General features: G+C 44.9%; 47 protein-coding genes and 1 tRNA gene (1 of these 48 only partly in view). 37 read left to right on the top strand and 11 right to left on the bottom strand.

The genetic code is table 11. The annotated features are described in order from the left end of the window. The first annotated feature begins 31 nt into the window (after positions 1-31). Positions 32-790 (top strand): Nif3-like dinuclear metal center hexameric protein, encoded by a 759-nt coding sequence (locus tag MSG34_RS08385; RefSeq protein WP_050633826.1) that lies wholly within the window; start codon positions 32-34, stop codon positions 788-790. Between the two features lie 691 nt (positions 791-1,481). On the opposite strand, the gene MSG34_RS08380 is transcribed toward MSG34_RS08385, so the two are convergent. Further along, on the bottom strand, positions 1,482-2,771 hold the full coding sequence (locus MSG34_RS08380) for a citrate synthase (RefSeq protein WP_048617859.1): 1,290 nt from the start codon (positions 2,769-2,771) through the stop codon (positions 1,482-1,484). Between the two features lie 417 nt (positions 2,772-3,188). Between MSG34_RS08380 and sdhC the strand changes: the two genes are divergently transcribed. The 8 genes from sdhC (at position 3,189) to sucD (ending at position 12,804) form a co-directional block, all read left to right on the top strand. Then, complete coding sequence (gene sdhC, locus MSG34_RS08375) at positions 3,189-3,581, top strand: succinate dehydrogenase cytochrome b556 subunit (RefSeq protein WP_248337008.1); 393 nt, start codon at positions 3,189-3,191, stop codon at positions 3,579-3,581. Further along, a complete protein-coding gene (gene sdhD, locus MSG34_RS08370; RefSeq protein ID WP_010436768.1) occupies positions 3,575-3,922 on the top strand; it encodes a succinate dehydrogenase, hydrophobic membrane anchor protein in 348 nt (115 codons plus the stop codon). The genes sdhC and sdhD overlap by 7 nt, the downstream gene beginning before the upstream one ends. After that, a complete protein-coding gene (sdhA, locus tag MSG34_RS08365) occupies positions 3,923-5,689 on the top strand; it encodes a succinate dehydrogenase flavoprotein subunit (RefSeq protein WP_048606450.1) in 1,767 nt (588 codons plus the stop codon). A gap of 12 nt (positions 5,690-5,701) precedes the next feature. Then, positions 5,702-6,415: a succinate dehydrogenase iron-sulfur subunit gene (locus tag MSG34_RS08360; RefSeq protein ID WP_010436773.1), complete on the top strand. Its 714-nt coding sequence runs from the start codon at positions 5,702-5,704 to the stop codon at positions 6,413-6,415. Between the two features lie 97 nt (positions 6,416-6,512). After that, complete coding sequence (sucA, locus tag MSG34_RS08355; RefSeq protein ID WP_017061946.1) at positions 6,513-9,329, top strand: 2-oxoglutarate dehydrogenase E1 component; 2,817 nt, start codon at positions 6,513-6,515, stop codon at positions 9,327-9,329. 21 nt (positions 9,330-9,350) lie between these two features. Beyond that, positions 9,351-10,559 carry a 2-oxoglutarate dehydrogenase complex dihydrolipoyllysine-residue succinyltransferase gene (gene odhB, locus MSG34_RS08350; RefSeq protein ID WP_017056410.1) on the top strand — a complete coding sequence of 403 codons (1,209 nt, stop codon included), beginning with the start codon at positions 9,351-9,353 and terminating at the stop codon, positions 10,557-10,559. Between the two features lie 206 nt (positions 10,560-10,765). After that, complete coding sequence (gene sucC, locus MSG34_RS08345) at positions 10,766-11,932, top strand: ADP-forming succinate--CoA ligase subunit beta (RefSeq protein ID WP_010436793.1); 1,167 nt, start codon at positions 10,766-10,768, stop codon at positions 11,930-11,932. Further along, complete coding sequence (sucD, locus tag MSG34_RS08340) at positions 11,932-12,804, top strand: succinate--CoA ligase subunit alpha (RefSeq protein ID WP_004734209.1); 873 nt, start codon at positions 11,932-11,934, stop codon at positions 12,802-12,804. The genes sucC and sucD overlap by 1 nt, the downstream gene beginning before the upstream one ends. A gap of 130 nt (positions 12,805-12,934) precedes the next feature. Here sucD and znuB read toward each other — a convergent pair whose 3' ends face one another. Both znuB and znuC read right to left on the bottom strand, forming a co-directional pair. Then, on the bottom strand, positions 12,935-13,720 hold the full coding sequence (gene znuB, locus MSG34_RS08335) for a zinc ABC transporter permease subunit ZnuB (RefSeq protein ID WP_048606441.1): 786 nt from the start codon (positions 13,718-13,720) through the stop codon (positions 12,935-12,937). Continuing rightward, the gene (gene znuC, locus MSG34_RS08330; protein ID WP_012604527.1) at positions 13,720-14,499 is read right to left on the bottom strand and encodes a zinc ABC transporter ATP-binding protein ZnuC; all 780 of its coding nucleotides are present in this window, start codon (positions 14,497-14,499) and stop codon (positions 13,720-13,722) included. Before znuC ends, znuB begins: the two co-directional genes overlap by 1 nt. A gap of 83 nt (positions 14,500-14,582) precedes the next feature. On the opposite strand from znuC, the gene znuA reads away from it, so the two are divergent. The 5 genes from znuA (at position 14,583) to MSG34_RS08305 (ending at position 22,442) form a co-directional block, all read left to right on the top strand. Then, positions 14,583-15,467, top strand: coding sequence for a zinc ABC transporter substrate-binding protein ZnuA (znuA, locus tag MSG34_RS08325; RefSeq protein ID WP_048617863.1), 885 nt, complete (start codon positions 14,583-14,585; stop codon positions 15,465-15,467). A 268-nt stretch (positions 15,468-15,735) separates the two neighbouring features. After that, positions 15,736-19,098: an AraC family transcriptional regulator gene (locus tag MSG34_RS08320; protein ID WP_248337249.1), complete on the top strand. Its 3,363-nt coding sequence runs from the start codon at positions 15,736-15,738 to the stop codon at positions 19,096-19,098. A gap of 621 nt (positions 19,099-19,719) precedes the next feature. Further along, positions 19,720-19,941 (top strand): FeoA family protein, encoded by a 222-nt coding sequence (locus MSG34_RS08315; RefSeq protein WP_004734203.1) that lies wholly within the window; start codon positions 19,720-19,722, stop codon positions 19,939-19,941. Next, positions 19,942-22,215: a Fe(2+) transporter permease subunit FeoB gene (gene feoB, locus MSG34_RS08310; RefSeq protein ID WP_050711741.1), complete on the top strand. Its 2,274-nt coding sequence runs from the start codon at positions 19,942-19,944 to the stop codon at positions 22,213-22,215. After that, positions 22,212-22,442, top strand: coding sequence for a FeoC-like transcriptional regulator (locus MSG34_RS08305; protein WP_050052394.1), 231 nt, complete (start codon positions 22,212-22,214; stop codon positions 22,440-22,442). The genes feoB and MSG34_RS08305 overlap by 4 nt, the downstream gene beginning before the upstream one ends. Before the next feature lie 133 nt (positions 22,443-22,575). Here MSG34_RS08305 and MSG34_RS08300 read toward each other — a convergent pair whose 3' ends face one another. Next, on the bottom strand, positions 22,576-23,004 hold the full coding sequence (locus tag MSG34_RS08300) for an HIT domain-containing protein (protein ID WP_048611464.1): 429 nt from the start codon (positions 23,002-23,004) through the stop codon (positions 22,576-22,578). Positions 23,005-23,661: 657 nt separating this feature from the next. Beyond that, positions 23,662-25,395, bottom strand: a complete 1,734-nt coding sequence (gene argS / locus MSG34_RS08295) for an arginine--tRNA ligase (protein ID WP_017063415.1) — start codon at positions 25,393-25,395, stop codon at positions 23,662-23,664. Positions 25,396-25,742: 347 nt separating this feature from the next. Here argS and MSG34_RS08290 point away from each other — a divergent pair, with 347 nt between their 5' ends. Beyond that, entirely contained in the window at positions 25,743-26,339 is a 597-nt protein-coding gene (locus MSG34_RS08290; RefSeq protein WP_248337006.1) for a VOC family protein, read from the top strand. Between the two features lie 533 nt (positions 26,340-26,872). Here MSG34_RS08290 and purU read toward each other — a convergent pair. Continuing rightward, positions 26,873-27,706 (bottom strand): formyltetrahydrofolate deformylase, encoded by an 834-nt coding sequence (gene purU, locus MSG34_RS08285; RefSeq protein WP_248337004.1) that lies wholly within the window; start codon positions 27,704-27,706, stop codon positions 26,873-26,875. A gap of 282 nt (positions 27,707-27,988) precedes the next feature. On the opposite strand from purU, the gene MSG34_RS08280 reads away from it, so the two are divergent. The 8 genes from MSG34_RS08280 (at position 27,989) to rnd (ending at position 35,977) form a co-directional block, all read left to right on the top strand. Further along, positions 27,989-28,189: a hypothetical protein gene (locus MSG34_RS08280; RefSeq protein ID WP_017062381.1), complete on the top strand. Its 201-nt coding sequence runs from the start codon at positions 27,989-27,991 to the stop codon at positions 28,187-28,189. Positions 28,190-28,349: 160 nt separating this feature from the next. Then, a complete protein-coding gene (locus MSG34_RS08275; protein ID WP_048611472.1) occupies positions 28,350-30,278 on the top strand; it encodes an ATP-dependent DNA helicase in 1,929 nt (642 codons plus the stop codon). Between the two features lie 59 nt (positions 30,279-30,337). Further along, on the top strand, positions 30,338-31,039 hold the full coding sequence (gene tsaB / locus MSG34_RS08270; protein ID WP_050052397.1) for a tRNA (adenosine(37)-N6)-threonylcarbamoyltransferase complex dimerization subunit type 1 TsaB: 702 nt from the start codon (positions 30,338-30,340) through the stop codon (positions 31,037-31,039). A gap of 72 nt (positions 31,040-31,111) precedes the next feature. Continuing rightward, positions 31,112-31,417, top strand: a complete 306-nt coding sequence (locus tag MSG34_RS08265) for a hypothetical protein (protein WP_017062378.1) — start codon at positions 31,112-31,114, stop codon at positions 31,415-31,417. A 35-nt stretch (positions 31,418-31,452) separates the two neighbouring features. Beyond that, the gene (locus MSG34_RS08260; RefSeq protein WP_248337003.1) at positions 31,453-32,013 is read left to right on the top strand and encodes a Slp family lipoprotein; all 561 of its coding nucleotides are present in this window, start codon (positions 31,453-31,455) and stop codon (positions 32,011-32,013) included. Positions 32,014-32,062: 49 nt separating this feature from the next. Beyond that, positions 32,063-32,914, top strand: coding sequence for an alpha/beta hydrolase (locus MSG34_RS08255; protein WP_248337247.1), 852 nt, complete (start codon positions 32,063-32,065; stop codon positions 32,912-32,914). Between the two features lie 106 nt (positions 32,915-33,020). Next, the gene (gene fadD, locus MSG34_RS08250) at positions 33,021-34,715 is read left to right on the top strand and encodes a long-chain-fatty-acid--CoA ligase FadD (protein ID WP_017062375.1); all 1,695 of its coding nucleotides are present in this window, start codon (positions 33,021-33,023) and stop codon (positions 34,713-34,715) included. 143 nt (positions 34,716-34,858) lie between these two features. Then, a complete protein-coding gene (gene rnd / locus MSG34_RS08245; RefSeq protein WP_048610438.1) occupies positions 34,859-35,977 on the top strand; it encodes a ribonuclease D in 1,119 nt (372 codons plus the stop codon). 129 nt (positions 35,978-36,106) lie between these two features. Here the strand turns inward: rnd and minE are convergent, their stop codons facing one another. Genes minE through minC form a run of 3 tightly spaced genes read right to left on the bottom strand, consistent with a single transcriptional unit; the run spans position 36,107 to position 37,873 of the window. Next, positions 36,107-36,370: a cell division topological specificity factor MinE gene (minE, locus tag MSG34_RS08240; protein WP_010436847.1), complete on the bottom strand. Its 264-nt coding sequence runs from the start codon at positions 36,368-36,370 to the stop codon at positions 36,107-36,109. Between the two features lie 6 nt (positions 36,371-36,376). Continuing rightward, the gene (minD, locus tag MSG34_RS08235) at positions 36,377-37,189 is read right to left on the bottom strand and encodes a septum site-determining protein MinD (RefSeq protein ID WP_009848498.1); all 813 of its coding nucleotides are present in this window, start codon (positions 37,187-37,189) and stop codon (positions 36,377-36,379) included. Between the two features lie 21 nt (positions 37,190-37,210). Next, positions 37,211-37,873, bottom strand: coding sequence for a septum site-determining protein MinC (minC, locus tag MSG34_RS08230; RefSeq protein WP_017063419.1), 663 nt, complete (start codon positions 37,871-37,873; stop codon positions 37,211-37,213). 219 nt (positions 37,874-38,092) lie between these two features. Between minC and MSG34_RS08225 the strand changes: the two genes are divergently transcribed. From MSG34_RS08225 to MSG34_RS08205, 5 genes are all read left to right on the top strand, one after another. Continuing rightward, positions 38,093-38,383 (top strand): YcgL domain-containing protein, encoded by a 291-nt coding sequence (locus tag MSG34_RS08225; RefSeq protein ID WP_017062372.1) that lies wholly within the window; start codon positions 38,093-38,095, stop codon positions 38,381-38,383. A gap of 30 nt (positions 38,384-38,413) precedes the next feature. After that, positions 38,414-39,412, top strand: a complete 999-nt coding sequence (locus tag MSG34_RS08220) for a lytic murein transglycosylase (protein WP_048615080.1) — start codon at positions 38,414-38,416, stop codon at positions 39,410-39,412. A 135-nt stretch (positions 39,413-39,547) separates the two neighbouring features. Next, positions 39,548-40,468 carry a LysR family transcriptional regulator gene (locus tag MSG34_RS08215; RefSeq protein ID WP_248337245.1) on the top strand — a complete coding sequence of 307 codons (921 nt, stop codon included), beginning with the start codon at positions 39,548-39,550 and terminating at the stop codon, positions 40,466-40,468. A gap of 205 nt (positions 40,469-40,673) precedes the next feature. Beyond that, positions 40,674-41,873 (top strand): NupC/NupG family nucleoside CNT transporter, encoded by a 1,200-nt coding sequence (locus tag MSG34_RS08210; RefSeq protein WP_019826134.1) that lies wholly within the window; start codon positions 40,674-40,676, stop codon positions 41,871-41,873. Positions 41,874-42,039: 166 nt separating this feature from the next. Then, positions 42,040-43,854 carry a sodium:proton antiporter gene (locus MSG34_RS08205; RefSeq protein WP_248337001.1) on the top strand — a complete coding sequence of 605 codons (1,815 nt, stop codon included), beginning with the start codon at positions 42,040-42,042 and terminating at the stop codon, positions 43,852-43,854. Between the two features lie 118 nt (positions 43,855-43,972). Here MSG34_RS08205 and folD read toward each other — a convergent pair whose 3' ends face one another. Then, positions 43,973-44,830, bottom strand: coding sequence for a bifunctional methylenetetrahydrofolate dehydrogenase/methenyltetrahydrofolate cyclohydrolase FolD (gene folD, locus MSG34_RS08200; RefSeq protein WP_017062367.1), 858 nt, complete (start codon positions 44,828-44,830; stop codon positions 43,973-43,975). Between the two features lie 210 nt (positions 44,831-45,040). Between folD and MSG34_RS08195 the strand changes: the two genes are divergently transcribed. After that, positions 45,041-45,117: transfer RNA gene (locus MSG34_RS08195), tRNA-Arg, on the top strand. Between the two features lie 207 nt (positions 45,118-45,324). On the opposite strand, the gene MSG34_RS08190 is transcribed toward MSG34_RS08195, so the two are convergent. After that, complete coding sequence (locus tag MSG34_RS08190) at positions 45,325-47,040, bottom strand: IucA/IucC family protein (protein ID WP_248336999.1); 1,716 nt, start codon at positions 47,038-47,040, stop codon at positions 45,325-45,327. Between the two features lie 151 nt (positions 47,041-47,191). On the opposite strand from MSG34_RS08190, the gene MSG34_RS08185 reads away from it, so the two are divergent. The 8 genes from MSG34_RS08185 to MSG34_RS08150 form a co-directional block, all read left to right on the top strand. Further along, complete coding sequence (locus tag MSG34_RS08185; RefSeq protein WP_122054521.1) at positions 47,192-48,355, top strand: MFS transporter; 1,164 nt, start codon at positions 47,192-47,194, stop codon at positions 48,353-48,355. Positions 48,356-48,387: 32 nt separating this feature from the next. Further along, on the top strand, positions 48,388-50,601 hold the full coding sequence (locus MSG34_RS08180) for a TonB-dependent receptor (RefSeq protein WP_248336997.1): 2,214 nt from the start codon (positions 48,388-48,390) through the stop codon (positions 50,599-50,601). 9 nt (positions 50,602-50,610) lie between these two features. Continuing rightward, positions 50,611-51,381: an ABC transporter ATP-binding protein gene (locus tag MSG34_RS08175; protein ID WP_248336995.1), complete on the top strand. Its 771-nt coding sequence runs from the start codon at positions 50,611-50,613 to the stop codon at positions 51,379-51,381. Between the two features lie 107 nt (positions 51,382-51,488). Beyond that, entirely contained in the window at positions 51,489-52,334 is an 846-nt protein-coding gene (locus MSG34_RS08170) for an iron-siderophore ABC transporter substrate-binding protein (protein ID WP_248336985.1), read from the top strand. After that, on the top strand, positions 52,327-54,258 hold the full coding sequence (locus tag MSG34_RS08165) for an iron ABC transporter permease (protein ID WP_248336983.1): 1,932 nt from the start codon (positions 52,327-52,329) through the stop codon (positions 54,256-54,258). Before MSG34_RS08170 ends, MSG34_RS08165 begins: the two co-directional genes overlap by 8 nt. After that, complete coding sequence (locus MSG34_RS08160; RefSeq protein ID WP_248336981.1) at positions 54,245-54,820, top strand: nitroreductase; 576 nt, start codon at positions 54,245-54,247, stop codon at positions 54,818-54,820. Before MSG34_RS08165 ends, MSG34_RS08160 begins: the two co-directional genes overlap by 14 nt. Positions 54,821-54,852: 32 nt before the next feature. Next, positions 54,853-57,537 (top strand): GNAT family N-acetyltransferase, encoded by a 2,685-nt coding sequence (locus MSG34_RS08155; RefSeq protein ID WP_248336979.1) that lies wholly within the window; start codon positions 54,853-54,855, stop codon positions 57,535-57,537. A gap of 26 nt (positions 57,538-57,563) precedes the next feature. After that, positions 57,564-57,671, top strand: partial view of a SidA/IucD/PvdA family monooxygenase gene (locus MSG34_RS08150; protein WP_248336978.1) — the 5' end (the start) only. The gene runs 1,218 nt beyond the window's last position; the window shows 108 of its 1,326 coding nt (coding positions 1-108); its start codon is at positions 57,564-57,566; its stop codon lies beyond the right edge, outside the window.

The following is a 57,671-nucleotide window of genomic DNA, read 5'->3' as shown; positions in this document are numbered from 1 at the left end:
ACGTTATTATAAAGGTAAGCTGGAAAGAAAAATGAATAACTTACAATTAGAAAAGCTACTTAACGAAAAACTGCAGCCACAGCAGATTAAAGATTACTGTCCTAATGGTCTTCAAGTTGAAGGTGCAACAGAAGTGAAGCGAATTGTTACTGGTGTGACAGCTTCTCAAGCCTTGATTGATAAAGCGGTAGAACTGAACGCAGACGCTTTGTTAGTCCATCATGGTTTTTTCTGGAAAGGCGAGTCAGAAGCCATTCGTGGCATGAAGGGCAAGCGCATTCGTACCCTGATTAAAAATGACATCAATCTTTTAGGTTATCACTTACCGCTTGATATCCACCCTGAACTTGGTAACAACGCAAAATTGGCGGAGTTACTTGAGATAGAAGTCGAAGGCGGTTTGGAAGGGCACCCACAATCGGTTGCTATGTTTGGTAAATTAAAAACACCAATGACAGGTACTGAATTTGCAGCAAAAATCGATCAAGTTCTAAATCGTAAACCACTGCATATCGCGCCAGAAAACCAAGACAAAATGATTACGACCGTCGGTTGGTGTACTGGTGGTGGTCAAGACTACATTGAACTTGCAGCTTCTCAAGGTATTGATGCTTTTATCTCTGGTGAAATTTCAGAGCGCACTACTTACTCAGCACGCGAGCAAGACATTCATTATTTTGCTGCTGGCCACCACGCGACTGAGCGCTACGGTGTAAAAGCGCTAGGTGAATGGTTAGCGAAAGAGCATGGCTTGGATGTTGAGTTTATTGATATCGATAATCCGGTATAAGAGCAGTTGCGAGATGAGGGATACGAGTCGAGAGTAAGCATCATTTTCTCGAATTGAGCAGGTAACCTGTAGAGTTTATCTGCTCGCTTAAGGAGATCCCCAACTCGCTCGTTCCTCGCTCTTGAGGATGACGACATTGCTTCGTTCTATAGGCACCGTCATTCCCTAGGCTGACGGAGGAAGGAATAGGGAATCTCTTAAGTTTCTTTATAAACTAAATGAGATCTCCAACTCGCTCGTTCCTCGCTCTTGAGGATGACGACATTGTGTCGCTCTATAAGTACCGTCATTCCCTAGACTGACGAAGGAAGGAGTAGGGAATCTCTTAAGGTTCTCTATAAGTTAAATGAGATCCCCAAGTCACTCGTCCCTCGTTCTTGAGGATGACGAGTAACTATAAATTTGTATCCTTCGATTAGGCGGGCTAATTAGAACTCTAATGGACTCAACTTAGAGAGTTCATAAGTAATTCGTCATTCCCTAGACTGACGAAGTAAGGAGTAGGGAATCTCTCAAGGTTCTCTATAAACTGATTGAGATCCCCAAGTCACTCGTCCCTCGTTCTTGGGGATGACGATATTATTTTATTCGTTCACTTCGCACTCTTGAGGATGATGGAGTTGAGAGCGTACAAAAGAAAAGGGGTTGATGTTCTCACATCAACCCCTTTTAACATTATGATTTATAGCAACTATTCACGTTCGTGAAGTGCTTTAAAGTCACGTTGTTCTTCACCAGTATACAGCTGACGAGGACGACCGATACGGTTCGTCGGATCGCTGTGCATTTCGTTCCAGTGAGCAATCCAACCGATGGTACGAGACATCGCGAAGATTACAGTAAACATAGATACTGGAATACCGATTGCTTTCAGAATGATACCTGAGTAGAAATCTACGTTCGGGTATAGCTTCTTAGAAACAAAGTACTCATCAGAAAGAGCGATACGCTCAAGTTCCATAGCTACGTCTAGTAGTGGATCTTGGATGTTTAGCTCTTTAAGCACTTCGTGACACGCTTCGCGCATTACTGTTGCACGTGGGTCGTAGTTCTTGTAAACACGGTGACCGAAGCCCATCAAACGGAATGGGTCATCTTTGTCTTTTGCTTTCGCAACGTATTCTTCAATGTTATCTACGCTACCGATCTCTTCAAGCATGCGCAGACAAGCTTCGTTTGCACCGCCGTGAGCTGGGCCCCAAAGTGATGCGATACCTGCTGCGATACACGCAAACGGGTTAGCACCAGATGAACCAGCAAGACGCACTGTAGACGTAGAAGCGTTCTGTTCGTGGTCAGCATGTAGAGTAAAGATTTTATCCATTGCACGAGCAACGATAGGGTTCACTTCATACTCTTCACATGGGTTTGCAAACATCATGTGTAAGAAGTTTTCTGCGTAGCCTAGGTCGTTACGTGGGTAGATAAACGGCTGACCGATTGAATATTTGTAACACATTGCAGCCAGTGTTGGCATTTTTGAAATCAGGCGGTATGCCGCAATTTCACGGTGTGTATCGTTGTTGACATCAAGTGAGTCGTGGTAGAACGCCGCTAGAGCGCCTACAACACCACACATTACAGCCATAGGGTGAGCGTCACGACGGAAGCCGTGGAAGAAACTAGCGATTTGCTCATGCACCATAGTGTGACGTGTCACGGTAGTCTTGAACTTTTCGTACTCAGTTCGAGATGGGGCTTCACCGTAAAGAAGTATGTAACATACTTCTAAGTAATCAGCGTTATTGGCAAGTTGGTCAATTGGATAACCACGATGTAAAAGAATGCCTTTTCCACCGTCAATAAAAGTGATTTGAGACTCACAGGATGCAGTGGCAAGAAAACCAGGGTCAAAAGTGAAAAAACCATTAGAACCTAGTGTACGAACATCGATCACTGGAGTACCAAGTACACCTTCTGTAATCGGCAGCTCGATTGGCGCTTGACCTTCAATGTGAAGGGTAGCTTTCTTATCCGCCATAACAATCTCCTTTGTTTATTATTTAATCCGTCCAGGATGTTTATGTGCCATTTTTTTACTGGTCTTACGTGGGAAAGTCAATTTTTCTGAAGCTTTGTGTGCACTTGTTAGTGTTTTTTACATTAAATTCGTTAAAAATCTGGTCTGTGTAGCATTATTTGTTACATCAATTGTATTAGAATGTTGCCAGCCGTATAGTGGCGCTGAAAAGTTTGGTTAAAACCTTATAAATGCAAGGCTAAGAAGAAATGTGAGGTGTCTTTCTTAATCGAGCAGTTAACAATTATTTTACAATTATCTAAGGCTCAACTTCAGTTATTTGTTAAGTTAATGTTAAATTTTGAAGGTTTGCAATCAAATTTTGTCCATAACAATATCATAAGGTTATTTAATGACCATAATGCTCAATGGAGCTGAGTGAGCAAGCCCGTGAAAGAAAGAAAGACAAGACCTGTTAATTTAGATTTACAGACCATCCACTTTCCAATCACAGCAATAGCTTCCATCCTACACCGTGTGTCTGGGGTGATAACTTTTGTCGCGATTGGAATTTTGCTTTGGTTACTATCCATTTCCCTCTCATCCCCAATAGGCTTTGCCGAAGCTAGCGACATTGTCGATGGTTTCTTCGTGAAGTTTATTCTGTGGGGCATTTTAACCGCTTTGGCTTACCACATTGCTGGTGGTATTCGTCACCTTCTTATGGACCTTGGTCACTTTGAAGAGCTGGAATCTGGCGCTAAGAGCGCTAAGGTTGCATTCGCAGCAACAGCGGTATTGTCTCTACTAGCGGGGATCTTAGTATGGTAAACAACGTTTCTACTTTTGGTCGTAATGGTGTCCACGATTATCTATTGATTCGTGCTACTGCCATCATTATGACGCTTTACACTATCTACCTAGTCAGCTTCTGTGCTTTCTCTGGTGATATCTCTTACGCATCTTGGACGCAATTCTTTGGTGGAACCTTCACTAAAGTCTTCACCATGTTAGCGCTTACTTCTGTTTTGGTTCACGCGTGGATCGGCCTATGGCAAGTACTAACTGACTACATCAAATGCGCAAAACTGCGTGTTGGTCTTCAAGTCGGTGTTGTTGCAGTTCTTCTTGGATATTTCTTCTCTGGTCTGTTTATTTTGTGGGGTGCGTAAGTGACTATTCCTGTTCGTGAGTTTGATGCCGTAGTGATCGGCGCTGGTGGTGCAGGTATGCGTGCCGCACTGCAAATTTCTGAGCAAGGCCTTTCTTGTGCATTGCTTTCTAAAGTTTTCCCTACTCGTTCTCATACGGTTTCAGCGCAAGGCGGCATCACTGTTGCTCTTGGTAACGCGCATGAAGACCATTGGGAACAACACATGTATGACACAGTAAAAGGTTCTGATTACATCGGTGACCAAGACGCTATCGAATACATGTGTAAAAACGGTCCTGAGTCGGTAATCGAACTTGAAAAAATGGGCCTACCTTTCTCTCGTTTTGAGAACGGTACTATTTACCAGCGTCCTTTCGGTGGTCAATCTAAAAACTTTGGTGGTGAGCAAGCGGCTCGTACCGCAGCTGCAGCCGACCGTACTGGTCACGCTCTGCTTCACACGCTTTACCAACAAAACATTAAACACAAAACGACCGTTTTCTCTGAGTGGTATGCACTGGATCTTGTTAAGAACGAAGATGGTGCAATCTTAGGTACTACTGCGCTTTGTATGGAAACGGGTGAGGTTTGCTACTTCAAAGCGAAGGCAACGATCCTTGCTACTGGTGGTGCTGGTCGTATTTACGCATCAACAACCAATGCTCACATTAATACTGGTGACGGTGTTGGTATGGCGATTCGTGCTGGCGTTCCTATGCAAGACATCGAAATGTGGCAGTTCCACCCAACGGGTATCGCTGGTGCAGGTGTATTGGTAACGGAAGGTTGTCGTGGTGAAGGTGGTTACCTTCTCAATAAAGACGGCGAACGCTTCATGGAACGTTACGCACCAAACGCGAAAGACTTAGCGGGTCGTGATGTTGTTGCTCGTTCAATGATGGTTGAAATTCGTGAAGGTCGCGGTTGCGATGGCCCTTGGGGTCCACACATCAAGCTTAAGCTTGATCACCTAGGTAAAGAGACACTTGAATCTCGTCTTCCTGGTGTATGTGAACTTTCTCGTACCTTTGCTCACGTTGATCCAGTGAAAGAGCCAATCCCAGTAATCCCGACATGTCACTACATGATGGGTGGTGTTCCAACACAAGTTTCTGGTCAAGCTATTAAGCAAACTGAAGACGGCAGCGATGTTGAAATCCAAGGTCTATTTGCTTGTGGTGAAATCGCATCAGTATCAGTACATGGTGCTAACCGTCTAGGTGGTAACTCACTGCTTGATTTAGTGGTATTTGGTCGTGCGACAGGTCTACACCTAGGTGAGACACTGAAGAAGCAAGACGAAGCGAAACCTGCAACTGAAGCCGACATTGAACGTTCACTAGAGCGTTACAACCGTTGGGAAAACAGCACAGACGGCGAAGATCCAGCGCAAATCCGTAAAGATCTTCAGCAATGTATGCAGAACAACTTCTCAGTATTCCGTGAAGGCAAAGCAATGGCTGAAGGCCTAGAAGAGCTAAAAGCGATTCGCGAGCGTCTGAAGAATGCACACCTATCTGATAAGTCTACAGAGTTCAACACTCAGCGTATTGAGTGTCTAGAGCTTGAAAACTTGATGGAAACGGCATTCGCAACGGCTGTTGCTGCAAACTTCCGTACAGAGAGCCGTGGCGCACACGCTCGATTCGATTTCCCTGACCGTGATGATGAGCAATGGCTATGCCACTCACTTTACAACCCAGAGTCAGAGAGCATGACTAAGCGTGGTGTAAACATGGAACCTATCCATCGTGAAGCGTTCCCACCAAAAGCACGTACGTACTAAGGAGATATGACCATGAAACTGAATTTCTCTTTATACCGTTACAATCCAGATGTCGACCAGAAACCTTACATGAAGGAATACACTCTAGAAGTGGATGAAGGTTCAGACATGATGCTTTTGGACGCGCTTATTCTGTTGAAAGAGCAAGATCCAACAATCTCATTCCGTCGCTCATGCCGTGAAGGTGTATGTGGCTCGGATGGTTTGAACATGAACGGTAAAAATGGCCTAGCGTGTATCACGCCATTGTCTGCGCTTTCTGGCCAAGACAAGATTGTGATTCGTCCACTGCCTGGCTTACCCGTTGTTCGTGACCTGATTGTAGACATGACTCAGTTCTACGATAACTACGAAAAAGTGAAGCCATTCTTAGTGTCTGATGGCAATGTGCCACCGGCTCGTGAAAACTTACAAAGCCCTGATGAGCGTGCTCATTTAGATGGATTGTACGAATGTATCATGTGTGCATGTTGTACAACGTCATGCCCATCGTTCTGGTGGAACCCTGACAAATTCATCGGACCAGCAGGCCTGCTTGCAGCGTACCGTTGGCTAATTGATAGCCGAGATACAGCGACAGACGAACGTTTGTCCGATCTTGATGATGCATTTAGCGTTTTTCGTTGCCATGGCATCATGAATTGTGTAAGTGTTTGTCCTAAGGGATTAAATCCGACGAAAGCTATTGGTCACATCAAGACCATGCTAGTGAATCGTTCGGTTTAAGTTATATAAAAATTGCCGCCCTAGAAGTTTTGGGGCGGCCTTTTAATAGCTCGGCATAGACCGCAGCAAACGTGAAAACTACTGGTTAAGGGAAAATATGCACAACGGCGTGATGAAGGCATGGCTCGAGTCTTCACACTTGGCTGGCGCCAATGCAACGTACGTAGAAGAACTCTATGAACTGTATCTAAGTGACCCAGATTCGGTAAGTGACGAATGGAGAAGTGTTTTTGAAGAACTGCCTGTGCAAGCTTCAGAGACAGTGGAACAACCACACTCTCGTGTTCGTGAATACTTCCGTCGACTCGCTCAAGAAACAAAGCATTACAGTGTCCAAGTTAGTGATCCAGATGTCGATGCGAAACAAGTAAAGGTTCTGCAACTTATTAATGCCTATCGATTCCGAGGGCATCAAGCAGCAAATCTAGACCCCCTAGGTTTATGGAAAAGAGCGACAGTTGATGAACTGGACCCTTCTTTCCACACTCTTACCGAAGATGACCTCAATGAGACGTTTAACGTCGGCTCTTACGCCATTGGCCAAGAGACGATGGTGCTTAAAGATCTCTACAAATCTCTAAAGCAAACGTATTGTGGCTCTATTGGTGCTGAATACATGCACATGACAAATACAGAGCAAAAGCGTTGGATCCAACAACGTTTAGAGTCTGTATCTGGTCAACCCTCTTTCAACAAAGAAGAAAAGCAAGCTTTCCTAGAAGAGCTAACTGCTGCTGAAGGTCTTGAGCGCTATCTTGGTGCGAAATTCCCAGGCGCAAAACGCTTCTCGTTGGAAGGTGGTGATGCTCTTATCCCAATGACGAAAGAAATTATTCGTCATGCTGGCGGACAAGGCATGCGTGAAGTTGTTGTTGGTATGGCTCACCGTGGTCGTCTAAACATGTTGGTCAACGTGCTTGGTAAAAAGCCACAAGACCTGTTTGACGAGTTTGCGGGCAAGCACGATGACACGTGGGGTACTGGTGATGTGAAATACCACCAAGGCTTCTCTGCGGACTTCGCAACGCCAGGCGGCAACGTTCACTTAGCACTAGCTTTTAACCCATCTCACTTAGAAATCGTAAACCCGGTAGTTATCGGTTCAGTACGTGCACGTCAAGATCGCCTTGGTGATAATGATGGTAGCCGTGTACTTCCAATTACTATCCACGGTGACTCAGCTATCGCTGGTCAGGGTGTAGTACAAGAGACGTTTAACATGTCTCAAGCGCGCGGTTTCTGTGTTGGTGGTACGGTTCGTATCGTTGTAAACAACCAAGTTGGTTTTACAACGTCTAACCCTCGCGATACACGCTCTACGATGTACTGTACCGATATCGCGAAGATGGTTCAGGCTCCGATTTTCCACGTTAACTCTGATGATCCAGAAGCGGTTGCGTTCGTTGCGCGCCTTGCATTGGATTACCGCAATACGTTTAAGCGTGATGTTGTTATTGATTTGGTTTGTTACCGTCGCCACGGTCACAATGAAGCCGATGAGCCGAATGCAACACAGCCTTTGATGTACCAAAAAATCAAGAAGCACCCAACACCACGTAAGCTTTACGCTGACGTGCTAATGGAGCGCGGTGAGTTTGGTATTGATACAGCAACTCAGCTAGTTAACGAATATCGTGATGCACTTGATCACGGTGAAGTTGTGGTTAAAGAGTGGCGTCCAATGGCACTTCACTCAGTAGACTGGTCTCCTTACCTAGGTCACGACTGGAACATCGAGTGGGATAACAAGATTGATATCGAGCGCCTGAAAGAGCTTGGTACCAAACTTTGTCAATACCCAGACAGCCACAAGCTGCAAAGTCGAGTAAATAAACTGTACAACGATCGTACTGCCATGGTGAATGGTGAGAAACAAGTCGATTGGGGTATGGCTGAAACTCTGGCTTACGCAACACTTGTTGACGATGGTAAGCGTATTCGTATCTCAGGCCAAGATTCAGGTCGTGGTACGTTCTTCCACCGTCACTCAGTACTGCACAATCAATCAGATGCAAGCACGTATGTTCCTCTTGCGAACATTCATGATAAACAAGGGCCATTCCAGGTGTTTGACTCGGTGTTATCTGAAGAGGCGGTACTCGCATTTGAGTATGGTTACGCAACAGCAGAGCCAAGCGGTCTAACCCTTTGGGAAGCACAATTTGGTGACTTCGCAAACGGTGCACAAGTTGTTATCGACCAATTCATTTCATCAGGAGAGCAAAAGTGGGCACGTCTATGTGGTCTAACTATGCTGCTTCCTCACGGTTATGAAGGCCAAGGCCCAGAGCACTCTTCTGCACGTCTTGAGCGTTACCTTCAGTTATGTGCTGAACAAAACATGCAGGTTGTTGTTCCTTCAACACCGGCACAGGTTTACCACATGATTCGCCGTCAGGTTGTTCGACCAATGCGTCGTCCACTGATTGTAATGTCACCTAAGTCATTGCTTCGTCACCCTCTGTGTACTTCTTCTCTTGAAGATTTGGCAGAAGGCACGTTCCAACCAGCTATCGCAGAAATTGATGACCTGGCGCCTGAGAACGTAAAACGCGTCGTGTTCTGTTCAGGTAAGGTTTACTTTGACCTGCTTGACCAAAGACGTAAGAACGAGCAAGACGATGTCGCTATTGTACGTATTGAGCAACTTTACCCGTTCCCTTACGAGGACGTGAGAGCTGCAATCGCACAGTACACAAATGTAGTCGATTACGTTTGGTGTCAAGAAGAGCCACAAAACCAAGGTGCTTGGTACAGTAGCCAACATAATTTCCGAGCTGCTATCCCAGTAGGTGCTGATATTCAATACGCAGGTCGTCCTGCATCAGCATCACCAGCTGTTGGCTATATGTCAGTACACTTGAAACAACAAAAAGCGTTAGTTGACGACGCTTTGACCCTACTTAAGAACTAGAAGTAAAAGGAAAATACGCACATGACAATTGAAATTCTGGTTCCAGATTTACCTGAATCTGTGGCTGATGCAACAGTTGCTACTTGGCACAAAAAACCGGGCGAAGCGGTTGCACGTGATGAAGTCATTGTAGATATCGAAACAGATAAAGTAGTTCTAGAAGTACCGGCTCCTGAAGCGGGTGTTCTGGAAGCTATCATCGAAGAAGAGGGTGCTACGGTACTTTCTAAGCAGCTTCTGGCTAAAATCAAGCCGGGTGCTGTCGCTGGTGAACCAACGAAAGACACCACTGAAGATACAGAAGCATCTCCTGACAAGCGCCATAAAGCTGCGCTAACAGAAGAGAACAACGACGCACTAAGTCCAGCTGTTCGTCGCCTGCTTGCTGAGCACAACCTACAACCAGCTGACGTTAAAGGCACTGGTGTTGGTGGTCGTATTACTCGTGAAGACATCGACGCACACCTAGCAGCAGCGAAAGCGGCTCCGGCAGCAGCATCTGCACCAGCAGTTGAAGCGCCAGCAGCAGCTCGCAGCCAAAAACGCGTGCCTATGACTCGCCTACGTAAGACAGTTGCAAACCGTCTTCTAGAAGCGAAAAACAGCACAGCTATGCTGACTACTTTCAACGAAGTGAACATGAAGCCAATCATGGACCTTCGTAAGCAGTACAAAGACCAATTCGAGAAGCGTCACGATACGCGTCTTGGTTTCATGTCTTTCTACGTGAAAGCAGTAACAGAAGCACTGAAGCGTTTCCCAGAAGTTAACGCTTCTATCGATGGTACAGATATCGTTTACCACAACTACTTCGACATCAGCATGGCGGTATCTACGCCACGTGGTCTAGTGACTCCAGTACTGAAAGACTGTGACACACTAGGTTTCGCTGATATCGAAAAAGGCATCAAAGAGCTAGCAATCAAAGGCCGTGACGGCAAGCTAACTGTTGATGAACTGATGGGCGGTAACTTCACTATCACAAACGGTGGTGTATTTGGTTCTCTAATGTCTACGCCAATCATCAACCCGCCTCAAGCGGCAATTTTGGGTATGCACAAAATCCAAGACCGTCCAATGGCTGTTGATGGCAAGGTAGAGATTCTACCAATGATGTACCTAGCGCTTTCTTACGACCACCGTCTAATTGATGGCCGTGAATCAGTTGGCTTCCTAGTGACCATCAAAGAGCTTCTAGAAGATCCTGCACGTCTGCTATTAGACGTTTAGTATCGCTAAAACGTCTAGTTAACCCCGTTAGCTAGACGTAAAAAGTTTCAAAGGCTAGGCTGCTCAACGTCTGGCCTTCAATTGAACTGTAAAGCCATTAGAAAATGGACAGCAGTTGATTTGAGAAGACCCTACAGACGTAACACAGGAAACTGTGTCGTTATGGAAATAATAATCCCTTAAGGGAAAATAAACGGAATATCAAAATGAATTTGCATGAATACCAAGCCAAACAGCTGTTTGCAGAATTCGGTTTGCCTGTACCAGAAGGTTTCGCATGTGATACTGCACAAGAAGCTTTCGAAGCTGCAGGTCGTATCAGTACAGCCAAGAAAGTCGTTAAGTGTCAAGTACACGCTGGTGGTCGCGGTAAAGCGGGCGGCGTAGAGCTACATGACACCAAAGAAGGCGTTAAAGAGTTTGCACAAAAGTGGCTAGGTAAAAACCTAGTGACTTACCAAACAGACGCTAATGGTCAGCCTGTAACAAAGATCCTAGTTGAAGAAGCATCAAACATTGCTAATGAACTTTACCTAGGTGCTGTTGTTGACCGTGCAACACGTAAAATTGTATTCATGGCGTCAACTGAAGGCGGCGTGGACATTGAGAAAATCGCTGAAGAAACTCCAGAGTTGATTCACCAATCTGCGATCGATCCTCTAGTCGGCCCTCAAGCTTACCAAGGCCGTGAACTTGCGTTCAAACTTGGTCTAGTTGGCGATCAAATCAAACAGTTCGTTAAGATCTTCATGGGTCTTGGCCAAATGTTCTCTCAGTACGACCTAGCTCTATTAGAAATCAACCCGCTTGTAATTACTGGCGAAGGCAACCTGCTTTGTCTTGACGGCAAGATCAACATTGACTCAAACGCAATGTACCGTCAGCCAAAACTTCGTGAAATGCACGATCCTTCACAAGAAGACGAGCGCGAAGCACACGCAGCACAGTGGGAACTGAACTACGTAGCACTAGATGGTAACGTTGGCTGTATGGTTAACGGTGCAGGCCTTGCTATGGGTACGATGGATATCGTAAACCTACACGGCGGCAAGCCAGCAAACTTCCTTGATGTAGGCGGCGGCGCGACTAAAGAGCGTGTAGCTGAAGCATTCAAGATCATCCTTTCTGATGACAATGTTAAAGCAGTACTCGTAAACATTTTCGGTGGCATCGTTCGTTGTGACATGATCGCTGAAGGTATTATCGGTGCAGTTAAAGAAGTAGGCGTAACAGTTCCTGTAGTTGTTCGTCTAGAAGGTACAAACGCAGACCTAGGTCGCGAAGTACTTGCTAATTCTGATGTTGATATCATTGCAGCTGAATCTCTAACAGATGCTGCTCAGAAAGTTGTTGCTGCTGCGGAGGCTAAATAATGTCTGTATTAATTAACAAAGACACTAAAGTAATCTGTCAGGGTTTCACTGGCGGTCAAGGTACATTCCACTCAGACCAAGCTATCGCATACGGTACGCAAATGGTTGGTGGTGTTTCACCTGGTAAAGGTGGTCAAACTCACCTAGGCCTTCCAGTATTCAACACAGTACGTGAAGCAGTAGAAGTAACTGGCGCAACAGCAACAGTTATCTACGTACCAGCTCCTTTCTGTAAAGATGCAATCCTAGAAGCGATTGATGCAGGTATCGAACTGATCGTAACGATCACTGAAGGTATCCCTACAACAGATATGATCGACGTTAAAGTGAAGCTAGAAGAAACTGGCGTTCGCATGATCGGTCCTAACTGTCCAGGTCTTATCACTCCAGACGAGTGTAAGATTGGTATCATGCCTGGTCACATCCACAAGAAGGGTAAAGTAGGCATCGTATCTCGCAGCGGTACTCTTACGTACGAAGCAGTTAAGCAAACAACAGATGAAGGCTTTGGTCAGTCTACATGTGTTGGTATCGGTGGTGACCCTATCCCAGGTTCAAACTTCATTGATATCTTGAAACTTTTCCAAGAAGACCCAGAAACTGAAGCAATCGTAATGATTGGTGAAATCGGTGGTACTGCGGAAGAAGAAGCTGCTGAGTTCATCAAAGCAAACGTAACTAAGCCAGTTGTATCTTACATTGCTGGTGTTACTGCTCCTCCGGGTAAACGTATGGGCCACGCAGGCGCAATCATCTCTGGCGGTAAAGGTACTGCTGAAGATAAATTCGCAGCACTAGAAGCAGCAGGCGTTAAGACTGTTAAGTCTCTTGCTGACATCGGTAAAGGCCTACGTGAAATCACGGGTTGGTAATCAGCTGGTTTTTATCGATTGAGATAGAAGTTAATTGAACGATATTAAAAAGGCTTGGTCACTGACCAAGCCTTTTTTTGTATGTTTTCAATGATACGAGATACGAGATACGAAATCGTCCTGCTAAGTGCTAAGCTCGGCTTCTAACCATTTGAGATAACATAAACATCGCAGCTGCACTGATAACAACAGACGGGCCAGCAGGCGTGTCATAGAACCAAGACAAGCTTAGCCCTCCGAAGACTGCGATAGAGCCAATAACCGACGCGAGGAAGGCCATTTGCTCGGGTGTATTCGCGAATTTCCTTGCTGTAGCTGCTGGGATGATCAGTAGCGATGTCATGATTAACGCACCAACAAACTTCATGCCGACAGCAATCACGATACCGACCAATAGCATCAGAATCAGACGCATTAAATCAATGTTGATGCCATCAACCGCTGCGAGATCTTCGTTAACCGTCGTTGATAGTAGTGGTCGCCAAAAGATAGCAAGCACCAATCCAATCACAGCAGCACCCGCATAGATGAACACTAAATCCGTTGGAGATACTGCGAGCAAGTCACCAAATAGGTAGCTCATTAGGTCAACACGAACGTTATCTAAGAAACTGACAGCAACCAAACCAAGTGATAGCGCACTGTGCGCCAAAATACCGAGTAGGGTATCGGTCGCGACCAGCTTTTGTTTTTGTAAAGTCACTAGCAACACGGCCAGCATCAAACAACAAATCAGCAGCGCGAAATACAAGTTAATGTTGAACAGAAAGCCAAGTGCTAAGCCCATCAAAGAAGCGTGAGCAAGCGTGTCACCAAAGTAAGCCATCTTACGCCACACCACGAATGAACCTAGTGGGCCTGCAATTAGTGCAATACCCAAACCCGCCAAAATAGAGGGAAGAAGAAACTCAAGCATTAGTGGTGTCCGTGTTTATGGTTTGAACATTCATGCACGTCGCCTTCGACAGGCTGGCCTGCGAGATCATGATGGTGATGTTCGTGTTGGTGATGATAAAACGCTAGCGTCTCTTGGGTCGCGGTGCCAAAGAGCGCAATATACGAAGGATGGTGTTTGATGTCTGCAGGTGCGCCTGAGCAACAGATGTGGTGGTGTAAACAGATAACGTCGTCTGTTTTTGCCATCACTAAATGCAGGTCGTGTGAAACCATAAATACGGCACAACCAAAGCGGTGGCGAATGGTGTCAATCAAGTCATACAGGTCTATTTGCCCTTGAACATCAACGCCTTGAGCCGGCTCATCGAGAACCAGTAGATCTGGTCTTCTTAGCAATGAACGAGCAATGAGCACACGTTGATTTTCTCCGCCAGATAGCTGGTGCATGTTACTCTTCTGCAGATGTTCAGCACCAACGAGCTTCAATGCTTCAAGGATTTCTTGCTGACTGAACTTGCCAGTGAGCTTTAGAAAACGCTCTACGTTGAGCGGCAGGGAATCATTGAGCTTTAATTTTTGTGGTACATAGCCAATTTTCAGTTTTTTAGCTTTTGTTATTGTGCCTGAAAATTTGGTCTGTAAACCCAGTACCACTTTTACTAATGTCGACTTTCCTGCACCGTTTGGCCCAATCAGGGTGGTGATTCTGCCGCGCTCTAAATTTAGAGAGATGTTGTCTAGAACTTTTCGACCGTCAAATTCGACGCTCACAGAATCTAGTTGGATTAAGTTATCCATGAATAGAACTCATTTGCAATTCGCTAATGTTATAATGTAACATTTACCTCAAGCCTAAGCTACTTTTCTATTATCGAGGGATTATGTCACGTTCATCTTTTATACTTGCTACTTTGCTTTTAGCGCCAAGTGTCGCAAGTGCCAATACTATTCTAACAAGCTTTAAACCAATTCAAATGATTGTGACGGAATTAACGCAGGGCGTTAGTGAACCGGATGTGTTGATGAACAGCAATGCTTCGCCGCATGATTATGCGCTTAAGCCATCTGATGTCAAAAAAGTTCACAGTGCCGATATGGTTATCTGGTTTGGTCCTGACCTAGAAGCCTTTTTGACTAAGGTGATTGGTTCAAAAGAAAACGTTATCAAGATCAGTGAGATTCCAGGAATTAACTTGCGAGAGTTCGGACATGATGACCACGATTCTCATGAAGGACATAATCATGGTAGCCATGACCCGCATTTTTGGTTAGGTATCGACCAAGTTGAAGTAGCCGCAAAATATATCTCAGCAAAGTTGATTGAATCTGACCCTGATAACGCAATGGCGTATCAAGAAAACCTAGATTCTTTCCTGCTTGCTTTGAAAGAAAAGCAGCAGTCTATTCATGAGCAACTTGCGCCAGTGAAAGACAAAGGTTACTACGTATTCCACGATGCGTATGGCTACTTTGAGCAAGAGTTTGAACTGAATAACTTAGGTCACTTCACAGTGAGCCCAGAGCGTAAACCGGGTGCAAAAAGCCTGATCGCTATTAAGAAAACGCTAGTACGCGACAATGTTCAATGTGTATTCTCAGAGCCTCAATTTACTCCCGCTGTGATTGAATCAGTGACTCGCGGAAGTAACGCTAAGCAAGGTCAGCTTGATCCTATCGGTTCAACGGTTGAAGTGAAGAGTGGAAGTTATTTCGATTTTCTTCAGCAACTTACAGACAGCTACACAAGTTGCTTAAGCGGGAAGTAATTCATAACGAGTATTCTTTACTCTACTTTGCTCTCGTTAATTTATGAATCATGCCGCTTTTTGCGGCATTTTCGTGACCGCTAAGATAAAACCTCCCAACAAATAGCAAACCTCCTTTCTCCTTTTCTAATTTCCGCTAAAATAGAAAGATAATAATAAGCACAAAAAAACTCAGTTTTTGGTTAAGCAACGATAAGACGTTGTGGTGTCCAAAATTTCATGTGTTGTTGCTGTTCAGGATTAAGAGTTGTATCGAATTATCTTCAAAATGTTCATGTTAATGAGCATTTCATTTAGCGTTCTAGCGGTAAATACCTCACCCTCCGTTTTCTATCCTTTGCCCGTTCAAGCGCAAGGGAATTTTCTTGCGGCTAAAAACTTGTATTTAGGTGCTGGAGGCGGGCTCTGGGTTCATGATGTACATGGAAAAGTACTCTTTTACGACGGTCGAACTCTATTCCCTCGCAAGGGTAGCTTACTGCAATTTTCTTCGGAAAGAGTCGCGTTTCTGAACGATGAGTTTTGGACATTTTTCGATAACGAGGTGTATCGACATAACCCTGGAATTGGCAACGAATTGGCGTTTAGCCTAAGTCCCGGTGCTGAAATAACCAATATCGGTGCATCAGGCGATTATATTTGGGTTACTGACGGCAGTAATTTCTATACCTACAACACTCAATCTTTAGAATTTAACACCTACTCTCTGCTCAAATTGTACCGATACAATAACAGCAGTGACATTGCGATTAACGACGCTGAGTGGGTGCTATCAAAGTGGGTGCTAGCGACCAGTTCTGGCGTTTACCTTTCTGAGAATCAAGAGTTTACCCATGTCACCGCATCCGACAAAAATCATATTGAGACGGTTTATTTTTCGAATGCTCGACGTGAGTTAGTGATCGGTACTTTAAATGGTGCTGTGATTGTTGATCTCGCGAACCCAGATAAAGAGACCATAGTTAAAGGGTCGCATGTTCTCTCGCTGGCCGAAACTTCGGACCAGTATTGGATTGGTACAGAGCACGGCCTTATTAGCTACAACTTTATTACGGGACAAATTACTCGATTCGAACAAGCTGCTAATCAAGACTTCTCGTTACCGGGTGAGAAAATATATTCGTTGATAAACGATCATGCTGGTGGCATGTGGATTGCGACAAACAACGGTATCCGATATTTCTCACTATTCAGTAAGACCTTCTCGAGAACCCCCCTAACTGGAATGGGCATGCATTCGAGTAGTGTGGTGATCAATAAAGTACTGCCTGTCAGTGAACAGTTATCTTGGGTCGCGTCCTCAATGGGGCTCTACTTGGTTGATTCTGAAAGTGAAGAGAACCCAATTCGTGTTTACTCTAACCCTGTTAATGATTTTGAGATCTTTGGCTCTTCCATTTGGTTGGCGACCGAACAAGGCATCATCAGTCTAAATACGGAAACGCTACAACCCGAAGCCCTTGATTTACCAAGGCCGATTAAGGGAGTGCACGTTGAAAACTTTGCACTTCAAGCTGATAACGTTCTTTGGATGACCTCGGGGCAAAACCTCTATTCGTTATCTATCGAAACCATGAAACTGACGAGTTATGGCACTGACTGGTTAGTCGACAAGTTCTTGCCTGCGAAGATCACCGCTCTCAATGTAGGCTTGCTAGGTCGCATCTATATAGGAACAGACCATGGTTTCTACTCGTTCATTGATAAACGAATTAGCTTTAGTCGTTCAAGCGAACGGTTTGGCAAAGTCGTCGATATTGAAAAAGCGAAGGATGGAGCGCAGTGGTTTGCTAGCAGTTATGGCGTGTATCGAATCCCGGATGACAGCTCTATTATTCAAGAAATCACTCTTGTTGAAGACAATATTAGCCCCAACTGCCTGATCAGCGATGACAATGGTGTTTGGTTAGGCTCTTCGAAAGGCATCAGTTATTACGGACTGGATGGGCAGCTGCACAAACACATCGGTTCGCCATTTGGTTTGATCACCAATGAGCTGGCGGCGGGAGCATGTGCCCTATTTTACAGTGAAGAGAGCCAACGTTCGAGGCTTGTTTTCGGCTCAAAGTATGGCGTAGTCAGCGCGTTGTCTAACGAGTTACTGGTATCAACCACACCTCATAGCCGTGCCTTGTTGAGTAAGATCAGTGTCGACCAACAAACGGTGTCACTTGGCGGGAAAACGGCTGAACTGGATGAGGTTCCTTATGGCTCATCGATGGGGTTTAAGCTAGGCATCTTACCAGCAACGTTCGCACCAGCGATGGAATATCGACTGAGCGACGATGAACCATGGAGTGAGTTTGAAGGGGGCTTGTTAACGCTCGACCATCTTCTTCCTGGGGATTACACACTTGAAGTGAAGCCGGTTAAGGACTCCCATTATCGCTTTGTGTCAACCAATCAAAGCTTCTCGATTGCGGAGCCTTGGTATCTGACCAATTGGGCTGCAGCAAGCTCTCTGATATTACTGATTGGCGTTGTGACTATCTTAGTCTTTTGGCGTTCGCGTTATGTCACTTTTGCCAACCGGCACTTAAAAGCGCAAGTTGCACTGAAGACTGATCAATTGAGGCACCAAAGCCGGATATTACTCGCAACTAACCAACAGCTTAAAAAGCAGCTATCCGTTAAGAATGCGCTTGTGTCTCATACTGCCAATGAACTCTCTTCTGAAGTGAATCATATTGCTGCGATGATCCCGAATTGGAATGACGAGAACGGGAAGTCGCCAATTCTAACCTTGAAAAATGGCTTAGCCCAATTGAGCAATACGCCTCAAGGGAAAGGGCAAGTTTGTTACGATATAATTTTAATCTTAGAAGCGGTACTCAAAGCTTGGCAGGATGATTTAGCCAAAGCCGGTATTGAACTGGATATTAAAATTGAAACAAAACAACGATATGTCTCGTTGCTGTATTTTAATCTCGATATTATCTTCAATAGCTTGGTTGCGAGTATCATCAAGAGAAACTTTAAGTCGCAGAGTATGGTGGTTATGGTTGAAGAGGTTAAGGAGCATCTTGTTGTAACCATTCGAGATCATGGGATGCCTTTCCCTAAGCTGGCATCAAGCATGGGTGACAATACCGGAAAGTCGACCGACCTTAACATCGAAAAGCTGCCGCTATTGATGAATCAGAGCGGTGGCGAGCTTAATGCCTTTGTTTCGGAGTCTCAAAATAAGGTTCAGCTTTCGTGGCCAATTGAGTACCAAGTGCTCGATAATCTGGAAGCCAGCACAATTGAACAGATTGAAACCATTAAGCTTGCCGCTTCAACGCCAGAGCAGCAAAAACTGACAGCGGAACAAGAGTGGAAGAACAGAGTGTCGCAGCTTGTGAGTGAAAACTACGCTGATGCCGAGTTCAGTACTGCAACTGCCGCTAAGTATTTGTTTATGTCTGAGAGAAGCTTACAGAGACGCTTTAAATCGGCTTACAACAAGACCTTCAAAGAGCACTTGAATGAAGTACGTCTAGAGCATGCGTGTGAGCGCTTACTTGCTGGAGAGAAGATCTCTGATGTGGCATTTGATTCAGGCTTCAATGACCCTTCTTATTTCAGTCAAAGGTTTAAGCACCACTTTGGTATGTCACCATCTAAGTTTGCTGAAAACAACGACGAGTAGCGCGCAGCGAGTACTCTGCTAGGACATAAATAAAGATACTTTAGCCTCGACAATCGTGTTGGGGCTTTTTTATGCTTCTACGAGATACGAGATACGAGATACGAGATACGAGATACGAGATACGAGATACGAGATACGAGATAAATGGGGAGTTTAAAAAGGTTGTTGGGATAAAACAAAGGGAAGAAAAAAATATCGTGGCATAGCCGGGGGGACTATACCACGGGTGCCAATGACACCTTCGCTTGCTGCCGGAGTGATATAGCAACGCCATATCACCTCTGGAATAAAATTAAAGAGAAGTAGTTTCTCTTCGATGGAGTAACTATACGTCCAGGCACTTATTTTACTTATAAAATTAACGACAGATGCCTATGATAAAACCGACAGTTTTTTAAGTGTTTGATAATTAATGATTTGTTGTTGTTTGGGAGGGGTTGTACTAGTGAGGTAGTTCTCGCTAGTTGTTGAAAGTAACGTTTTTGACGTAAACGTTTTTAACGAAATTTACGAGTATGTATTTTCGAAAACATTGATTTCACACAATAGAATTGTGGGCATGTATGTGTATCATAGCGTTAATAACAATCTTTCTCATTATCAGTCACGAATTGGGTACTTATGAAACTCTCACAACTAGAGCAAGGAAAGGCGGCTTCTATTGTTGCACTAACAGGTTTAACACCAGACGTAAGGAAGAAACTTATGGTCATGGGTATGTTGCCAAAAACCGAGGTGACGCTTATCCGCCGTGCACCTATGGGTGATCCGCTTCAAGTTGAAGTGAGAGGTGTTTCTATCGCCATTCGTGAAAGCATTGCAGAACAAATCGAGGTTATCTAAATGGATTATCAAGTTCTTACCGTTGGTAACCCGAATAGTGGTAAAACAACACTGTTCAACGCACTGACTGGTGCTAAGCAGCACGTTGGTAACTGGGTTGGTGTCACTGTTGAAAAAAAGACGGGTTTATACTCGCACGCTGGTGATCAGTTTCAACTAACGGATTTACCGGGTATCTACGCACTAGACAGTGGTAATGATGCGAACAGCATCGATGAATCTATCGCGTCTCGCGCTGTTTTAACTCACCCAGCAGATGTGATCATTAATGTTGTCGACGCTAGCTGTCTAGAACGAAGCTTATACATGACATTACAGCTACGTGAATTGGGTCGCCCAATGATCGTTGTATTGAACAAAATGGATGTATTAAAGCGCGAACGTCAGGTGATTAACCTTAAAGCACTAGAGAAAGAGTTAGGTTGCCCAGTTCTAAGCTTGTCTGCAAACGACAAAGGCCAAGTGGTTCGCTTTAAAGAGCGCCTGCATAAACTGCTTGTTCAAGGTGTGAGTCTTGACCCTATCTCTATTGATTACGATGCCGCGTTAGAAGCTCTTATCCCTTCTGTTGAGTCACAATTTGATGATGCTGACGTATCTCACCGAGCGCTCGCGATTCGTGCTTTAGAAAATGATTACTTGGTATTGAATGGACTGGCTCCACAAACTCGCACTCAAATTGATAGCGTGCGTCTTGGTGCTGATTTCGATATTGACCTTGCTGTTGCTGACGCTAAATACACTTTCTTACATGACCTTTGTAAACGTGTTCGTCGCAGCGAAGGCAAACTAAGCCGTAACTTTACAGAGAAAGCCGATCAATTCATTTTGAACAAATGGGTCGGTATTCCTTTCTTCTTCGTCATCATGTACCTAATGTTCATGTTCTCTATCAATATCGGTAGTGCGTTTATCGACTTCTTCGATATTGGTGTTGGGGCAATATTAGTTGATGGTGGACACCACTTATTAGATGGCCATTTACCAGTTTGGTTAGTCACTGTACTTGCTGATGGTATTGGTGGTGGTATCCAAACGGTTGCGACCTTTATTCCTGTTATCGCTGCGCTTTATCTATTCTTAGCGGTACTAGAAAGCTCAGGCTACATGGCTCGTGCTGCATTCGTACTTGATAAAGTGATGCAGAAGATTGGTTTACCGGGTAAAGCATTTGTCCCACTTGTACTGGGCTTTGGTTGTAACGTGCCTTCAATCATGGCAACTCGTACTCTTGACCAAGAGCGCGAACGTAAACTGGCAGCATCAATGGCGCCGTTTATGTCATGTGGTGCTCGTTTACCGGTATACGCACTGTTCGCAGCGGCGTTCTTCCCTGGTGCAGGACAAAACGTAGTATTTGCTCTGTACATCATGGGTATCGTTGCTTCTGTGTTTACGGGTTTGTTCCTGAAAAATACGATCTACCCAGGTAGCAGTGATAGCTTAGTGATGGAAATGCCAGATTACGAATTGCCGACCGTGCAAAACGTAATGCTGAAAACGTGGCAGAAGCTGAAGCGTTTCGTACTGGGTGCAGGTAAAACTATCGTGATGGTTGTGGCTATTCTTAGCTTCCTAAACTCTCTAGGTATGGACGGTAGCTTTGGTAACGAAGACAGCGAAAACTCAGTACTGTCTAAAGCGGCTCAAGTTGTAACGCCTGTATTCCAACCAATTGGTATTACAGAAGAAAACTGGCCTGCAACGGTTGGTATCATCACGGGTATTTTCGCTAAAGAAGCTGTTGTTGGTACGTTAAACAGCTTGTACACCACACCTTCTGACGAAGAAGCAGCTGAGTTTGACTTAGCAGCAAGCCTGCAAGAAGCGGTAATGACAATCCCTGAAAACCTAGCCGGTTTGAGCTACTCAGATCCATTAGGTATTGAAGTTGGCGACTTGTCTGATTCTAATTCTGTAGCGGCTGACCAAGAAGTCGATACCTCTATCTTCGGTAACTTGAAAGACAAGTTTGTATCTGGTCATGCGGCATTCGCTTACTTGATTCTTATCCTGCTTTACACGCCTTGTGTGGCCGCGATGGGTGCTTATGTTCGTGAATTTGGTCAGACGTTTGCACGCTTCATCGCGGTTTGGACGATGGCTCTTGGTTACTTTGGTGCGACTTTCTACTACCAAGCGGCAAACTTTGCTGCACACCCAGTGACAAGTGCAGTATGGATGGTGGCGATTGCTGGTGGTTTTGTTGTGACGTATCGCGTCTTCAAGAAAGTGGGCAGTAAGCAGAAAGCACTAGAGGTGCAAGTAGTATGATTTTAACTGAACTTCATCAATACATTGATAGCCAAGGCGTTGCGGCTCGTAAAGAGCTCGCTGCAAAGTTTGGCATGAGTGAAGATGGCGTCGATGCGATGCTGAGTGTGTGGGTCAGGAAAGGGAAAGTATCTCGCTTGGTCGATACGAATAAGCATGGTCATACAACGCGTATTCGCTACACCATCAGCAAACAAGATGGTTTGTCGCTTAACGTGATGATGTAGTTCAGGTCTTCGTTATTTCGTTAAAAAAGGCGAGATTAGAAAATGACAAAGCCGCTTATCTAAGATGAGCGGCTTTTTGTTATGTGTCTTTTCTGAAGTGTTTTGCTTTAAAGCTGAATGAGATGAACTCGAATTATGCTTTCTTGAAGATAGAGCTCAGTGACAGAACGTTTTGAATACGAGTCAGGATAGCGGTTTGATCTTCTTCACTGCGCTGTTCGCCCTTTGTATTTCCCCATACTGGGCCAGGCCAAGCAATGTCGTCTTTGAAGCGTGCAATATGGTGGATGTGCAGTTGTGGCACCATATTACCCAGCGCACCAAGGTTCAATTTGTCTGGTTGGAACGTGGCTTCTAGTGCTTGGCTTACCGCCTGAGATTCATGTAGGAACTGCTGTTGCTCTTTCATTGGTAAGTGGTGCAACTCTTTTAGGTTGGCACGTTTTGGTACCAAGATAACCCAAGGCACAGCGTTATCTTTGTGTAGCAGGGCTAAGCTCAGTGGAAATTCGCCGATAAGTGTGGTGTCTTTCGCAAGTTGCGGGTGAAGTTCAAAGCTCATGTTCTTTCCAATTAATTGTTTTACATGAGTATAAGGTCGGAGTTTGAATGTGGCTAGGGCTTACGTTCTCAATAAGCAGATTCCCTATCACGTTCGTGCCTCACTGTAGGGAATGACGTTTGGGGAAGTGATGGTGTATTGCTTTGCTAGTTTTACGCGCCTAGAGGTGGATTCTCAATGACGTTGGTTCTTCACTAAAGGAAGTGACGATTGGGGAGAGTGATAACGAATTGGTTTTCTGTTGTGACGTGTTTTAGGATATTACCTATCACGTTCGTGCCTCACTGTAGGGAATGACGGGCGTGGAAAGTGATGGTGCATTGCTTTGTTGGTGTTATTCGCTTGAGGTGGGTTCTCAATGACGTTGGTTCTTCACTAAGGAAGTGACGGTTGGGGAAAGTAATAACGATTTGGTGTGGTTTGATGGCGCATCATTGATGCTGTCTTGGATTCACTACACCTATTCTCGTCATCTCCTAGAGCGACGAAGGAGCGTAATAGGAGATCTCTTGCTGTGTAGGTTAGCTAATCGCATAGATAGTCGATTAAATAAACCTTCAGATAAAACAAAAGGTTGACGCTTTCACGCCAACCTTTCTAATTTTCTCGAATCTCGAATCTCGAATCTCGAATCTCGAATCTCGAATCTCGAATCGCTTACATGCGCTCTAGAGTATCGATACCTAGAAGCGACAGACCTTGCTTGATCGTCTTCGCTGTTAGTGCAGCAAGCTTCAGACGGCTCTGTTTAACAGCTTCGTCTTCAGCAACTAGGATAGGGCACGCTTCGTAGAAGCTAGAGAATTGACCAGCAAGTTCGAACAGGTAGCTACACATGATGTGTGGTTGGCCTTCACGAGCAACAGACTGTACCGCTTCTTCGAATTGTAGAAGTTTCGCGATAAGTGCTTTCTCTTTCTCTTCAGTGATTTTGATTTCACCTTCAAGCGAGTCCATAGAAATGCCAGCTTTAGCAAATACAGAAGCAACACGAGTGTATGCGTACTGCATGTACGGTGCTGTGTTGCCTTCGAATGCAAGCATGTTGTCCCAATCGAACACGTAGTCAGTAGTACGGTGCTTAGAAAGGTCTGCGTACTTAACCGCTGCCATAGCAACAGTGTTCGCGATCGCTTTCTTCTCGTCTTCTGCTAGTTCTGGGTTCTTAGATTCGATTAGCTGCGCTGCACGAACTTCTGCTTCATCAAGAAGATCAGCAAGACGAACAGTACCGCCTGCACGAGTCTTGAATGGCTTACCATCTTTACCTAGCATCATGCCGAACGCGTGGTGCTCAAGAGAAACAGATTCTGGGATGTAACCTGCTTTACGAACGATAGTCCAAGCTTGCATTAGGTGTTGGTGCTGACGTGAGTCGATGAAGTAAAGCACGCGGTCTGCGCCTAGTTCTTCAAAACGGTATTTTGCACAAGCGATATCTGTTGTTGTGTAAAGGAAGCCGCCGTCACGTTTCTGGATGATAACGCCCATTGGGTCGCCATCTTTGTTTTTGTATTCGTCTAGGAATACAACCTGTGCGCCGTCATCTTCTTTAGCAAGACCTTGCTCTTTTAGGTCAGCAACAATAGTTGGAAGCATGTGGTTGTACATGCTTTCGCCCATTACGTCATCACGTGTAAGAGACACGTTTAGGCGATCGTAGTTGCGTTGGTTTTGAATCATTGTTACGTCAACAAGCTTCTTCCACATCTCTGCGCAGAACTCGTCGCCGCTTTGCAGTTTAACAACGTAGCCACGTGCTTTAACTGCGAACTCTTCGTCTTCATCGTAAAGCTTTTTAGATTCACGGTAGAAGCCTTCAAGGTCAGCAAGCTCCATTGAAACTTCGCCAGATTCAGCCTGAACGCGCTCAAGGTTTGCGATAAGCATACCAAATTGAGTACCCCAGTCACCGATGTGGTTAGCACGGATAACGTTGTGGCCTAGGAATTCAAGAGTACGAACTACCGCATCACCGATGATCGTTGAACGTAGGTGACCAACGTGCATCTCTTTCGCAACGTTTGGTGCAGAGTAATCCGCAACAATTGTTTGTGTTTCTGCTACTGCAACACCAAGGCGAGAATCAGCCAATGCTGCGTCTGCTTGTTGTGCTAGGAAAGCTTCATCTAGGAAGATGTTAAGGAAACCTGGGCCTGCGATTTCTACTTTAGAAGCGATACCGTCTAGGTTTAGAACGTCCAATACTTTTTGAGCAAACTCTCGAGGATTGGTGCCTAGTCGCTTAGCAACGCCCATAACGCCGTTTGCTTGGTAGTCACCAAATTGTGGTTTTGCAGATTGGCGAACAGCCGCAGGAGAGCCTGCAGGTGCGCCAGCGGCTTCTAGAGCCTGAGATACTTTGTCATTAATAAGTGCTTGGATATTCACACGCGTTTCCTTCAATTCAAGGATGATAAGAGTGGCCGTTATTTCGAGGTCATTAAATTGGTTAATTATGCGTCTAGTTAACGATTTAATGCCGAAATGAACAACAGACACTGTTTAAGTTCACAAAAATGGCGTTAATCATACCAATTTTGTGGGGTTTCTTATAGGTCGAATTGATAGAAAATTAACATTTCCTGAGTGGTTTTTGACAATCGACTTTTACCAAGACGCGTTTGCATGTTTAAGGAGCGAAAAGAACATAGTTATTGAGTATTTTTTGTAAAAGCAACGCTTGTTGCAAAAGGCAAAACTGATAACATGCAGCCATTATTTGGAGAACACAGACAATGATGATGAGCCTGAAGCAAGCTGAACTAGAACCACAACAAATGATCGCCCGCCTTGATACCTTTATGGCAAAAATCGAGAACCTAGGAAATACATTGGGTTTGGATTTAAGCTTTGCTCAAGCGGATCATATTGCGCTGCGAATCAATGACACTGAGTTAGCGAAATCTGCCCATCAAGCATGGTCTGAGTACGGCTCTACGATTTCAGAGGCGATGATCAATGGTCGTCCAATTGTGGTGTTGGCTTTCGATGAACCCTTGCAAAGCCTTGGCTGGAGCATTGAATGTTTGGAGCTGCCATATCCAGCAGAAGGTAAGATTTACCCAAGCCAAGACTGGGAGCATGTAGAGTTTGTGATTCCTTCTCACGCCCAAACAGCTGATGAGTATCTAGCGGATCTTAAAGAAACTTACCCGCAGTTCGCTGCTAACTTTGAAACGCTGGCAGAGCAAGGCGTTAAGATCAAACTCTCTAGCCCGAAAGGCGAGGGTGAACGTCTGAATAACCCAACGGTTGCATTCAAGCATCAAGGAATTTGCATCAAGCTGCATCCACACTCGTTGAAGAAGATTGTGGAGTCAGAACAGGCTTAAGAGTTGCTGACAATAGATTCCTGAGCTCGCCTAGGCTCGTCGGAATGACGGGGTGTTCGATGAAATTTGCCAGAGTCTATCTTTGGGTACTGACAAACTGAATGTTCGAGGGCGTATGTTAGAGCCTATAGTTAGAAGGTTCATCATCGACTTCGTAATTCCCGATAGCGACGAAGGAGCGTAGTCAGGAATATCATAAAGCGAACTGATGACCAATAGTTTCGGTTTGTAGTTTGTTGGAAAGAGATTCCTGATCTCGCCTAGATTCATCGGAATGACGGAGTGTTCGATGGTGTTTGCCAGAGTTTATCTTTGGATACTGACAGGCTGAGTATTCGAGGACGTATGTTAGAAGCCTATAGCTAGAAGATTCATCACCGATTTCGTCATTCCCGATAGCGACGAAGGAGCGTAGTCGGGAATCTCATAAAGCGAGTCTGATCATCAGATACAAAAAACGCGCGATGGGCTAACCCTATTGCGCGTTTTTATTGGGTTTTAACTGGAAGTCTTACCGGAAATCGATATCCGACTTACAGAATCACTGTCTTGTTGCCGTAAACAAACACATGATCATTGATCACCTTGTTTAGCGCCTTACTTAATACATTCTTCTCTACGTCACGACCGGCTTGTGCCATGTCTTTCGCGTTGAAGTTGTGATCCACAGGGATAACATCTTGCTTAATGATTGGGCCTTCATCTAAATCATTAGTCACAAAGTGTGCCGTTGCGCCAATGATCTTCACGCCGCGCTCATACGCTTGTTGGTATGGCTTCGCGCCAATAAATGCTGGCAAAAAGCTGTGGTGGATATTGATGATCTTGTGGTTGTACTTTTCAACAAATCCTGGAGTCAGCACTCGCATGTACTTAGCTAAAACAAGGTAATCAGCCTCGTATTGGTCAATCACTTCTAACATTTTCTTCTCATGTTCTTCACGGTTTAGCCCTTCGTGAGAAACATGGTGGTAAGGGATGTCAAAGCGCTCGGTTAGGCTTTGTAGAATGTCGTAGTTACCGACAACGGCCGCGATTTCAACGTCTAAGCTGCCATCGAAGTTCTTCATTAGAATGTCGCCAAGGCAATGTGCTTCCTTGGTCACGAGTATCACAACACGCTTGCGAGATGAATCAACAAGCTTACGTTTCGTGTTTTCTGGCAGGGCTTGGTCTAAATCGGCAAGCAAGGTTTCATCATTGAAATACCCTTCAAGCTCGGTGCGCATAAAGAAGTGGCCACTTGTGTTATCTACGAACTCATTGTTGTGAATAATATTGAGTTGGTGCTTATAACAAATGTTGGTGATCTTAGAGATGAGGCCCGGGGCATCAGTACAATGTGTTAGTAAAGTTTTTCTTTCCATTTGCATCTTACTTCCATGAAATATTTTTATTCTTCAAATTAAATGCAGGCCGTCGAACGGTGAACTGAGCCGCAATATCACCGTTATAATTAATCTATTATCAAGTTGGTTTCAACAAATTCTGCTGCTCATTTATCGCTTTGATAAATTGTTTGATATAGAAATATCAGTTTTTAGATAGAAAAACAGGCAGAAGCTTCATTTTTAAAAGTTTTGACCGTAGTACGCATTTGAACTTCAACCGAGGCATTTATGCCTTGGCCAAAAATAGAGGTGATACTTATGGATAAAGAGTTACTAGCCAAAAAACTGTACTGCAAGCGAGTGAATTCATTAGCGAGAGGTACCGAGTTAGATGGTCATGTTCTAGATGAAATGTGGGAAAGTAAGACCTCACCAACCGATGCAGCGAAAGCCATACAGCCCGGTGATAACCATTTTGAAGGTGCCCCTTGGCTGTCACGTTATCTAAGTCGAAAATAAAAACGATTCTCTAATTCTTACTTCTTCAGTTCTTACCTTCAAGGTAGCTTAAGTCAAGTCAAACTAAACCAAACACCTCCGGTGCGAAGTCATTCTTGATTCGCGCCGGCTCACTAAACCTGCCATAATTCGCCTTCTATTTTTCTAAACTTCGTACTCTATGATATCTAAAACGTTTTCTGCTGATGGTGCTCTGGGTAAAGCGATCCCCGGGTTTCAACCACGACAAGCTCAGCTAGACATGGCTGAAGCGGTTTCACAAGCGATTGAGAAACAGAGCCAATTAGTTGTTGAAGCGGGAACGGGTACCGGTAAGACCTTTGCTTACTTAGTGCCAGCGCTGCTGAGTGGTAAGAAAACCATCATTAGTACGGGGTCTAAAAACCTTCAAGAACAGCTGTTTCACCGAGATTTACCCTTGATGGTCGATGCGCTTGGCTTTTATGGTCAAGTTGCGTTACTCAAAGGGCGTTCAAACTATTTGTGTTTGGATAGGCTCAGCCGTCAAATGATCGAGAGTCATGGCGCTCATACCGACCCAACACTGCTCGCTCAGTTAGTCAAAGTTCGTAGTTGGTCGTCATCCACACAAACGGGTGATCTGGGCGATTGTGATGATATCGCTGAAGATAGCCCGGTTATCCCGACGATTACCTCGACCAATGACAACTGCTTAGGCAAAGAGTGCCCAAGCTACACTGATTGTTTCGTGCTGAAAGCGCGTAAAAAAGCGATGGACTCTGATGTCGTTGTAGTGAACCACCACTTGTTCTTAGCGGATTTAGCGATTAAAGAGACCGGATTCGGTGAGCTGATTCCTGAAGCCGATGTGTTTATTTTCGATGAAGCGCATCAACTTCCCGATATCGCCAGTCAGTACTTCGGACAATCGGTTTCCAGTCGACAGATCCAAGAGTTAGCCAAAGACATTGAAATTGCTTACCGAACTGAAGCCAAAGACATGCGTCAGCTACAGAAAGTAGGGGATAGGCTCGTTCAATCGTCAGCCGATCTGCGTATTGTGCTTGGTGATACCGGCTTTCGTGGTAACTGGCGCGAAGCCTTGAAATCCGAGTCGATTGCACGCGAGTTAGTTCGTTTGCAAGATGCTCTGCAACTTGCTGTTGATGTATTGAAGTTAGCACTTGGGCGAAGCCAGCTGTTAGATACCGCTTTCGAACGCGCAAACATGATTAAGTCGCGTATCGAACGTGTATGCGACGTGTCGATTACTGGCTATTCGTATTGGTATGACACTACACCGCGCCACTTTGCTCTGCACATCACACCGCTTTCCGTCGCTGATAAGTTCCACGAGCAGATTGAGCTTAAACCGGGCGCTTGGGTATTTACCTCTGCAACCTTGGCGGTATCGGACGATTTCGACCATTTCACCTCACGCTTGGGGCTAAAACCGTCGGCACAGTTTTCACTGCCAAGCCCGTTTGACTATCCGAATCAGGCGCGCTTGTGTGTTCCTCGTTATCTTCCTGAACCGAATAGCCCAGGCTTAGCCGATAAGTTAGTAAGAATGCTGACTCCGGTGATTGAGCAAAACCAAGGTCGCTGTTTCTTCTTATGTACTTCACACAGCATGATGAAAGAGTTGGGGGAGCGATTCCGTGAAACACTCTCGGTTCCAGTTCTGCTGCAAGGTGAGACAAGTAAGCAAAAAACCTTAGCCGAATTCATGGAATTAGGTAACGCATTGCTGGTGGCTACGGGTGCTTTCTGGGAGGGGATAGATGTTAGGGGCGACGCATTAAGCTGTGTTATCATCGATAAATTGCCCTTTACGGCCCCTGATGACCCTTTACTTAAGGCTCGAATCGAGGACTGTAAATTAAAAGGGGGTGATCCTTTTGCACAGGTACAGTTGCCAGACGCTGTGATTACCTTGAAACAAGGTGTCGGCCGATTGATACGTGACAAGCGCGATAATGGCGCTTTGATTATTTGCGATAACCGATTGGTGACTCGCGATTACGGTGGCATATTTTTGGCGAGTTTACCGCCTATTCCACGTACCCGTGACTTAGGGGTCATTAAAGAATTCTTAGCTAAAGACCATTCAACCGCTGCTGATTAATTGGCATTGTTGAGTTTAGCCATTATTTTTAGATTAGATAACAGATATTTGAGACACAAATGAGCGCGAAAATTCTTGCAGTAGATACCGCAACTGAAAACTGTTCAGTTGCATTAGTAATGGGTGACCAGGTGTTCGCACGTAGCGAAGAGGCTCCTCGAGACCATACGAAAAAAATTCTACCTATGGTGGATGAAGTACTGAAAGAAGCGAATGTCGCTTTAACCGATATCGATGCTATCGCGTTTGGCCAAGGCCCAGGCAGTTTCACGGGTGTGCGTATTGGTATTGGTATTGCTCAAGGCTTAGCTTTTGGTGCTGATTTACCGATGATCGGCGTCTCTACACTGGCAGCGATGGCGCAAGGCAGCTACCGTAAATTTGGTGAAACTCACGTTGCGACAGCGATTGATGCGCGTATGAGTGAAGTGTACTGGGCGCGTTACAGCCGCGAACAAGATGGTCGTTGGACTGCGATTGATGCCGAATGTGTAACGCCACCAAGTGAATTGGCTGCGCAGTTAGAAGCAGATTCTGAAACATGGGCGAAAGTCGGTACCGGTTGGGAAGCTTACTCTGAGCATATGGATACACTTGCGATCAACACCAAAGCGTGTGAAGTGCTATTCCCAGAAGCTCAAGATATGGCGTTCCTTGCTCAATTCGCTTATGCAGAAGGTAAAGCGGTTGCAGCAGAAGAGTCTGAGCCAGTTTATCTTCGTGACAAAGTGACTTGGAAGAAACTGCCAGGTCGCGAATAATTTTTACAAGGTTCTGATGCAAATTAGGTCTAAATGCGTATTATTTAGATTTGAGAGGGCAGATATTTAGTCATGGTATCAATTAACAACTTACCTCCTTCTTCGATAGGCAGCACGTCTAAGCCGAATCGAATCAAAAAGAAGGAGCAGGCAAAAAAATCTGATGCTAGCACTGCTGTTGGGCAACCGACTAAGGTGGCTAATGCTGTTTCTCATTCTATTCGTCAAGTTAAAGAGTCTGAACTACACAAGGCTCAAATCCAGTATGATCTTCCAGAAGGCCGAGGACGTAAGGCTATGGAAGAGTATATGGACGTAATGAATCAGGCGAAGAAAGAAGAACTTGCAAAGCTTATCGGTGTCGATATCTACATCTAGAGCTTCTTATTAATGCCTGTTTAAGGACCAGAACCATGTCAAATTATCTCTCTAAATTACGCTTAATAGCCTTTTCTCTTGGTGTCTTGGTACTTGCCGGGTGTTCATCACTTCCTAGCGAGCTTGAAGCAAAATCAGAGCCTGTGATTAGCGATTACCAGCAATGGGTTGACCAACTACCGGATGCAAAAAGTGTTCGATTAGGTGGCGTTATCTCTAAAGTAACCAACTTGAAAGATAAGACTCGAATCGAAGTCGCTAATATGCCGATTTCGAGTAGCGGTAAGCCAGATCTAGACGCAGAGCCAAGCGGACGTTTTGTTGGTTATATTGAAGGGTATGTTGAGCCTCTAAGTTTTGCAGAAGGTCGTCTGATTACATTGGTTGGTCAGTCAAGCGGAAGTGAAAATGGAAAAATAGGGGAATACCCTTACACCTTCCCTGTGATGAAAGTGGACAACCAACGCCTGTGGAACATTACTGAGCGCGTTGTTGTTAACGATTTTGCACCAACCTACTACTCGTGCAGAAGTTTACATTGTCGCAGTTTTCAAACGATGCCAAGACAAGGCCGAGTGATACAGGACGTAGAGTAATTAATTTTATTCCACGTTGATTACGCAAACAGATGGAACTACATGTTTGATGATTGAAAAGTCATACTCCCTTGCGAGCGGGACGCTTGCAACACAACAGATTGGCAACCCACAAACGACCGCAACGACGGTCGTTTTTATTCATGGGTGGTTGGACAATTCGTCCAGTTTTAACCAGGTTATGCAGCAAGTCGCCAAGCTTACTCCCAATGCTCACCTTGTAGCTATCGATCTCTTCGGACACGGCTTCTCGTCGCACAAATCGGGAAGTTACTACCCATTTCATGATTATATTGATGACTTGCATCAGTTGGTGACTAAATTATCGCCAAACAGACTGGTACTGGTAGGACATTCACTTGGTGCATTGATAGCAAGTTGCTATAGTGCCGCCTTTCCTGAAAAGGTGTCAGGATTAATTCAAATTGAAGGTCACGGACCTCTTTCTGAAGCTCCCCACGAAACAGTCTCTCGCTTGAGGGATGGGGTACTCAGTCGTCTTCGACAGCGAAGAAAGCCTTCACGTCCTCTGGCAAGCCTTGAGGATGCTATTAAGCTGAGAGCTCACGCCAACCAAATTAATGCTGAATTAATCGCTCCTATTGTTGAGCGAGGTATTGTCGAGTTCGAGAACTCTTGGCAATGGCGATGCGACCCTAGTCTAAAATGTGACTCGTTATATCGAATGTCACAGGCGCACGCTGAAGCGATTATGGCGGCTATTGAATGCCCTCAATTAATAATCCTAGGGAATGATGGATTCCGACATTTGCAGCATAATCGCTACAAATCAGTGCATAGTCCTCTGCATATAGAGACTGTTGCTGGTGGACATCATTGTCATTTAGAGAGCCCAGAGCTAGTTTCCGAGCTAATTCTTGGTGTAGTTAACAAAATTTAAACAAGTGTTTGAGCCTTTTAGTGCTCATGCACTAAAGCTGTGCTGTAATACCGCAATGATAAAAAGCGGCGAAGCAGTCGTCAGCTGATAAACGAGGAGTAACATCGTGGATAAACCTTGGCTTTCACGTTATCCAAGTGACGTACCAGAAACGATCAACCCAGATCAGTACCCATCTCTTGTAGAAATGTTTGAACAGTCGGTACAGAAGTACGCGGACCAACCTGCATTCGAGAACATGGGCTCGATTATGACATTCCGTAAGCTTGAAGAGCGCAGCCGTGCTTTTGCCGCTTACTTGCAGAATGACTTGAAACTGAAGAAGGGCGATCGCGTCGCGCTAATGATGCCAAACCTACTGCAATACCCAATTGCACTATTTGGTGTATTGCGTGCCGGTATGATTGCAGTGAACGTCAACCCACTGTACACACCTCGTGAGCTTGAACATCAACTGAACGATTCTGGTGCAAAGGCGATTGTTATCGTATCTAACTTTGCGAGCACGCTAGAGAAAGTCGTTGATAACACGCCGGTTAAACACGTAGTTCTAACTAGCCTAGGGCAAATGCTGCCACGCGCGAAAGGGACAATTGTCGACTTCGTAGTGAAATACGTAAAAGGCATGGTGCCTAAGTATGATCTGCCGGGTGCTATCTCATTCAGAAAAGCGCTGCACAAAGGCCGTCGTCTTCAATATGTGAAGCCGTTCATGGCGGGTGATGACATCGCGTTCCTACAGTACACAGGTGGTACTACGGGTGTAGCGAAGGGCGCAATCCTAACGCACCGCAATATGATTGCGAACGTACTTCAAGCGAAAGGGGCTTACGGTCCTGTTCTGCAAGAAGGCCGCGAGTTAGTTGTAACGGCATTACCGCTTTACCACGTATTTGCACTGACGGTGAACTGCTTACTGTTTGTTGAGATGGGTGGTCGTAACCTTCTAATTACTAACCCTCGTGATATTCCTGGCTTTATTAAAGAGCTGCAAAAGGTTCCGTTTACTGCGATTACCGGTGTAAACACACTGTTTAATGCACTAGTTAATAACGAAGATTTCCACGAGTTGGATTTCAGTAACCTACGCCTATCTGTTGGCGGCGGCATGGCGGTTCAACGCGCTGTTGCTGAGCAATGGAAGAAAGCGACAGGCATTCACCTATTGGAAGGCTATGGCTTAACTGAGTGTTCACCACTGGTAACGGGTAACCCATACGACCTTAAAGACTACACAGGTGCTATTGGCCTACCTGTACCATCGACAGAAGTTCGTATTGTTGATGATGAAGGCAAGGTTATTGCTAATGACCAAGTAGGCGAGCTACAAGTTCGTGGTCCTCAGGTGATGCAAGGTTACTGGCAGCGCCCTGAAGCGACCAAAGAAGTGATCGATCAAGACGGTTGGTTATCGACAGGTGACATCGTTAAGTTTGATGACGAAGGCTTGTTGTACATCGTTGACCGTAAGAAAGATATGATTCTTGTATCAGGCTTCAACGTTTACCCGAACGAGATTGAAGACGTAGTGGCTCTGCACGGTAAAGTGTTAGAAGTAGCAGCTATCGGCCAGCCTCATGAAGTGTCTGGTGAGCTGGTTAAGATCTACGTGGTTAAGCGTGACCCTAGCCTAACCAAAGAAGACATTATCGCGCACTGTCGTGAGCATTTAACGGGTTATAAGATCCCTAAATTAGTCGAGTTCAGAGATGATCTTCCAAAGACTAACGTAGGTAAGATCTTACGTCGTGTACTGCGTGAAGAAAACGATGCAGAACTTGCGAAACGCGCTAGCGAATAACTAGCCCGTTTACGAGAAAGTACTGCACCAAAACCATTGAGGCGCTTAATCTAAGCGAGCGCTGAAAAATGGTGTTAGAATGCCGACAGTTAATGTCGGCATTTTTGTATCCGGCGATCAAATAGAAACCTGTGAGAGTTTTTGTGGATTATCAAATCATTACCCAATTGAAAGACCTTGAACGAGTTTGCCAACAAGCACGTGAAGCCGATGTCGTTATGCTTGATACGGAGTTTGTTCGTACAAGAACCTATTACCCTCAATTAGGCTTGATTCAGTTATTTGATGGTGAAACGCTGTCACTGATTGACCCTATTGCTCTTGGTGAAATGACACCATTTGTTGGATTGTTGAAAGACGCCTCTGTTCTGAAAGTGCTGCATGCTTGTGGTGAAGATTTGGAAGTGTTCCAAAACACATTTGGTTGTACACCAACCCCAATGGTTGATACCCAGATCATGGCAGCTTTCTTAGGTCATGGTTTATCTACGGGCTTTGCTGCTCTGGTTTCAGAGTTTGTCGGTGTCGATCTTGACAAGAGTGAATCTCGTACTGACTGGCTGGCGCGTCCGCTTTCTCAAAAGCAATTGGACTACGCAGCGGCAGACGTGCATTACCTAATGCCAATGTACAACAAGCTTCTAGAAAAAGTGATGGAAGCTGGCTGGTGGGAAGCGGCTCAACAAGAGTCTGACTTACAAGTTGCCAAGCGCATCCGTAAAGTAAACCCAGACACTGCCTACCTTGATATTAAAGGGGCGTGGCAGCTTAAACCTAAGCAGCTAGCGATCTTACGACCTCTAGCAACTTGGCGTCTAAAAGAAGCAATCAAGCGCGATTTAGCGCTGAACTTTGTCTTCAAAGAACAAGATCTATGGGCTGTGGCGCGTTTTGCGATGAAAGATCCTAAGCACATGGAGCAAGAAGGCTTCGATTACCGCTCTGTGCGTCGCCATGGTGCGAAGATTAGCTCAATTGTTAAGTTAGCGGAACATACACCAGAAGAAGAGTACCCAGCACCAGTAGAACGTCTAATGGACTTCCCTGGCTACAAGCAACTCTTCAAAGTGTTGAAAGATGAAGTGAAAACAGCATCACAACACAGTGGTTTGGCGACGGAATTCTTGGCATCTAAGAAGCAACTTAACCAAGTGTTAAGCTGGGTGTGGAAGCACGATCGTAACCCAGAGAAGCTGCCTGATGTTATGCAAGGCTGGCGTTTAGATGTGGTTGGCGAAAAGCTGAGTAAAGCGATCAAATAACCGCTTGCTGCTTTAAAGCCTAACTTAGTTACAGCTATAAACTGCAGATACAAAAAAGAGAGCCTAGGCTCTCTTTTTTATTCAATCAATACAAGCAAGTGCATTACCTGCCTATCTTGTTCAGAAAGATTATCGATCTTCTTCTGGAAGCTTAACATTCAGCTCTAGCACTGAGATGTCGTCATCTTTGTGTTCAAAAGTTAGATCAACCATTGATGGATCGACCTCAACGTACTTGGCAATGCACTTCAAGATGTCTTCTTTTAGTTGCGGCAGGTAAGACGGCGCTGGGTCGTCATGGCTGCGTCGCTCTGCAACAATGATCTGCAAACGTTCTTTCGCTAGGTTTGCGGTTGTCTTTTTCTGTGGTCTAAAAAACTCTAATAATGACATTGTGTATTAGCCCCCGAACAGTCGTTTGAAGATGCCTTTCTTCTGTTCCGTTAAGAAGCGGAAGTCAACTTGGCTACCCAGTAGTCGCTCTACAGTATCATTGTAAGCCATACCTGCGTCGGTTGCTTCGTCAAAGATAACTGGAACACCCTTGTTCGATGCATTGAGTACCGCTTGGCTTTCTGGAATTACACCCAGTAGAGAGATGTGCAGGATTTCTTCAACGTCTTCAACACTGAGCATCTCACCTTGAGTTACACGTGCTGGGTTGTAGCGAGTCAATAGAAGGTGTGTTTTCACTGGCTCTAAGCCGTCTTCTGAACGACGAGATTTAGAGTCAAGAATACCTAGAATACGGTCTGAATCGCGTACTGAAGAGACTTCTGGGTTGGTGGTTACAATCGCTTCATCAGCGAAGTACAACGCCATCAGAGCGCCTTGCTCGATACCTGCAGGAGAATCACAGATGATGAAATCAAAGCCCATTTCATCCAGTTCATCAAATACACGACGAACACCATCTTTTGTTAGTGCGTCTTTATCACGAGTTTGAGAAGCAGGAAGAATGAACAGGTTCTCTGTGCGCTTGTCTTTGATCATCGCTTGGTTCAGCGTTGCTTCACCATTGATAACGTTAACGAAGTCGTACACAACACGACGCTCACAACCCATAATTAAATCTAGGTTACGCAGACCGATATCAAAGTCGATAACTGCGGTTTTCTTTCCTTTTAAAGCCAGACCCGAGGCAATAGCTGCACTGGAGGTCGTTTTGCCTACCCCGCCTTTACCTGACGTTACAACGATAATGCGTGCCATTCTGTTTTCCTTTTATTTCTCTTATATTGCGAGGACATCAACGTGTAATACATCGTTTGCCATACTGAACATGGTTTTCTTCTGCCAGTACTCGCTTTCAATTTGATCGCTGAGCCAGTAATTTCCAGCAATGGAAACCAGCTCGGCTTGTAAGTCATTACAAATTATTTTTGCTTCAGTTTGACCACTTGCACCCGCAATCGCACGGCCGCGTAAAGTGCCATGAATATGGATGCTGCCATCGGCAATCACTTCCGCGCCTGCACTCACATGGCTGAGTATCAATAGATCGCCATCTTTCGCATAAACCTGCTGACCAGAACGAATAGGGGTTCTAATCACCTTGATTGGTGCCATCTTCGCTGGAGCTTGAGACGGCGACTTGCTTGCCGTCATCACTGCAAAACCGGCTTCTTTAGCGAGGTTTTGCATGCGCTTATCAGAACAGCCAGCCACACCAACCGGGATCATGCCCGCTTGAGATATACCATTTTTAAGTTGCACAAAATCGATATCGCCCGCAACTTTGCTGATGTTGATAACAACAGGCGCGGCAGCGAAAAACGTAGGTGCTTGGTCTACTTTCTCTTGAAGAAAAGAGACTGCATTTTCGACTTGATCATCGGATAAGTGCAAAACAGATAGCGTAAAGCTGCTACCTTTTAGATCTGGGTTACTAGACATCGAAAAACTACAGGACCTCAATAGCGGATTGGTACAATTTCTTTATCAATAAAATAAAGGGCATTGCCTGAAACTAGGTTTATCATGTTATATTCCCAAACCAAGCACAGCAAGTAATCTTGTTGTCAAATGGACGTTTTGTTCCCAATATTTCCCTAACATAAACTATTGATCTCGCAAGTGAGAGTTTTGTAGTCATAATCAATTAAAAGGTTTGTCATGCTGTGTTCTATATATAAAAGCTCAAAGAAAGAAGGAACATACCTTTATATCCCTAAGAAGGATGATTTTTCACAAGTTCCTGACGCATTGATGCAAATGTTTGGTAAACCTAGTTTTGTAATGGTAATTAAAATGGATGGCCGTAAACTGGCTCAAGTAAACATCGAAAAAGTGAAAGAATCACTGAATACCGATGGTTTCTTTTTGCAGGTTCCACCACCACCAGTTAACGAACTTGAGCTTCATAAAGAGCGTAAAGCCCAACAGAAATCTCAAGACGAAGAGTGATAGCCACCTCAATTCAAGGAGGAGTGATCGTTGAGTAAATTTTCGAAAACCATATTGGCTGTGTCGGCATTACTATTGGGTAATAGCCTGACCATAAGTTCAGTACAAGCAGAAGAACTGAGCTTCGAGCAATATGTAGAAAAACTAAAACAACAAGGCCGTGAAGAAGGCATCTCTGAAGCGATCATTGATGAAGCCTTTGATGGTGTAACGTTTAAGCCAAGAGCGGTAAAAGCCGACAAAAACCAACCTGAGAAAAAACTGACTCTGGATGAATACATTCCACGAGCGGTTCCAGATTGGAAAGTGAAGCAAGCAAGGTCACTCTATAAGGAACACTACACCGCGTTAAAGCGTATTGGTGATGAATATGGTGTTCAACCAAGATTCATTGTCGCGCTATGGGGCGTTGAGAGTAATTTTGGTAAGTTCACGGGCAATTACAGCGTTATCGACGCCCTAACTACCATGGCTTATGAAGGACGCCGAGAAGCTTTCTTCCGTAGCGAAGCGATGGCGGCATTGAAGATTCTTGATCAAGGCCATATTGCACCAAAAGAGATGAAAGGCTCTTGGGCTGGTGCGATGGGTCAACCTCAGTTTATGCCAAGCTCATTCTTAGCTTACGCCGCTGATGGCAGTGGTGATGGCAAGAAAGACATTTGGGGCACTGAAGAAGACGTATTTGCTTCGGCGGCCAATTATCTCAGCCAATCAGGGTGGGATGACAAATATACTTGGGGTCGTCAGGTTCATGTTCCGTCAACCGTGTCGATCGATTTACAAGGTCGAGACGAAGACAAAGCGAAATACTTAAAAGAGTGGTCTGAACTCGGTATTAAACGCTATGACGATCGCCCACTGCCAACGCTTGATGAAGACATTAAAGCTTGGTTGATAATGCCAGATGACGAAGCGGGTCGTTCGTACCTCATTTACAACAACTACAATGTGTTAATGAAGTGGAACCGTTCTTACTACTTTGCTTTGGCAGTAAGCCATCTAGCCGACAGAATTAAGTTTGATTAACAGACGTAAGTCGCTTTGAATAGCATTTGGCCTACCATAGGCAGAACGAACTAAAGGACTCTTCGGAGTCCTTTTTGATTTTATATTTCAGAGATTTAATAAGGTGATCTTGTGCTAACAGATAGAGCTGCACAGATGGTGATATTTCATGCGCTGATCAAGCACGAAGGCTTTACCAGTGCTGCAAAAAGCTTGAACGTTTCGGTGTCTCATATCAGTAAGCAAGTCGCTTTGCTTGAAGACTCAATCGGCATCAAGCTGGTGCAACGCACCACACGAAGCCTCACGCTGACTGAAGCGGGAGACGTGTTCTATCAACATTGTGAGCAGTTGTTTAACACGGTAAAAGCGGCTCAGATGGATATGGACAGCCAGCGCGATGATATCTCTGGAATCTTGCGCGTCGGGTTGTCGCAGTCATTTGGCACACTGCATATCATTCCGGCGATTGATCAACTCAGACAGCTTTATCCTCAGTTGAGAATCGAGGTCCACTTGTTCGACTATAAGGTGGACATGATTGAAGAGCGCTTGGATCTCTGGATCACCAATAATGAAGACCTGCCTGAAGGTTACATTGCGCAGCGTTTAGCCGACAGTCAGTTTGTGGTGGCTGCGTCACCGGATTATCTGATTAAGGCTGGGACGCCACATGTACCTTCCGATTTGATTGACCATAACTGTCTTATTTATCGCAGCCGTGAAAGAGATTACACATCGTGGGCTTTTGATAACGGGCAAGAAAACCTCAGCGTCAAAGTTGCGGGCGATTACTCAGTCGATTTGGCTGAGGCAGTACGAGACGCGGCATTATCAGGGTGGGGCGTTGCTTATTTGGCGACTTACTTAGTGAAAGAAGAGTTTAGAACGGGTAAGTTGATTCAAGTATTACCAGAGTGGAGAGCCAGTCAGCTGATGCCATTTTATGCCGTTTACCCGAGTCGAAAGAACATGCCAAAGAAGCTTTCAGCTGTGATTGAGTTCATCAAAGATCATATTGGGTCGCCGACGTATTGGGACAAAAACCTCAAAACGTGCGTTGAACTGCATCGCTAACTGTTTCCTAATCTATAAATATAATTTCCATATGGAAAAAGTACGCTTTTTAATCAAAGTTAATTATTAAAATTCAATAACTTAATTATACTCATAGTTAAATCGTGATTACCCCAACATCACGTTAACAACCTCAGCTTGCCGCAAACGATTTCCTCTATAGAATGCGTCGCCTTTCCTATCTACAACTTTTAGGTTGACGCACATGGCTTCCCTACTTGGAATTATCACTATTTTAGTTGCCGCTTGGTTACTATCTACGGACAGAAAAAATATTCCACTAAGAACAGTCTCTTTGGCTTTCTTATTACAAATCTCATTCGCGCTATTGGTTCTTTATGTACCAATGGGTAAAGAAGCGTTGAATGCAGCCACGGGTGCGGTATCTAGCTTGATCAACTACGGTCAAGAGGGGATTAACTTCCTATTTGGTGGCCTTACGAACAACGGTTTCGTTTTCGCGATTAATGTTCTGGGCATCATTATCTTTTTCTCTGCGCTTATCTCTGGTTTGTACCACATCGGCTTTATGCCAAAAGTGATCAACCTTATCGGTGGTGCACTGCAGAAGTTCTTGGGCACAGGTCGTGCGGAATCACTGTCTGCGACTGCCAACATCTTTGTCGGCATGATTGAAGCGCCATTGGTGGTTAAACCTTACTTAAAGCACATGACGGATTCACAACTGTTTGCTGTGATGGTGTGTGGTTTAGCTTCTGTCGCTGGTGGCACGCTAGTGGGTTATGCATCGCTTGGCGTTGACCTAAACTTCCTGATCGCTGCGGCATTCATGTCTGCACCAGCCGGTCTATTGATGGCTAAAATCTTAGTACCTGGCAGCCCAGATGACGCTCAAGAAAATATTGAGTCTGATGTAGAAATTCCACGAGCAACAAACGTAGTTGAGGCAATGGCAGATGGGGCTATGTCTGGACTTCGTATTGCCGTTGCGGTGGGTGCAACACTTCTTGCCTTTATCAGTGTGATTGCAATGCTGAATGGCTTGCTAGGTATCGTTGGCGGCTGGTTTGGCGTAAACCTAAGCTTCGAACTTATCCTAGGTTATGTGTTTGCACCCGTTGCATGGCTGATCGGTGTACCGTGGTCTGAGGCTGTGGTTGCGGGCTCATTGATCGGTAACAAGATTGTCGTGAACGAGTTCGTGGCTTTCATCCAACTAATGGACGCTAAAGAGGCACTAAGTGAGCACTCACAAGCGATCGTAACTTTTGCTCTATGTGGCTTTGCTAACATCTCTACCATGGCGATTCTTATCGGTGGTTTGGGTAGCTTAGTTCCAGAGCGTCGCTCTTTCATCTCACAATATGGCTTCAAAGCAATTTGTGCCGGTGTGTTTGCTAACTTAATGAGTGCCGCTATTGCTGGTGTTGTACTTTCTCTATAGCTAACGGATCATGACTTTACTCCCCCCTATAGTAAAGTGACTGATTAATCACAATAATATTCGGTTAGCGTGAAAAAGAGAGCCTATAGTGTAAGAACGTAGGCTTTCTTATTTCATTGAATAGTTTTGTACCACAGGGTGTGGTACAAACCTTTTAGGGGCACAAATGGACTTGTCGATTACTTCTTCTTTGGCGTTAATTGGACTCTTGTCTTTAGCTTGTCAGCTACTCGGTTGGCGTTTACGTCTTCCTGCTATTCTTCCTCTCCTTATCGTTGGCCTGTTGTTAGGTCCCGGCCTGAATATCCTAAATCCCGATGCCATTTTCGGTGATGTGCTGTTTCCTATGATTTCATTAGGCGTTGCCATCATCCTGTTTGAAGGGGCATTAACCCTAAATTTCAAAGAGATCAGAGGCCATGGTCGGATGGTGACTCATCTCGTGAGTTTCGGCATGTTGATTACATGGGCGTGTATCGTGGCGGGTGCTTATTACTTTGTGGATTTCAGTTGGCCGTTAGCCGCTCTATTTGGGGCATTAGTTGTGGTAACTGGCCCTACTGTAATCGTGCCCATGCTACGCAGTATTCAGCCTAAATCTTCCTTAGGAAGTATCTTGCGATGGGAAGGGATAGTGATTGATCCGATTGGCGCTCTGTTTGCGGTTCTCGTTTACGAGTACATCGTTTCTTCTGCCGACCCTACCGGACACGTTCTGTCAGCTCTGGGCCTGACGTTAGTCATAGGTTTAGGCTTAGGGATCATCGGTGGCCATTTGATTGCCAAGATGCTGCAAGGGCATTGGGTACCGCACTATTTACGTAATGTGGCTGTGCTGACGCTAATGTTGGCGGCGTTCTCGTTTTCCAATGATCTGAGTGAAGAGTCTGGTTTATTAACCGTGACCATCATGGGGATCTGGCTTGCCAACGTGAAGGGCTTGGATATCGAAGACATCATCGAATTCAAAGAAACCTTAACCGTGTTGCTTATTTCTGCGTTGTTTATTCTGTTAGCGAGCAGGCTCGATTCAGGAACCTTCCTCTCGATAGGTTGGGGTGGGGTTGGCCTGTTAGCGATAGTGATGCTGGTGGCGCGTCCTTTGAGCGTGTGGTTCAGCGGGATCGGTACGGATCTTACTTCTGCGGAAAAATGGTTTTTGAGCTGGATGGCGCCGCGCGGGATCGTGGCTGCCGCGGTTTCTTCTCTGTTTGCGATCAAACTTCAAGAGAAGCAATTGATTGACGGGGCAGATTTACTGGTGCCAATGGTGTTTTTGGTCATCATTGGTACGGTAGTGATTCAGAGCCTTACCGCGAGTTGGTGGGCGAGAAGGCTAGGTGTGACTCAAGAAAAGGCGCAAGGCGTTATCTTCTTTGGTGCGACTCAGTTTTCACGCCAGTTTGCCAAAGTGTTGGCGACACACAACATCAACAGTGTGCTTGCCGATACCAACTGGGAAAGCATTCGCTTAGCGCGCATGGAAAACTTGAATGTTTATTTTGGTAACCCGGCTTCGAGCCACGCTGAAAATAATCTGGAATTGGATGGGATAGGGCGTGCGATGATCGTGTCGCCTTATCGTCAAACCAACCCGTTAGTTAGCATGCACTATCAAGACGAGTTTGGTGAGAATAAGGTGTTTGAGCTTGAATCCTCAGAGAATAAACATGAAAGGCATCAAGTGAGCCGCGATGGCAATAGAAGTCTGTTTTCGGAAGGGATTACCTATTCTAAGCTTAACTCTCTGATGGCTCAGGGTAGTCAAATTAAAAGTACAGGTTTGACCGAGGCATTTGATTTAGACGAGTTTAACTCTCTATATCCTAAAGCCATTCCTCTTGGTGTGATTACTGGCGGTGATTTCCGTTTAATTACACAAGGATCTGAGTTGGAAAAACTCATATCAACGGAGTGTGAGCTTATTAGTTTATTACCGCCTTCTGAACAGACGGAAAAAGTTGAGACTCCAGATAAGTAGCAACGAGCACTTCATCAAAAGCGAGTCGCCTTGTTTCAAAGACGAATCGTTAAGCATCAAAAAAGCCGCAACGTTCATCACGTTGCGGCTTTCTAATTTTATTTATATGCGCTGCGGACTACTTTGAGTGAAATTGCTCACAAGCGATCATGGTGTTCTCGATTAGGCTCGCCACCGTCATTGGGCCAACACCACCCGGTACAGGTGTGATGAAGCTTGCGCTTTCTTTCGCTACGTCGTATTCAACGTCACCCACTAGTTTGCCAGACTCTAAGCGGTTGATACCAACATCGACCACAACAGCGCCTTTCTTAATCCAAGCGCCAGGAATGAAGTTAGGCTTACCAACGGCAACTACAACAACGTCTGCTTGACGCACGTGGCCTTCAAGGTCTTTGGTGAAGCGGTGACATGTTGTCGTCGTACAACCTGCTAGAAGAAGTTCTAGCGTCATTGGGCGACCTACAATGTTTGATGCGCCAACCACAACCGCGTGTTTACCACGTAAATCGATGTTGTAACGGTCAAGCAGCGTGATGATGCCTTTTGGTGTGCAAGAGCGAAGCTTAGGCATACGCTGAGCCAAACGGCCGACATTGTATGGGTGGAAGCCATCAACGTCTTTTTCTGGCGTGATACGCTCAAGAACGTGAGTGCTATCAATGCCAGCTGGTAGAGGCAGTTGAACAAGAATACCGTCGATCTCTGGATCGTCGTTCAGTTGGTCTACCAGTGTTAACAATTCGTCTTCTGTCGCAGTGGCTGGCAAGTCGTAAGATTTAGATACGAAGCCAACTTCTTCACACGCTTTACGCTTACTTCCAACGTAAACCTGAGAAGCAGGGTCTTCACCCACTAAAACAACCGCTAGACCCGGAGCACGTAATCCAGCTTCAGTACGAGCTTTTACACGTGCAGCAACTTCGGAGCGAACCGTTTGAGAAATTAGCTTTCCATCAATATTTTGAGCAGTCATGAATTTCCTTAGTATTGATATTCAAGTTAGTGGCTGATGTTTTGGCGCATTATTCCAGAAAATCTTTTTGATTACCATCAAGCAAACGTTTGCTTTGGTCTATTTTCCAACACTTATATGTTTGTTGGCCTTTTTTTACCCACTTAGATCAGAATGTTACATAAAGCCGTTGCTTTACTGATTCGAATTCGTATAATTCGTTCCTGTAGCGCGCCCTTAGCTCAGCTGGATAGAGCACCTCCCTTCTAAGGAGGTGGTCGAAGGTTCGAATCCTTCAGGGCGTGCCATTATTCTATAAGGCCTGATAACTTTTTAAGTTGTCAGGCCTTTGTCGTTTTTGGCCTTTGTAGTTAAGTATATGGTCAAGTAACGATGAATCTACAGGTATGGCAAAGTGAAAAAAGCCCACGATCAGAGGTTAATCAAGTGGGCAAATAAATCTTAACTTGTCGCTTCAAAGTTTGCGATAGCTCCTCTGGCGACTAAAACATAAGCTATTGCATGAGTGGGTTATTAATTGGCTTTCCAATATCGGGCAGTGGTCTTTCGTTCGTATCCCCATAACCAATCTTAAATCTGACTCGATTTATGCAAATTTTGTCGATTTGTGGAGTCATCAAATCAAATTGATTAAACCTCTCTTCAAGGTGTGAATGTTGTTCTTTATACGCCTGAATGACACGACGTAATAAGCGATAGAAGTCTACCTCTTCGAAGCCCAACGCCGCGATTCTCGGAGAAATAAACCTTAACACTGTAACAAAGTGACCAGTTAATAAGTCGTGGATCAAATAGTGTGGCGGTAATCGTGTGAGGGTTTCTTTGATAGATCCATCAAGCGAATTTAACTCGGGAAATTCTTGATTGACGATTCTTAAGTCGCCATGGAAATCCTTGATAATACAACCACAAGGTATATTGTCTTCTAGAACTAGAGTGATGTTTTGTCCATGCGCAACAAGACCAACGCCATACTTACACATCAAATGGTAGAGTGGAACCACGACATGGTTAAACAGTTTTTCTAGCCATTGCTCAATAGTGATATCTGATGCATCGATTAGAGAGCCAATTAAAGGCTTTCCGTTGAGGTCTCTTTGCATCAAAGCTGCCATAGTGATTGGACGTTTATGTTCTGCAATGATGTGCTCAGCACGCTCACGCCAAATGCAACCCAACATCTCTTGATATCGATAAGGTCCTTGCTCAAGTTGTGATTGAAATGGGTGGGGGGCATAAAAGCCTGCGACTTCTTGTTGAACATGTAAGCCGGCCGCTTTTAATGTTTCATCCGTTTTCGTGAGTTTATCTAGCCAAGAAGATAGCTCAGGTCCTTGAATAATAAATTTTCCTGGAATGCCACGATAACAAGAAGTATTGAGAATACTCAAAGCGGTTTTAGCGTCGTAAGCAATATGTTCAGAAGGTGAGCTGAGTGTACGAATGGACTGTTGAGCTTTCCAATCTGCTCCAGCTAGACCGAGATCGACGATATCACCGTTCATAAACAAGCAAGCATACTGACTGGTTAGAAATCGTTGGAACTGCCAAGGGTGAATGGCAACTAGCCAAAAATCTTGATATTGAGCCCCTAATTTTGCGTTTAATTGATCGAATTCCGCCTCACCAAGAACGTTTTTTAGAATGATATCGTAGCTTGTCGGCTGGGCAATTCCAGCTTCGCATTGAGATTTACGAATGGCCAACCAACGCAATTGAAATGGATTACCAGACTCTGGGGAGTATTGTTCTAAATTATCGGCACCCCAGCCAAGACGACCCTTGTTAGCAATTGCTTTTGGATGTGCATCGATATATTGCTGACGGTCGATTTCACTCATGGAAGCTAAATCGTCAGCTGTCATTCCTTCTAGCTTTTTCATTCTGACCATATCGCTATAAAGGGTTTGCTGGACCTCTTCAAGCAGGTTAGCCAAGTTGATGTCAGATATTGTTAAATATTTATTTAAATCAATAAGTAATTGAGATGCTAAAGGTGCTTTACCACTTTCGCATTCTATACTGTCTTGGGCGATTTCAAGCATCCCCCAAATTGTGATACTGGCTTCAAAGTACCATTTGTCATTTTTGGTTTCTAAAAACCAAACCTTGTCCTGTTTCGTTGGTTCTAGAAGTTCTTCGTAGTGAAGTTCAGAGATGATTTTCGCGCACAGAGAGCGATTAACACTTAGCCAAGAGTTCTGTGTCATTGTGTCCAATCCGTTAGTAAGTTGATTTATTTAATAAACCAAATGGTGATCATTATTTATAAAATGAATTTAAGTTCATAATATTATTGACACACTGCAACATAAATGGCAATTATATTAACAATCATTCTCATTTGCATTGTTGATCATTATGAAGTTGGCTTTTTATCTGGTATTGATATCGCTTGGTATCAACCAGACTCTGGTTGTTGCTGCTATTCCATCTTTGTCAGGTTGGCTTGAAGCATCTGATATCAACGCCTCGATGGGGGGGCTGGTGCTTGCCGTAAACATGAACCTTGTCAGTTACTGGCTTGGTGCCAGCCGTTGGGGAGCTGTTGTCAGTAAGCTTGGCTTTACAAAATCGTTTCAATTAGCTGCATTTGGCTATGCTTTCTCTTGCTTGACGTTTGTTGCCCTGATCTTAGGGGACGTACCGAATTTGTTGCTTTTAGGCGGAAGTCGATTTTTGATTGGCGCCTTTAGTTGCGCGTTTCTTCCTCTATCTCAAACTTTGTTAGCAACTAAAAATGACGCGACACCTGCGGCACTTTCTCGCTTAAGTAGTGCTCTCACGCTCGGAAGACTCGTTGGTCCAAGTTTGGTCTTTCTTCCTATGGAGTTTGGTTACTTACTTCTGCTTCCTATCGTCATGGTCTTGCCGTTATTTTTCACTCGCTGTGATGCAGGGCAGTGGAAAAAAAATGTCAATTCGACTTCTAAGAAATATTCGATAAAACCAATGCATTATTTTGCATTTACTGCCGCGCTGCTTACCACAGCCTTGGTCGCGGTATTCCAATTCTTTGTTTTACAGTTCTTATCTCTACATGGATATCAAGGGGAGAAAGGGACCGACATTTATGCGTCGTTGATGCTTGCAACGAGCATTTTGCTCGTGGTGTATCAACTTCGTTTTATACCATCTCTCAGTCAACGCCAATCCAATCACTTTATGGGTATCTTGTTATCTAGCCTAATTATTGGCAGTGCAACCTTAGTCATGTTTGGGATGAATTGGTGGGGTCTCGGGGGCTCACTTGTGTGGCTGCTCTTAGCCGTCGCAGGTTTACCTGCTTGGTATACCGCGAGATTACTTCAAAGTGAAAACGATACTTTAATGCAATCAAAGCTTAGCGGGTATTTAACTCGAGCTTATACAAGTGGACACATCCTAGGGACAGGATTTGCGGCATTGTTTCTTAATCAACAGTGGCTGCTCTCTATTTTGATCGGGCTTATTTCTGTCTCTCTAATCTATTGTGTGTTGCGGCTTAATTCATCGTCGGAATTGGAACAAGCACACACCTACTAATAATCTAATTAATAAGAATGGACACTAACGATATGAACACCACCACTCGATGCATGGCTAAGCTTAGCCCAATTGCGTTATTGGTTTTTGCTAACCTTGCTCACGCTTCTGATACAGAGACCATTGTTGTAACCGCTAATCGAGCTGAAACGGCTATTTCGGATGTTGCAGCAACCATGTGGGTTGTTGACCAGCAAGAGCTAGAAAAAGTCATAAATACTGGTGCAGATCTCAAGAATGCTCTTGGTCAACTTATTCCGGGCTTTGATTTTGGTAGTGACGCACGGACTAACTTCTCTCAGAATTTGCGTGGTCGTACGGCTCTATTTATGATCGATGGTGTATCGCTTAACTCAACACGAAACATTAGCCGCCAATTGGATAGTATTGATCCTTTCAATATTGCTCGAATTGAGGTGCTTTCAGGAGCCACTTCAGTATACGGTGCCGGTGCTGCTGGCGGTATCATCAACATCATCACGAAAAAAGCGGAGAGTGACGAGCTAACATTTGAAACGAGAGTTGGTGCATCTTCTGGCTTCAACAACAGTGACGATTTGGCAAAAGAAATTGCGGTTGCGGTTTCTGGTGGACATGGCGATCTGAAAGGCAGACTTTCAGTTGCGTATAGTGGAACTGGCGGTGTGTACGACGCAAATGGTGATATCGTTCGCCCTGATATTACTCAAACAGATTTGCAGTTCAATGACACAATAGATGTGATGGCCAACGCTGAATACTCGTTTGATGAGCAGCAAACACTGTCTGTTAGCGCTCAATACTACAATAGCGAGCAAGACTCGGAGTATTCTACTTATCTTGGAGCAAACTTGGGTGGTCTTTTCAATGCTTCATTGATCGAGACGCGTAAAGGCTTGCAACTGGATGAACAACCAAACACTGAAAGATACATGGTTAATGCTCAATACAGTCATGCCGATGTGTTAGGTGGCCAATTGTTAGCTCAAGCTTACTACCGTGATGAGTCTATTCGTTTCTTCCCATTCCCAACGATAACGCGAGTCTCTCTATGGCCTTTGCCAGGTAACATATACCCGCTCTACGGTGCCTCTGAGCAGAACACATCTGTGTTTGGTGCGAAGTTAGCATTAATTAAACAGTTTGAGTCTGTCTCTGCCACATTTGGATTAGATGCTTCTCAAGAGTCGTTTGACGCTAGTCAGACTATCTATGATCGAGCAACGTCAGTAGGCTCGGGTGGCATGGTATTCGTACCTTCTCAAACCGCACAACGTTATCCAGATGTGGATAGTCGTTTCATTGCGTTATTTAACCAGTTAGAAATGGAAGTGACGTCAGATCTTACCGTTAGTGGTGGATTCCGTTATGAACGTATTGAGCACGAAATTGGTGACCATGTTGGGGTTCTACAACAACATCTAGCGCAGCTTGGGGTGTATTCAAACCCAGATTCAATTGCTGGTGGTAAGACCGATTATGACGAGTGGCTGTTTAACTTAGGCGCGGTTTACCATTTAAACAAGACATCACAAGTGTGGGCAAATGTATCTCAAGGTTTTGATGTGCCAGATCCAGCTCGCTTCTTTGGGCAAGGTCAATACGATGGTCCATATGGTGAAGGTTCGAATCTAGTCTCTTCGACATCAGTATCTAACACCGAACTTCAAGGTGTTAAAACAAATGCTCTAGAGCTTGGTTGGCGTATGTCCGAAGGTGACTTAGATGCTCAAGTTGCGTCATACATTTCACTTTCAGATAAAACAGTAGATTACGATCGCTCCACATTTGCGGTTGTTGTAGAAGACGATGACAAACGTATCTATGGTGTTGAAGGTCAAGCAGTATATAGCTTCACGGACAGTATCTACTCAGGTGTGAATGCTCACTATGTGAAGAGTGAAACTAAAGTTTCTGGTGACTGGAAAGATCTATCTGCTGCATCAGCGAGTCCTAGTTCCGGTAGTGTGTGGTTTGGTTTCGATAACCTTGAATACGGCGCAGAGCTGAGGATCAATAGCTTCATAAGCTACGAAGATGATGATGGCGAAAAGCTGGAGAGTTACACCCTTGCTAACGTGTCATCTTACATGGCATTACCGGTTGGTCAGTTAAACCTAGGCATTTCAAACCTGTTCAACAGAGAGTACGAGACGCTTTGGAGCCAGCGTTCGCAAATGCTTTACGGTGCGAGTGTTCCTGAAGAAATTTTCACTCACAACGGTCAAGGCACTACCTTCTCTGTTGCTTACAGCGCGACATTCTAGGGTGTGAATGTGCTGAAATTTAACGATGTTTCCCTCCAGTTAGGAGGGAAACCTATTCTCAAACCAATGAGCGGTGGGTTCCCTCAAGGATCTATCACCGCCTTGATTGGTCCTAACGGCTCAGGGAAGTCGACACTTTTGTCGGTGTTGAGTCAATTACGACAACCTGACAGTGGAGACATTCTACTTCGTGGTGATCAAGTCTCTAACTTGTCTCGAGCAAAGATCGCTCGCGAAATCGCTCTTATGCCACAGCGTAACCCCGTCCCTTCAACTTTATCCGTGGCAGACTTAGTTGCATTTGGTCGACATCCGCATCGCCCTTGGTATCGCCGTTTAGATGCGCAAGACAAAGAAGCTATTGATTGGGCAATTTCTGTGTCTGGCATTGAACATTATCGAGACCGATTACTGAGCGGCCTTTCTGGTGGTGAATTGCAGCGTTGCTGGCTAGCTATGGTACTTGCTCAAGATACTCCACTTTTGATGTTGGATGAGCCAACGTCTTGGTTGGATATCCATCATCAACAAGGGTTGTTGGAGATAGTTAAACGACTCAATGAAGAGTTTGGTAAAACTATCATTTGGGTACTCCATGATTTGAACCAAGCCCTTCAATACAGCGACAGAGCCATGATGCTGCAAAATGGAGATTTAGTTGCTTCTGGTTTGGTCGATGATGTGATCACTGCAGAAAGAGTGAGTCATATCTATCAAACTCCAGTTCGTGATCACGATATCGATGGGCAGCGAATTTTGTGGACGGAGGTTCGTGCATGAGGCGTTTATCTTGCATCCTCATCTCAATCTTGACGGTCTTAATACCATCTGTTGTTTATGCAAATCAGCCTTTCATCGATAAAGAGGCGGCTTGCTTATCAACCTGTGTGAGTCTTAATCAGCCAGCTAAAAGAGTGGTGGCGTTAAACTGGTCTGCAGCAGAGATGCTTTTATCTCTTGGTATAAAACCCGTTGGTATTACTGAAGGAAGAGGTTATCGAAAATGGCAAACCAACAATCCGCAATTGCCAGAAGATGTTGCAGAAGTAGGCCGCCGCCAAGAACCAAACTTAGCGGTTATCGCGAACCTAAAGCCAGATTTGATCGTTGGATATGACTTTCGACATCAGCGCTTGTACCCAGTACTGAACCAGATCGCACCCACTCTGCTTTATCAGCAATTCCCAAGGTTAGATCAGCCGGAGTTTCGGTATTTCGAACAGGCTCAACAAATATTTTCCACTCTGGCCGTTGTAACAGGAACCGAGAGACAAGCGGCTCTGATGTTGGACGATATGGATAAAACTCTCGTCAAGTTGCGCAAAGCGATTAAAGAGTCTGGTCTTGCTGGGACTTCGGTAACCTACGGCAAATTTGTGGGCATGGGGTATGGGCTACGAATTTTTTCTAACCACAGTTTGGCAGGCTCAGTTGCTGAACAGTTGGGTCTGAACTATCAGTGGCAGAGCACGTTGCCTGGTAAGGATTTTGTTCATCTTCAATTGGAACAGCTTCCGGGTGTTATTAATACTCATCTTCTTCTTGCTGGTAATCAAACCGATAGTGAACGGATGACTCGTTCTCCGGTTTGGCCATACTTGCCCTTCGTCAAACAAAACGCACTTTCTGAAGTAGAACCACTTTGGAGCTTTGGTGGGCCTAAGTCGATTGAGCGAATGGCTAGAGTATTTACAAAGTCACTGTTGGATTGGAAGGAGAAGAGCAATGGTTAGATTTTTCAGCTGTTCATTGTTGGCATTGTCTCTTGTTGTCGCAGGTTACTTATATACGATTTCTCCTATCTCAGATCCGCAATTGAGCCAAGTGATGTTTGACGTCATTTGGCTTCCGACAGTTGGAATGGCGATTGTAACAGGTGCATTGTTAGCCAGTTCTGGCGTATTAATCCAAGTATCGCTCGACAATGATTTTGCTTCTCCTTCGACATTAGGTGTTGCCTCCGGCGCTCTACTTGGCGCTGTTCTAGCAAGAGTATTTTATCCTGAGGGCGGACTCATCTTTGTCTGGTGTAGCGCATTTCTGGGCAGTGTTGCGATTGCCTTTCTTGTTGTTATGGTGGGTCGACTTATTGGTGGGGGAAAACTGCCAATAGTGTTAGTTGGTATGGCTATTGGTCTCGGTGCTGGCGCGGTTGCTTCTGTATTTTTGCTTTACTTCGAGCATGAAACGGATGGGCTGTTCCTATGGGGGAGTGGGCAAGTCCTACAAAGCTCATCCGAAGCATTTAAACAGTTTTCTTTACCGGCTTTTATTACGTTGGCGCTGAGTGTCGTCGTGCTGCCGAAGCTTTCATTGTTTCAGCTTGGTGAAACACATGCGCATGCATTGGGTTTATCAGTAAATCGTTGGCGTTGGGTGATTTTGCTCCTTGCTATTTCTCAAGCGGCTCTGGCAACTGCGATGGTTGGTATGATTGGTTTTATCGGGCTTATGGCTCCCCATTTGGCTCGTTATTTAACGGTGAACAAATACCAAGGTCGAAGTGTTACAAGCCTTTGGCTTCTATCCTTAGTGATTGGTGCGATGTTAGTGCTGCTGGCCGAATGGTGTTCAAGAAGCCTGTTATTCTTAGGCTATCGATTACCAACCGGTGCTTTCGCGGCGCTTTTGGGCGCACCATTCTTCTTACTCCTTTTATTTGGAAAGAGTGGGCGAGCGCTTGCTGCTACAGAAGATCAAGTGATTGGTCTACGTCCATTGTTAAAGCTTTCACCAAGTCATGTGTTACTGGTACTGGGTGTGATTCTTATCATGACAGTGGGTTACTGGTCTGAACCAAGTAATAATATTGGCTCTGATTGGGTAATGAGCAGGATTGTTTTAGCAGGACTTGCAGGTTTTGCATTGGCTTGCGGGGGGACTTTGCTACAAACACTATTCAGAAATCCGTTAGCAAGCCCTGATATTTCCGGGGTCAGTACCAGTTCAGTTTTAATGATCGCTTGTCTGCTGGTGGTTTTCCCGGGAGCCAGTCACAACATGATCGTTTTAGCTGGCCTAACCGGTGCTCTTGCCGTTATAGCGCTCCTTTTTTGGGGGCTCAAATCACAACTTAGCGTCTCTCAACTCGCGCTGTTTGGGATTGTCATTTCAGCATTTACTGGCACTGCCACTCACATCTTGTTGACTTTCGGTAGCACAACATCAACGGTCACTCTCATGTGGCTGTCTGGTACAACTTATGGCGCGTCTGCTGAAAGCATTATGCCTTTGGCTATTACGATCGCTTTGTCACTTATTGTTATGGTTCCTATTCTACGAAGCCTAGACATCATGCCTTTGGGAGAAATAATTCCTCAAGTCGTGGGGATTGCTCTTACCCCTTATCGCCTAGTGCTGCTCGGGGTTGCTGCTCTATTAACGGCAGTTGCAATATCAACTGTTGGTGCAATTAGCTTCGTTGGCTTGCTAGCGCCACATTGCGCGCGTCTATTGGGTTTATATCGTCATGTTCACCTGATTCCCGCCGCGGGTCTTACCGGTGCTTCTCTTTTAATTTGGGCTGACGGAATAGGACGCAGCCTTATGCCTCCTTCTGAAATAGCAGCTGGCTTGGTCGTGTCTATTTTAGGGAGTCTTTACTTCTTACTTTTACTACTAATCGGATATCGAAAACAACGTCATGGAATTGATTAAATTTCTTCAACAACGTGTCTCTTATCATGTTCATGAGTTATCTCTACCAGCTCCGGCTGGGTGTGATTTAGAGACCATACTGCAAACCGCAATGAGTACTCCAGACCATGGGAATCTTAACCCTTGGCATTTTCTAGTGATAGAGCATGAACAAGTTGAAGCACTGGTTGAACTATTGAGTGCCGCATGGGTTACGTCTGATGTGAATGTAGATAAAGGGCAAGTCAAACGACTATCAAGTTATTTACGCCAAGCTCCGATGTTGGTTCTGGTCTCTGCAGAGATCAAACCACACAAAGAGATCTCACAACAAGATCAGGTCCTTTCTGCGGCTGCAGCATGCCAAATGATACTCCTAGCAGCGGATGCGAGTGGTTACGGTGGCGTTTGGTATTCGACGGAAGCCGTTGATCTACCAAATGTGAAAGAACATCTGCACCTCAAGGAGAGTCATGTTCCTGTGGGTTTCTTGGTACTAGGTACACCTGCAGAAACACGTAAAAAGCGTAGACGGTGCGCAAAACCGCTGACATCAAAATGGTCGCCACAGACGACCTATTAAATAATGAAATGAATCCTAAGAGATAGAGTTAAATGACGCATTTACTTACGATGCAGCACTTCTTAAACAGCTTGCTGCTTGAAACATCTGAATATCAAATTAAGGGCAACAGTATTTATGTTGATTTGAACAGTCATGGGCAATTAGAGATTCCTCTTACCTATGTATCTGCCTCAGGTCGTCATCGATATAGTGGAAAAGTACTGCTTCGAGAGCTAGATAAATTATCACAAATACCGTTTTCTCAGGCTGCTTCTTTGTTAGTTGAACGTTACTTCCCTGAAGTTGGTCAAGATAAAAAAACGCTGTTTTTACAACGTGTTGAAAATTCAAATGATTATGTAACGCGGGCATCTTCCGCATTGGCTTTGCGTCAATACCAACATGATTTGAAAGGTTTTATCACATCAGAACAGGCACTTAGTGGTGGACACAGTATGCATCCAGCCCCTAAGTGTAATGAACCTCTGACCCAACAAGAGCAAGAAGCGTACTTACCTGAATTCGCTGGTGAATTCGCATTGGAATGGTTTGCCGTAAAAGAAGATAAGCTCGCTGGCGAATACGTTTCGGGGAGTATGAAATATGAACTAAAAGAAATGTTTCTGAGCTGTCACACTCAAGGTGCTTCTTCATTACCAGATGCAGACTGGGTGCCAATTCCCATGCATCCGCTGCAAGCAAGAGAGTGGCGAAAAGCACAAGCGAATTGTCAGGCTCTGCAGGCTTATACCCTTGATTTAGCTCTAAAGAGCGATGGGTGGACAGCAACATCTTCCTCACGTGCTATTTATCATCCGAATTGTAAATGGATGCTAAAGGTATCCTTACCGGTTCGTTTGACTAATTCTCTGCGCCTTATGACCGAGCCTGAAGCGAGGCGCGGGACTCAATTTAGTAAGTTGATGAAGACTGCAGCAGGGGAGGAATTAAAACAACGTTTGGACTTCGCCAATTTTATTGAAGAGCCTATGTGGTGTTCTATTGTCGGACAGGATCAAGCGGTCCTAGATCTACCGCTGGTATGTTTTAGAGTGAACCCTTTCTTTGTTGAAGCTGAACAAGTATCTGATTCTACCGCGAGTCGCTTCCACATGTTGGCAACACTAAACCAAGACGCAGTCGGTGATAAGACTAGTGAGCTTGAACAGTGGATTCGACAGTGTGCCCAAATCCAAGGACACAGCCTTGAACTCGCAGCGAGGCACTGGATGAGCGCATTTATGGAAAAGGTCATTGCGCCAATCTGTGTCGCGCGTGCTGACTATGGCATTGTGATGCTTGCTCATCAGCAAAACTTAATGGTTGAAGTAGAGCAAGGTTTGCCTGTTGGCGTTGCGGTTCGAGACTGCCAAGGTTTTGGTTTAACGTCACTAGCAATGGATGTGTTCTCTGATGTTTTGGAACGTGAGCAACCGGAATACTTTATGGAAGCTGGAGAGCTCAACCCTTATCACGCTTACTATGTTATTGGGAACTCTCTACTAAATACGATTGCGGCCATTGGAGCGCTAGGATTTATTGATGAAACCGATTTATGGACATTATGCCGCAATCAGTTTGACGCCTTATCCAAGCTAAATCCTAAAGATGACTCTTTTTATCACTATATTCTTCACTCGCCAACCTTACGGTGGAAGCGCAATTTTATGTGCTTTTTATCGGCGTTTAATGAAGCGACGATGAAAGATCCATCAATCATTTACTGCGATGTCGCTAATCCACTTGCTTGGAAAGATTCAGAAAATGAAGGCGTACGTATCCACAAACCACTTCCTTCAGGTCGAACTGTCACAATACTTGAGCGAGAGAGTTCGGATGGGACTTTGACTTTCAGTCTCATTGAATATGGCGAAGTAGTTGCTCAATTTAATGCGGAAATCGAAGGAGGGAAGACTGGCGCTTTAACGTGCAACACAACTGACGTCAATGATTCCATGCTTTGGTGGAGTGCTGTTGAACACACACTTTTCTCTATGGATCTAAATCGTATTAACGCGACCAATTGGCTAGGTGGAGAAAAGACGATTGAGTTCAGCGAGTTTTTAGAGTCAGCACCCATTTGGTTGCATACAGCTCAGGATTCAAAGACTCAAGTATTCACGACAGCAGAGAATGGTTCGACACATCCTATTCGACCAACTCATCCTGAAGGTATCGTTTTTCAGCGATATTACTACCACTTGAAACGTACTGTTACCTTGAGAGTAGTTGATATCGCTAGGGACTTAAACACATTCCACCGTTGGCACAATGAGCCTTCTGTTGCCCAAATGTGGGAGCTAGAGGGAGAGTTGTCGACACATCGAAACTATCTTGAGCAGCAAAAACAGGACAAACATGCCTACGGCGTGATCGGGGAGTTTGATGGTGTGCCTTTCGGTTATTTTGAAATCTACTGGGCAGCCGAAGACAGAATTGGTCCATTTTACGAATACGGATTGTTTGATAAAGGCGTGCATATGCTTGTGGGAAACTTAGCGTATAGAGGCCTTCCTTACTTTGATACATGGGGAAGGGCAGTTGTTCAATACTGTTTCATGCAGGAACCAAGAATGGAGTCTGTGGTCGGTGAGCCAAGAGCCGATAACCATCGAGTGCTCAAGTTGAACTCGCGAGTAGGGATGCAAAAATTGTTTGAATTTGATTTTCCTCATAAACGTTCAGCGTTCATTTTGTGCGGTAGAAAACGCTTCTTTGAACAGTTTGCATTTTAGATATTTGGTATTGAAAAGGGAAAATAATGAATAACGATAACGAACGTTTCGAGATGGACACTATTTATGATGTGATTGGTGTCGGCTTAGGTCCATTTAATTTAAGTATTGCCGCTTTAGCTGCCCAAAAAACT

It is taken from the genome of Vibrio sp. 1CM2L, from assembly GCF_023161695.1.
Classification (GTDB): Bacteria; Pseudomonadota; Gammaproteobacteria; order Enterobacterales; family Vibrionaceae; genus Vibrio; species Vibrio coralliirubri.
Note: the sequence above shows the minus strand (reverse complement) of the source record. Positions and strands in the feature narration are given on the sequence as shown.

Coding starts and splice junctions, on each gene's coding strand:
- MSG34_RS08190 (WP_248336999.1), bottom strand. CDS start 47,040: ATGACACAGAACTCTTGGCTAAGTGTTAATCGCTCTCTGTGCGCGAAA.
- MSG34_RS08305 (WP_050052394.1), top strand. CDS start 22,212: ATGATTTTAACTGAACTTCATCAATACATTGATAGCCAAGGCGTTGCG.
- sucD (WP_004734209.1), top strand. CDS start 11,932: ATGTCTGTATTAATTAACAAAGACACTAAAGTAATCTGTCAGGGTTTC.
- minC (WP_017063419.1), bottom strand. CDS start 37,873: ATGTCTAGTAACCCAGATCTAAAAGGTAGCAGCTTTACGCTATCTGTT.
- MSG34_RS08205 (WP_248337001.1), top strand. CDS start 42,040: ATGGACTTGTCGATTACTTCTTCTTTGGCGTTAATTGGACTCTTGTCT.
- minD (WP_009848498.1), bottom strand. CDS start 37,189: ATGGCACGCATTATCGTTGTAACGTCAGGTAAAGGCGGGGTAGGCAAA.
- znuB (WP_048606441.1), bottom strand. CDS start 13,720: ATGCTTGAGTTTCTTCTTCCCTCTATTTTGGCGGGTTTGGGTATTGCA.
- MSG34_RS08265 (WP_017062378.1), top strand. CDS start 31,112: ATGGTATCAATTAACAACTTACCTCCTTCTTCGATAGGCAGCACGTCT.
- purU (WP_248337004.1), bottom strand. CDS start 27,706: ATGGAAAGAAAAACTTTACTAACACATTGTACTGATGCCCCGGGCCTC.
- MSG34_RS08155 (WP_248336979.1), top strand. CDS start 54,853: ATGACGCATTTACTTACGATGCAGCACTTCTTAAACAGCTTGCTGCTT.
- MSG34_RS08315 (WP_004734203.1), top strand. CDS start 19,720: ATGAAACTCTCACAACTAGAGCAAGGAAAGGCGGCTTCTATTGTTGCA.
- MSG34_RS08160 (WP_248336981.1), top strand. CDS start 54,245: ATGGAATTGATTAAATTTCTTCAACAACGTGTCTCTTATCATGTTCAT.
- MSG34_RS08290 (WP_248337006.1), top strand. CDS start 25,743: ATGATGATGAGCCTGAAGCAAGCTGAACTAGAACCACAACAAATGATC.
- MSG34_RS08360 (WP_010436773.1), top strand. CDS start 5,702: ATGAAACTGAATTTCTCTTTATACCGTTACAATCCAGATGTCGACCAG.
- MSG34_RS08280 (WP_017062381.1), top strand. CDS start 27,989: ATGGATAAAGAGTTACTAGCCAAAAAACTGTACTGCAAGCGAGTGAAT.
- MSG34_RS08185 (WP_122054521.1), top strand. CDS start 47,192: ATGAAGTTGGCTTTTTATCTGGTATTGATATCGCTTGGTATCAACCAG.
- folD (WP_017062367.1), bottom strand. CDS start 44,830: ATGACTGCTCAAAATATTGATGGAAAGCTAATTTCTCAAACGGTTCGC.
- feoB (WP_050711741.1), top strand. CDS start 19,942: ATGGATTATCAAGTTCTTACCGTTGGTAACCCGAATAGTGGTAAAACA.
- sdhD (WP_010436768.1), top strand. CDS start 3,575: ATGGTAAACAACGTTTCTACTTTTGGTCGTAATGGTGTCCACGATTAT.
- odhB (WP_017056410.1), top strand. CDS start 9,351: ATGACAATTGAAATTCTGGTTCCAGATTTACCTGAATCTGTGGCTGAT.
- MSG34_RS08210 (WP_019826134.1), top strand. CDS start 40,674: ATGGCTTCCCTACTTGGAATTATCACTATTTTAGTTGCCGCTTGGTTA.
- minE (WP_010436847.1), bottom strand. CDS start 36,370: ATGTCATTATTAGAGTTTTTTAGACCACAGAAAAAGACAACCGCAAAC.
- MSG34_RS08180 (WP_248336997.1), top strand. CDS start 48,388: ATGAACACCACCACTCGATGCATGGCTAAGCTTAGCCCAATTGCGTTA.
- MSG34_RS08380 (WP_048617859.1), bottom strand. CDS start 2,771: ATGGCGGATAAGAAAGCTACCCTTCACATTGAAGGTCAAGCGCCAATC.
- sucC (WP_010436793.1), top strand. CDS start 10,766: ATGAATTTGCATGAATACCAAGCCAAACAGCTGTTTGCAGAATTCGGT.
- znuC (WP_012604527.1), bottom strand. CDS start 14,499: ATGGATAACTTAATCCAACTAGATTCTGTGAGCGTCGAATTTGACGGT.
- MSG34_RS08215 (WP_248337245.1), top strand. CDS start 39,548: ATGGTGATATTTCATGCGCTGATCAAGCACGAAGGCTTTACCAGTGCT.
- MSG34_RS08275 (WP_048611472.1), top strand. CDS start 28,350: ATGATATCTAAAACGTTTTCTGCTGATGGTGCTCTGGGTAAAGCGATC.
- MSG34_RS08300 (WP_048611464.1), bottom strand. CDS start 23,004: ATGAGCTTTGAACTTCACCCGCAACTTGCGAAAGACACCACACTTATC.
- MSG34_RS08225 (WP_017062372.1), top strand. CDS start 38,093: ATGCTGTGTTCTATATATAAAAGCTCAAAGAAAGAAGGAACATACCTT.
- MSG34_RS08320 (WP_248337249.1), top strand. CDS start 15,736: ATGTTCATGTTAATGAGCATTTCATTTAGCGTTCTAGCGGTAAATACC.
- tsaB (WP_050052397.1), top strand. CDS start 30,338: ATGAGCGCGAAAATTCTTGCAGTAGATACCGCAACTGAAAACTGTTCA.
- znuA (WP_048617863.1), top strand. CDS start 14,583: ATGTCACGTTCATCTTTTATACTTGCTACTTTGCTTTTAGCGCCAAGT.
- MSG34_RS08385 (WP_050633826.1), top strand. CDS start 32: ATGAATAACTTACAATTAGAAAAGCTACTTAACGAAAAACTGCAGCCA.
- MSG34_RS08260 (WP_248337003.1), top strand. CDS start 31,453: ATGTCAAATTATCTCTCTAAATTACGCTTAATAGCCTTTTCTCTTGGT.
- MSG34_RS08165 (WP_248336983.1), top strand. CDS start 52,327: ATGGTTAGATTTTTCAGCTGTTCATTGTTGGCATTGTCTCTTGTTGTC.
- MSG34_RS08255 (WP_248337247.1), top strand. CDS start 32,063: ATGATTGAAAAGTCATACTCCCTTGCGAGCGGGACGCTTGCAACACAA.
- sucA (WP_017061946.1), top strand. CDS start 6,513: ATGCACAACGGCGTGATGAAGGCATGGCTCGAGTCTTCACACTTGGCT.